This window comes from Micromonospora sp. LHW51205 (assembly GCF_003315815.1).
Taxonomy (GTDB): domain Bacteria; phylum Actinomycetota; class Actinomycetes; order Mycobacteriales; family Micromonosporaceae; genus Micromonospora; species Micromonospora chalcea.
Genome location: NZ_QMEZ01000001.1, coordinates 568,146 through 622,873, shown reverse-complemented (window position 1 = coordinate 622,873; position 54,728 = coordinate 568,146). Strand labels below are relative to the sequence as shown.

At 73.5% G+C, this 54,728-nt stretch carries 59 protein-coding genes (2 of these 59 cut by a window edge); 31 read left to right on the top strand and 28 right to left on the bottom strand.

Annotated elements, in window-relative coordinates:
• The 4 genes from DQE82_RS02875 to DQE82_RS02860 all read right to left on the bottom strand — a co-directional run.
• Positions 1-1,305, bottom strand: partial view of a DUF3427 domain-containing protein gene (locus DQE82_RS02875; protein ID WP_113971930.1) — the 5' portion only. It extends 1,770 nt beyond the left edge of the window; 1,305 of the gene's 3,075 nt are visible here — the first part of the coding sequence; its start codon is at positions 1,303-1,305; the stop codon falls past the left edge of the window.
• Positions 1,306-1,410: 105 nt separating this feature from the next.
• Positions 1,411-1,962, bottom strand: a complete 552-nt coding sequence (locus DQE82_RS02870; RefSeq protein ID WP_069087584.1) for a GNAT family N-acetyltransferase — start codon at positions 1,960-1,962, stop codon at positions 1,411-1,413.
• Positions 1,963-2,006: 44 nt separating this feature from the next.
• Positions 2,007-2,906: a phosphotransferase enzyme family protein gene (locus DQE82_RS02865; RefSeq protein ID WP_113971929.1), complete on the bottom strand. Its 900-nt coding sequence runs from the start codon at positions 2,904-2,906 to the stop codon at positions 2,007-2,009.
• Positions 2,903-4,339: a helix-turn-helix domain-containing protein gene (locus DQE82_RS02860; RefSeq protein WP_113971928.1), complete on the bottom strand. Its 1,437-nt coding sequence runs from the start codon at positions 4,337-4,339 to the stop codon at positions 2,903-2,905. The genes DQE82_RS02865 and DQE82_RS02860 overlap by 4 nt, the downstream gene beginning before the upstream one ends.
• Before the next feature lie 312 nt (positions 4,340-4,651).
• Between DQE82_RS02860 and DQE82_RS02855 the strand changes: the two genes are divergently transcribed.
• From DQE82_RS02855 to DQE82_RS02845, 3 genes are read left to right on the top strand one after another with little or no spacing between them, the layout of a single operon-like run.
• Positions 4,652-4,882 (top strand): hypothetical protein, encoded by a 231-nt coding sequence (locus DQE82_RS02855; protein ID WP_069087551.1) that lies wholly within the window; start codon positions 4,652-4,654, stop codon positions 4,880-4,882.
• Positions 4,879-5,121, top strand: a complete 243-nt coding sequence (locus DQE82_RS02850; protein WP_064446890.1) for a DivIVA domain-containing protein — start codon at positions 4,879-4,881, stop codon at positions 5,119-5,121. The genes DQE82_RS02855 and DQE82_RS02850 overlap by 4 nt, the downstream gene beginning before the upstream one ends.
• Positions 5,114-5,365, top strand: a complete 252-nt coding sequence (locus DQE82_RS02845) for a hypothetical protein (protein ID WP_113971927.1) — start codon at positions 5,114-5,116, stop codon at positions 5,363-5,365. Before DQE82_RS02850 ends, DQE82_RS02845 begins: the two co-directional genes overlap by 8 nt.
• 395 nt (positions 5,366-5,760) lie before the next feature.
• Here DQE82_RS02845 and DQE82_RS02835 read toward each other — a convergent pair whose 3' ends face one another.
• A complete protein-coding gene (locus tag DQE82_RS02835) occupies positions 5,761-6,288 on the bottom strand; it encodes a flavoprotein (protein ID WP_113971925.1) in 528 nt (175 codons plus the stop codon).
• A gap of 73 nt (positions 6,289-6,361) precedes the next feature.
• Here DQE82_RS02835 and DQE82_RS02830 point away from each other — a divergent pair, with 73 nt between their 5' ends.
• The 5 genes from DQE82_RS02830 (at position 6,362) to DQE82_RS02810 (ending at position 10,772) form a co-directional block, all read left to right on the top strand.
• Positions 6,362-7,654 carry an AAA family ATPase gene (locus tag DQE82_RS02830; RefSeq protein WP_113971924.1) on the top strand — a complete coding sequence of 431 codons (1,293 nt, stop codon included), beginning with the start codon at positions 6,362-6,364 and terminating at the stop codon, positions 7,652-7,654.
• Positions 7,655-7,730: 76 nt separating this feature from the next.
• Positions 7,731-7,973 carry a hypothetical protein gene (locus DQE82_RS02825; protein ID WP_043326278.1) on the top strand — a complete coding sequence of 81 codons (243 nt, stop codon included), beginning with the start codon at positions 7,731-7,733 and terminating at the stop codon, positions 7,971-7,973.
• A gap of 47 nt (positions 7,974-8,020) precedes the next feature.
• Positions 8,021-8,326: a DUF6403 family protein gene (locus tag DQE82_RS02820; protein ID WP_043326275.1), complete on the top strand. Its 306-nt coding sequence runs from the start codon at positions 8,021-8,023 to the stop codon at positions 8,324-8,326.
• Positions 8,323-9,687 (top strand): hypothetical protein, encoded by a 1,365-nt coding sequence (locus DQE82_RS02815; RefSeq protein WP_233514576.1) that lies wholly within the window; start codon positions 8,323-8,325, stop codon positions 9,685-9,687. The genes DQE82_RS02820 and DQE82_RS02815 overlap by 4 nt, the downstream gene beginning before the upstream one ends.
• Positions 9,684-10,772 carry a hypothetical protein gene (locus DQE82_RS02810; protein ID WP_113971923.1) on the top strand — a complete coding sequence of 363 codons (1,089 nt, stop codon included), beginning with the start codon at positions 9,684-9,686 and terminating at the stop codon, positions 10,770-10,772. Before DQE82_RS02815 ends, DQE82_RS02810 begins: the two co-directional genes overlap by 4 nt.
• Before the next feature lie 27 nt (positions 10,773-10,799).
• Here DQE82_RS02810 and DQE82_RS02805 read toward each other — a convergent pair whose 3' ends face one another.
• Positions 10,800-11,366, bottom strand: a complete 567-nt coding sequence (locus tag DQE82_RS02805; protein WP_113971922.1) for a snapalysin family zinc-dependent metalloprotease — start codon at positions 11,364-11,366, stop codon at positions 10,800-10,802.
• A gap of 116 nt (positions 11,367-11,482) precedes the next feature.
• Here DQE82_RS02805 and DQE82_RS02800 point away from each other — a divergent pair, with 116 nt between their 5' ends.
• The 5 genes from DQE82_RS02800 to DQE82_RS02780 all read left to right on the top strand — a co-directional run bounded on the left by DQE82_RS02800 (position 11,483) and on the right by DQE82_RS02780 (position 16,652).
• Complete coding sequence (locus DQE82_RS02800) at positions 11,483-11,869, top strand: globin (RefSeq protein ID WP_233514575.1); 387 nt, start codon at positions 11,483-11,485, stop codon at positions 11,867-11,869.
• A 138-nt stretch (positions 11,870-12,007) separates the two neighbouring features.
• The gene (locus tag DQE82_RS02795) at positions 12,008-12,721 is read left to right on the top strand and encodes a hypothetical protein (protein ID WP_113971921.1); all 714 of its coding nucleotides are present in this window, start codon (positions 12,008-12,010) and stop codon (positions 12,719-12,721) included.
• A gap of 13 nt (positions 12,722-12,734) precedes the next feature.
• The gene (locus tag DQE82_RS02790) at positions 12,735-12,995 is read left to right on the top strand and encodes a hypothetical protein (RefSeq protein WP_030501893.1); all 261 of its coding nucleotides are present in this window, start codon (positions 12,735-12,737) and stop codon (positions 12,993-12,995) included.
• Positions 12,992-13,399 (top strand): hypothetical protein, encoded by a 408-nt coding sequence (locus tag DQE82_RS02785; RefSeq protein ID WP_030501892.1) that lies wholly within the window; start codon positions 12,992-12,994, stop codon positions 13,397-13,399. The genes DQE82_RS02790 and DQE82_RS02785 overlap by 4 nt, the downstream gene beginning before the upstream one ends.
• 43 nt (positions 13,400-13,442) lie before the next feature.
• Entirely contained in the window at positions 13,443-16,652 is a 3,210-nt protein-coding gene (locus tag DQE82_RS02780) for an AAA family ATPase (RefSeq protein ID WP_113971920.1), read from the top strand.
• 51 nt (positions 16,653-16,703) lie between these two features.
• Here the strand turns inward: DQE82_RS02780 and DQE82_RS02775 are convergent, their stop codons facing one another.
• Both DQE82_RS02775 and DQE82_RS02770 read right to left on the bottom strand, forming a co-directional pair.
• Positions 16,704-17,558, bottom strand: coding sequence for an ABC transporter permease (locus DQE82_RS02775; protein WP_064446899.1), 855 nt, complete (start codon positions 17,556-17,558; stop codon positions 16,704-16,706).
• A complete protein-coding gene (locus DQE82_RS02770; RefSeq protein WP_113971919.1) occupies positions 17,555-18,568 on the bottom strand; it encodes an ATP-binding cassette domain-containing protein in 1,014 nt (337 codons plus the stop codon). The genes DQE82_RS02775 and DQE82_RS02770 overlap by 4 nt, the downstream gene beginning before the upstream one ends.
• Positions 18,569-18,921: 353 nt before the next feature.
• Here DQE82_RS02770 and DQE82_RS02765 point away from each other — a divergent pair, with 353 nt between their 5' ends.
• A complete protein-coding gene (locus tag DQE82_RS02765) occupies positions 18,922-20,463 on the top strand; it encodes a carboxypeptidase-like regulatory domain-containing protein (protein WP_147265116.1) in 1,542 nt (513 codons plus the stop codon).
• Between the two features lie 80 nt (positions 20,464-20,543).
• Here DQE82_RS02765 and DQE82_RS02760 read toward each other — a convergent pair whose 3' ends face one another.
• The 5 genes from DQE82_RS02760 to DQE82_RS30975 all read right to left on the bottom strand — a co-directional run bounded on the left by DQE82_RS02760 (position 20,544) and on the right by DQE82_RS30975 (position 24,800).
• Positions 20,544-21,527 (bottom strand): aldo/keto reductase, encoded by a 984-nt coding sequence (locus tag DQE82_RS02760; protein ID WP_113971917.1) that lies wholly within the window; start codon positions 21,525-21,527, stop codon positions 20,544-20,546.
• Positions 21,528-21,635: 108 nt separating this feature from the next.
• A complete protein-coding gene (locus tag DQE82_RS02755) occupies positions 21,636-22,490 on the bottom strand; it encodes an aldo/keto reductase (RefSeq protein ID WP_043330601.1) in 855 nt (284 codons plus the stop codon).
• A gap of 115 nt (positions 22,491-22,605) precedes the next feature.
• The gene (locus tag DQE82_RS02750) at positions 22,606-23,781 is read right to left on the bottom strand and encodes an endonuclease (RefSeq protein ID WP_113971916.1); all 1,176 of its coding nucleotides are present in this window, start codon (positions 23,779-23,781) and stop codon (positions 22,606-22,608) included.
• 40 nt (positions 23,782-23,821) lie between these two features.
• Positions 23,822-24,523, bottom strand: coding sequence for a LysR family substrate-binding domain-containing protein (locus DQE82_RS02745; protein ID WP_233514574.1), 702 nt, complete (start codon positions 24,521-24,523; stop codon positions 23,822-23,824).
• Positions 24,524-24,572: 49 nt separating this feature from the next.
• Positions 24,573-24,800: a LysR family transcriptional regulator gene (locus DQE82_RS30975; protein WP_233514573.1), complete on the bottom strand. Its 228-nt coding sequence runs from the start codon at positions 24,798-24,800 to the stop codon at positions 24,573-24,575.
• A 38-nt stretch (positions 24,801-24,838) separates the two neighbouring features.
• On the opposite strand from DQE82_RS30975, the gene DQE82_RS02740 reads away from it, so the two are divergent.
• Both DQE82_RS02740 and DQE82_RS02735 read left to right on the top strand, forming a co-directional pair.
• Complete coding sequence (locus tag DQE82_RS02740) at positions 24,839-25,720, top strand: serine hydrolase (RefSeq protein ID WP_113971915.1); 882 nt, start codon at positions 24,839-24,841, stop codon at positions 25,718-25,720.
• Positions 25,721-25,860: 140 nt separating this feature from the next.
• Positions 25,861-26,862 carry an MBL fold metallo-hydrolase gene (locus DQE82_RS02735; protein ID WP_113971914.1) on the top strand — a complete coding sequence of 334 codons (1,002 nt, stop codon included), beginning with the start codon at positions 25,861-25,863 and terminating at the stop codon, positions 26,860-26,862.
• Positions 26,863-26,871: 9 nt separating this feature from the next.
• Here DQE82_RS02735 and DQE82_RS02730 read toward each other — a convergent pair whose 3' ends face one another.
• The 7 genes from DQE82_RS02730 to DQE82_RS02700 form a co-directional block, all read right to left on the bottom strand.
• Complete coding sequence (locus DQE82_RS02730) at positions 26,872-27,411, bottom strand: DUF1697 domain-containing protein (RefSeq protein WP_113971913.1); 540 nt, start codon at positions 27,409-27,411, stop codon at positions 26,872-26,874.
• A gap of 37 nt (positions 27,412-27,448) precedes the next feature.
• Positions 27,449-28,192: an FkbM family methyltransferase gene (locus DQE82_RS02725; protein WP_113972349.1), complete on the bottom strand. Its 744-nt coding sequence runs from the start codon at positions 28,190-28,192 to the stop codon at positions 27,449-27,451.
• 13 nt (positions 28,193-28,205) lie between these two features.
• Positions 28,206-29,975 (bottom strand): sulfatase, encoded by a 1,770-nt coding sequence (locus DQE82_RS30620; protein ID WP_158559961.1) that lies wholly within the window; start codon positions 29,973-29,975, stop codon positions 28,206-28,208.
• Positions 29,972-30,778: a CDP-alcohol phosphatidyltransferase family protein gene (locus tag DQE82_RS02715; RefSeq protein ID WP_205795783.1), complete on the bottom strand. Its 807-nt coding sequence runs from the start codon at positions 30,776-30,778 to the stop codon at positions 29,972-29,974. The genes DQE82_RS30620 and DQE82_RS02715 overlap by 4 nt, the downstream gene beginning before the upstream one ends.
• A gap of 153 nt (positions 30,779-30,931) precedes the next feature.
• Positions 30,932-31,636: a hypothetical protein gene (locus DQE82_RS02710; RefSeq protein WP_113971912.1), complete on the bottom strand. Its 705-nt coding sequence runs from the start codon at positions 31,634-31,636 to the stop codon at positions 30,932-30,934.
• Positions 31,637-31,638: 2 nt separating this feature from the next.
• Entirely contained in the window at positions 31,639-32,424 is a 786-nt protein-coding gene (locus DQE82_RS02705) for an ABC transporter permease (protein ID WP_113971911.1), read from the bottom strand.
• Positions 32,421-33,320 (bottom strand): ABC transporter ATP-binding protein, encoded by a 900-nt coding sequence (locus DQE82_RS02700; protein WP_069087539.1) that lies wholly within the window; start codon positions 33,318-33,320, stop codon positions 32,421-32,423. The genes DQE82_RS02705 and DQE82_RS02700 overlap by 4 nt, the downstream gene beginning before the upstream one ends.
• Before the next feature lie 132 nt (positions 33,321-33,452).
• Here DQE82_RS02700 and DQE82_RS02695 point away from each other — a divergent pair, with 132 nt between their 5' ends.
• The 4 genes from DQE82_RS02695 (at position 33,453) to DQE82_RS02680 (ending at position 37,524) form a co-directional block, all read left to right on the top strand.
• A complete protein-coding gene (locus DQE82_RS02695) occupies positions 33,453-34,688 on the top strand; it encodes a sensor histidine kinase (RefSeq protein WP_043326252.1) in 1,236 nt (411 codons plus the stop codon).
• The gene (locus tag DQE82_RS02690) at positions 34,664-35,356 is read left to right on the top strand and encodes a response regulator transcription factor (RefSeq protein ID WP_282102418.1); all 693 of its coding nucleotides are present in this window, start codon (positions 34,664-34,666) and stop codon (positions 35,354-35,356) included. Before DQE82_RS02695 ends, DQE82_RS02690 begins: the two co-directional genes overlap by 25 nt.
• A 71-nt stretch (positions 35,357-35,427) precedes the next feature.
• Complete coding sequence (locus DQE82_RS02685) at positions 35,428-36,852, top strand: DUF234 domain-containing protein (RefSeq protein ID WP_176722750.1); 1,425 nt, start codon at positions 35,428-35,430, stop codon at positions 36,850-36,852.
• A gap of 87 nt (positions 36,853-36,939) precedes the next feature.
• Positions 36,940-37,524, top strand: coding sequence for a hypothetical protein (locus DQE82_RS02680; protein WP_104114628.1), 585 nt, complete (start codon positions 36,940-36,942; stop codon positions 37,522-37,524).
• A gap of 124 nt (positions 37,525-37,648) precedes the next feature.
• Here the strand turns inward: DQE82_RS02680 and DQE82_RS02675 are convergent, their stop codons facing one another.
• The gene (locus DQE82_RS02675; RefSeq protein WP_043326248.1) at positions 37,649-38,428 is read right to left on the bottom strand and encodes a D-Ala-D-Ala carboxypeptidase family metallohydrolase; all 780 of its coding nucleotides are present in this window, start codon (positions 38,426-38,428) and stop codon (positions 37,649-37,651) included.
• Between the two features lie 256 nt (positions 38,429-38,684).
• Between DQE82_RS02675 and DQE82_RS02670 the strand changes: the two genes are divergently transcribed.
• Both DQE82_RS02670 and DQE82_RS02665 read left to right on the top strand, forming a co-directional pair.
• Positions 38,685-39,326, top strand: a complete 642-nt coding sequence (locus DQE82_RS02670; protein WP_043326246.1) for a hypothetical protein — start codon at positions 38,685-38,687, stop codon at positions 39,324-39,326.
• Between the two features lie 31 nt (positions 39,327-39,357).
• Positions 39,358-39,822, top strand: a complete 465-nt coding sequence (locus DQE82_RS02665) for a PPOX class F420-dependent oxidoreductase (RefSeq protein WP_030272926.1) — start codon at positions 39,358-39,360, stop codon at positions 39,820-39,822.
• 1 nt (position 39,823) lies between these two features.
• Here DQE82_RS02665 and DQE82_RS02660 read toward each other — a convergent pair whose 3' ends face one another.
• Both DQE82_RS02660 and DQE82_RS02655 read right to left on the bottom strand, forming a co-directional pair.
• Positions 39,824-40,465, bottom strand: coding sequence for an NAD(P)-dependent oxidoreductase (locus DQE82_RS02660; RefSeq protein ID WP_043326240.1), 642 nt, complete (start codon positions 40,463-40,465; stop codon positions 39,824-39,826).
• Between the two features lie 54 nt (positions 40,466-40,519).
• Complete coding sequence (locus DQE82_RS02655; protein WP_113971910.1) at positions 40,520-41,752, bottom strand: serine hydrolase; 1,233 nt, start codon at positions 41,750-41,752, stop codon at positions 40,520-40,522.
• 56 nt (positions 41,753-41,808) lie between these two features.
• Here DQE82_RS02655 and DQE82_RS02650 point away from each other — a divergent pair, with 56 nt between their 5' ends.
• From DQE82_RS02650 to DQE82_RS02630, 5 genes are all read left to right on the top strand, one after another.
• On the top strand, positions 41,809-42,402 hold the full coding sequence (locus DQE82_RS02650) for a pentapeptide repeat-containing protein (protein WP_113971909.1): 594 nt from the start codon (positions 41,809-41,811) through the stop codon (positions 42,400-42,402).
• Between the two features lie 43 nt (positions 42,403-42,445).
• On the top strand, positions 42,446-42,898 hold the full coding sequence (locus tag DQE82_RS02645; protein WP_113971908.1) for a pyridoxamine 5'-phosphate oxidase family protein: 453 nt from the start codon (positions 42,446-42,448) through the stop codon (positions 42,896-42,898).
• Between the two features lie 1,120 nt (positions 42,899-44,018).
• Positions 44,019-44,921, top strand: coding sequence for a hypothetical protein (locus DQE82_RS30970; RefSeq protein WP_233514572.1), 903 nt, complete (start codon positions 44,019-44,021; stop codon positions 44,919-44,921).
• Between the two features lie 125 nt (positions 44,922-45,046).
• The gene (locus DQE82_RS02635) at positions 45,047-45,952 is read left to right on the top strand and encodes a hypothetical protein (protein ID WP_233514571.1); all 906 of its coding nucleotides are present in this window, start codon (positions 45,047-45,049) and stop codon (positions 45,950-45,952) included.
• A gap of 88 nt (positions 45,953-46,040) precedes the next feature.
• On the top strand, positions 46,041-46,352 hold the full coding sequence (locus DQE82_RS02630; protein WP_043326231.1) for a hypothetical protein: 312 nt from the start codon (positions 46,041-46,043) through the stop codon (positions 46,350-46,352).
• Between the two features lie 22 nt (positions 46,353-46,374).
• Here the strand turns inward: DQE82_RS02630 and dacB are convergent, their stop codons facing one another.
• Entirely contained in the window at positions 46,375-47,958 is a 1,584-nt protein-coding gene (dacB, locus tag DQE82_RS02625; protein WP_113971906.1) for a D-alanyl-D-alanine carboxypeptidase/D-alanyl-D-alanine-endopeptidase, read from the bottom strand.
• A gap of 192 nt (positions 47,959-48,150) precedes the next feature.
• On the opposite strand from dacB, the gene DQE82_RS02620 reads away from it, so the two are divergent.
• Complete coding sequence (locus DQE82_RS02620; RefSeq protein WP_030501863.1) at positions 48,151-48,432, top strand: iron-sulfur cluster biosynthesis family protein; 282 nt, start codon at positions 48,151-48,153, stop codon at positions 48,430-48,432.
• 1 nt (position 48,433) lies between these two features.
• Here the strand turns inward: DQE82_RS02620 and DQE82_RS02615 are convergent, their stop codons facing one another.
• Positions 48,434-49,525: a hypothetical protein gene (locus DQE82_RS02615; protein WP_187694267.1), complete on the bottom strand. Its 1,092-nt coding sequence runs from the start codon at positions 49,523-49,525 to the stop codon at positions 48,434-48,436.
• 260 nt (positions 49,526-49,785) lie between these two features.
• Between DQE82_RS02615 and DQE82_RS02610 the strand changes: the two genes are divergently transcribed.
• Both DQE82_RS02610 and DQE82_RS02605 read left to right on the top strand, forming a co-directional pair.
• The gene (locus tag DQE82_RS02610) at positions 49,786-50,139 is read left to right on the top strand and encodes a hypothetical protein (protein WP_233514570.1); all 354 of its coding nucleotides are present in this window, start codon (positions 49,786-49,788) and stop codon (positions 50,137-50,139) included.
• Between the two features lie 250 nt (positions 50,140-50,389).
• Positions 50,390-50,782 (top strand): cupin domain-containing protein, encoded by a 393-nt coding sequence (locus DQE82_RS02605; protein WP_113971905.1) that lies wholly within the window; start codon positions 50,390-50,392, stop codon positions 50,780-50,782.
• A 48-nt stretch (positions 50,783-50,830) separates the two neighbouring features.
• On the opposite strand, the gene DQE82_RS02600 is transcribed toward DQE82_RS02605, so the two are convergent.
• Positions 50,831-52,012 carry a threonine synthase gene (locus DQE82_RS02600; protein WP_113971904.1) on the bottom strand — a complete coding sequence of 394 codons (1,182 nt, stop codon included), beginning with the start codon at positions 52,010-52,012 and terminating at the stop codon, positions 50,831-50,833.
• Positions 52,013-52,020: 8 nt separating this feature from the next.
• Entirely contained in the window at positions 52,021-53,055 is a 1,035-nt protein-coding gene (locus DQE82_RS02595) for a DNA polymerase ligase N-terminal domain-containing protein (RefSeq protein WP_113971903.1), read from the bottom strand.
• A 78-nt stretch (positions 53,056-53,133) separates the two neighbouring features.
• Here DQE82_RS02595 and DQE82_RS02590 point away from each other — a divergent pair, with 78 nt between their 5' ends.
• Positions 53,134-53,916 carry an aldo/keto reductase gene (locus DQE82_RS02590; protein WP_043326222.1) on the top strand — a complete coding sequence of 261 codons (783 nt, stop codon included), beginning with the start codon at positions 53,134-53,136 and terminating at the stop codon, positions 53,914-53,916.
• 62 nt (positions 53,917-53,978) lie between these two features.
• Here the strand turns inward: DQE82_RS02590 and DQE82_RS02585 are convergent, their stop codons facing one another.
• Positions 53,979-54,728: the 3' portion of a cellulose binding domain-containing protein gene (locus tag DQE82_RS02585; protein ID WP_043326220.1), read on the bottom strand. It continues 387 nt past the right edge of the window; the window shows 750 of its 1,137 coding nt (coding positions 388-1,137); the start codon falls outside the window, past its right edge; its stop codon occupies positions 53,979-53,981.

Sequence of the window (54,728 nt, the reverse complement as noted above, 5' to 3'; positions counted from 1 at the left end):
CTCGTCGACGATGACCATGTCGTACGCCTCGGGGTCGATCTCCTGCCGGTGCAGCGACTGGATCGACGCGAAGATGTGCTTCCAGCCCTGCGGCCGATCGCCGCCGACAAGCGTCTCGCCGAACGTGCCGTCGCCCATGACCTGGCGGAACACCGACCGGCTCTGTCGCAGGATCTGCTCCTGGTGTGCGACGAAGAGCAGCGAGTCGACATGCCCCGCCCGCTGGAGCCGGCGATAGTCAAGCGCTGCCACCACGGTTTTGCCGGTGCCGGTCGCCATCACCACCAGGTTGCGCCAGCGGCCATGCACCAGCCGTTCGGCGTTGAGGTCGTCAAGAACCTCCTGCTGGTACGGGAACGGCCGGACGTCCAGGTTCGCGATTTCGGTCGGCGCGTCGTCGTCGCGTTCCCCACGCAACGCGACGCGCAGGCGCTCGGCGTCGGTGGCCGGGTCGTAGGTCTCGAACGCCGAGTCGTGCCAGTAGTCGGCGAACGTGGCCTCGAACGTGTCGATGACGTGCGGCTGCTCCAGGTTCGAGATGCGCACGTTCCACTCCACGCCGTCGACAAGCGCGGCCTTGGACAGGTTCGAGGAGCCGACGTACGCGGTGGTGGTGCCGTTGTTGCGCCGGAACAGCCAAGCCTTCGCGTGCAGGCGGGTGGTACGGGTTTCGTAGGAGACCTTGATCTCGGCGCCCAACTCGGCGAGCCGATCAAGTGCCCGCTGGTCGGTGGCACCCATATACGTGGTCGTGATGACGCGGACCCGGCCACCTCTCGCGATCAGCTCGGTGAGCGCGGGCTCGATGATGCGCAGCCCGTGCCACTTAATGAAGGCGCAGAGCAGGTCTACCTCGTCCGCCGAGGCCATCTCGTGGCTGACCTCGTGGCCGATCCGCGGCTGGTGTCGGCCGTTTACCAGGAGCGCGCCGGTGGAGAGCGGCGTCGAGGGGCGGATCGGGAAGACAGGCGCGGCCGGCGGGGTGGGCGGCGCGGCGATGGCGTGCAGCAGGCGTTGCGCGTCGGCCACCTGGTCCTCGGCGGTAACCGCACGCGGCTCGGCCTGAGCGATGTGCGCGGCGATGCGGTTCGCCAGGTCGACCTGCCGGGTGAGCTTGTTGTCACCGCCGCCGACGCCGAGGAGCGCTCGCCGGGCCAGGCCAGCTATGTGCCGGGCCAGGAGTTCATGCGCGTCAGCGGGATCCAGCTTCTCGTCGCGGACAAGGGCGTTGTCGATGTGCCGGAGCTGCGTCGCCAGCTTCTCCGTGATCAGGTGCTCGTAGATGCCCTGTTCAAGATCCCCCACGAAGGCAAGCTAGCCGCGATGAACGCCGGGCGGAAGCCGGTGCGGTAGGTGTCAGGAGCTTTCGCCTTCCGCCTGTCAGATCATCGACACGGTCTCCGGGATACCTCATCGACGCGCTGGCCCGATGGGCTTGGTGCGGACCTCGAACAGCGGTGCGCCATCCCGCGCGGGCTGCAGCCGGCCGGCCGGCTGCCATCCCCAGGAGTCGTACGCGCGCTGGGCAGGGGCGTTGTCGGGCCGTACGAGCAGCGTGGCGCGTTGTTCCCGCCGCGTGCTCAGGAGCCGGTCGTGGAGTGCCCGGGCGATCCCCCGGCGTTGCCACGAGCGCCGAACCAGCAATTCGCAGACCGCGAAAGTCCGGTGCCCGTCTTCGTCCGTGAAGCCGTCCGGCACCGGCTCATGAAGGCCGTCCCACCAACGCGAATCGGCTCCGAGCGGGAAGCCGTACACGTAGCCGACCAGATCGTCATCGATCCTGGCCGTCACCAGCTCCCAGCCTTCCCGGGGCATGTGTGCCGCGAGCTGCTGTTCGTACCGCTCGGCCGTGTAACGCGGGCCGTCGTCGGCGTGCGCGTCGAGGTAAACGTCCACAAGCTGGTCTACCAGGCCCTCGGCTCCCGCTGCGGTCTCCTGCCGTAGTCGCAGATTCTCCAGCACGATCACAGGATCCCACCGGGCGGCAGTCACTCGCCGAGAGGCTCTCAGACGAGATCGGCGAATGGCTTCCAACGTAGACCGTGGTCGCCTTGGATGACCGACTGCAATCGCTTGTCAAACTCGGCTGCGACCTTCCCCGAACTTGCGAGAAGCGGCGTGGCAGCAGCGATCATCTTGAGCTCTCGGGCTTCCCGCAGAAGTGGCCAGTCGCGGTCGGACGTCACGTCATACCCGTACGCCTCGGCGAGCGCCCGATGCGCCCCGGTCTTCCCGAAGCGGACCTCACCCACGGCGACCGCTGCCAGGTCCACCTGCCAAGGCCCGAGACAAGTGGCGTCGAAGTCGCAGAGCAGGATGCCGCGCGAGGCATCCCGGAGAAGGTTGCCGACGTGCGCGTCCCCGTGGATGAGCGACTGCTCCCCGCGCTGGTTGAGGTCGGCGACCTGCGGCTCCATGCGGTCGCACCACGCCGCCAGATAATCGTGGTCCTCTGCGGTCAACCCGTCGGCATCCGCCAGGCGTCGACGCGCGTCCCCGATCGGATCCCAGGTGGCCAGCGGGAAGGGCGGGGGTCCGAGCGCATGAAACCGCCGCAGCGCCGAGCCGAGGTCATTCATCGTCGGAGTAGGCGCGGCGGGTGGCAGGTAGACCCACACCGAGGCCACCAAGTCACCGACCGCAACCGGCTGCGCCACGCCGGGCGCCAGCCGGATCGTGGGCGCGTCCAGCTCGGCGAACCATCGCGCAAGCTGAACGACCTTCGTCACCCGGTCCCGGAGCCGGTGCGTCCGCGCGATGCGGATGACGAGCCCGGATTCCGGCAACGCGAACACGGCGTTGTTGGTCAGCCGAAGGAGGCGGGCATCCTCGGTCGGCACCTCAAGTCCGCCGGCGATCTCCCGCATGGCGAGGGTCATCGCTTCTTCCGAGAACCGTCCGTTCATACCGTGGCCGCAGCTCGTGCGGAGAGCGTCCGTTCGAATTCGGCAACGACGGCAAGGTGGCGGTGCCGTCGGAGATCACGGCGCAGGTTGAGTACTCGATCAACGACTCGACTGGAACTCAGCGCTCGCGACTGCTCGACCACGCGCGTGCCGACAGCGACCGCCCGCTCGGGCTCACCGGTGAGGAAGAGCGCGCTGCACAGGCCTACCTCGTTCAGGACCATGCTGCGGACGTTCGCCGGGCCGAAGGCGACGATCGCCTCTTCGACGCTCCGCACCGCCTGCGTCGCGTGCGTTCCGGCCTGCCGAGCCATGTCGCGGTACACGCGACCGTACTGCGCTAGCAGCTCGCCACGGTCGTAGAAGGCCATCCAGGTTGGCTCGCGCTCGGGATCCACACGCTCGAACTGATCACTCGCCTGACCGAGGAGGGCCAGCGCGTTCTGGTGGTCGCCGAGTGCGGCTGACGAGGCTGCCTCCGCGCCCCAGAGCAGCGCCTTCACGGCAGGGGTCGCCCGGGATCCCAGCTCTGAGTGGGCCAGCCGCAGCGTGGCCAGAGCATCGTGGTTGTGCCGAAGGTGTTGCAGTTGCTTGGCCTGCGAGTAGCGGATTAGAGCCGCCAGCGGAGCGTCGTCAGCGGACATCGCGGCCCGCTCGCCGGCGGCGAAATGCCGTTGAGCGTCCGCGTGCCGGCCGGCGTCGAGCGCGGTCCAGCCAGCCAACTGGCGAGCTGCCGCGATGGCCGCGACCAGGCGGGGTGTCACCCCGGGCGAGTGCGACCAGTCGAGCATGCGGTACACCGACTCCGCGAACTGGGCGACCTCCCGATAGAGCAGACCGCCACCGCATTCGTAGTCGACCGACCGGTAGAGCTCCAGTACCGCGTTTAGTCGAGTCACGTCCGCGCTGCCTATTCGGCGAGGACGGGGATCCTCAGGGGCTCCGACCAGCCCGGCTCCCGCCGAAACCGCCGCGATGCCAGCCAGGAGGGTCCGCCGGCCCAGGTCTGGTGCGGCGCGGCTCCCGTCGGCCCGAGGGCTGCCCGGGGAGGCGGGACCGACGGCGAACCAGAGAGATCCCGGCGGGACGCGGAGCACTGTCGCCCAGTGCGCCAGCCGGTCGAGATGCACCAGGGCGGGGCCGTTCTCGATCCGGCTCAACTGCGCCTGCGTGATCCCCAGCCACCCCGCGACGACGCTCTGCGGCAACGGGTTCCGCCCGTGGTACGGGTGGTGGCGGTACGCCCGGATCACCTGCCCGAGGTGCCGTCCGGCCAGCGCCGCCCGGAGCGGCTCATGGTCCCAGAACGAGTCGGGCACGGCGGGCGGCGTGCTGAGGCGGTCGCGCTCGGCGGCCTGACAGGGCGCGCAGCGCCCCGTGTCGTTGTCGCGCGCCAGGCGCCCGCCGCAGCGGGGGCAGTTCGCAGGTGTCACCGGCAACCTCGCCGTTCGCGGAGAACCTGTGTCCGAAGTCGAGCCTAGCCATTCAACCCGTTCCGGAGCGGCCCGGTATACGCACCGCGCATATCGCCGGATGTCTCGCGGCGGTGACTGAGCGTATGCAGTGTGCGCATGACGACCACGATCATCAGCGCATGCGCTTCCTGCCGGGAAGGCCTGAGGGTCGGTGCATGGCCCGGGGCGGGTGCCGGGCTCCGGTGGCACCGCGTCCCCCGATCGCGGCTCCCGCCGTCCCCGCCCGCTCCGGTGCCACTCCACGAGAAACCGACCCGGAGGCGCCAGCCGATGTCCGCCGTACTCGCCGACTTTCCCGTCCTCACGCCGGTCACCGACGAGGATCTGCTCGTTGCCGCGCTTGCCGTGCGCGTACACGTTCCCGAGCACTGGCCGCAGGGACCGCTGTGTCGCAGCGAGCGCGTCCCGTACCCCTGCCGGCTGGCCCGGTGGGGGAGGGCGACGCTCGCCGCGGCCGGGCTGCCCGACGAGGCCGTGGCGGCCGGGATGGTGGCGTCGTGATCTACGTGACGGGGGAGCGGGTGCAGGCGTACCAGGTGCGCAGCGCGGTCTTCGACACCCGCTGGCGCGGGCTGGACCCGGCGCAGGTGCACGACTACCTGTGCCGAGTCGCCGACGAGATGGACCGGTTGCACCGGGAGCTGACCACCGCGCGCACCGAGTCGGAGCGGGTCCGTCAGGCGTTGCGGCAGTGGCAATCCCGCCACAACGGGTGCCGGCGACGCGGCCACGATGACTGAGCCGCGCTGGATCATCCACCTGCCGACCACGCTGACCAGCCGGGACGCCGCCGACCTGGCCGCAGCGCTCGCCCGGTCGCTTGGGCACCTGGATGCCGTCGATTTCGGCGAGACCACGCTCAGCGAGGAGGACGCACAGCACCTGCGGCACCGGGTCTGGTGCGATCAGCGGTTGCCCGAGGGTGGACGCTGTGGGCTGCGGAACGGTCACGGCGGGTCGTGCGGGGCGACGGAGCCGCGCTGACGCCGGTACCGTCCCCGCCGTGCTGGACACCGAAGAACTACTCGCCGAGTTCACGTCGCCCCGCCCGTACACGATGGCGGTCGTCGCCGACGCGCCGGCCGCGCCCGGCGTGCACCTGGTGCTCGACGGTGGCGTGGTGGTCTACGTCGGCTACACCGGTAACCTGCGCTCCCGGCTGCGGCAGCACCTCACCGGCAACCGCGACTCGTCGGTCCTGCATGACCAGGTCGGCCAGCTCCTCGACACGCCCGGCCGCGCCGCGACCCGCGACGACATCGCCGGGTGGCTGGGGCGGCGCGAGGTCCGCTGGCTGGAGACCGACCACCCCGAGAGTACGAAGGACGCGCTGGTCCTGGCGTTGCGTCCCCGCTTCAACCGGCAGGTGCCCCGGCCCACTAGGTGTCGGATCGCGTCGCGCGCAGCGCGTCCACCACCACAGCCCATCGGTTCGGCGACATCTCTTCCGGCGTCCGCAGCACGTCCCCGTCGTGCACCACCACCCCCGCCTCACGCAGCCGCTCCAGGTTCGGCTGGTATGCCGGATGCGCGGTAAGCACGGCTTTGACCCGGGGAAACACCTGGATCGGCAGGCCGGAGCCGAGCAGCTCGTTGAGGATGCCCAGGACAAGTGTGTCGCTCGCGCCGGTCGCCCACTTGTTCAGCGTGTTGAACGTGGCGGGCACGACCGCAGCGACGTCGGCCGGAGGGTGCGGCTCGGGGTCGCCGGGGCGGCGCCACTGCGCCCGCACCGGATATCCGGTCTGGTCGGCGAGTACGTCACAGTCGAGCCAGCTCGCAGCGATCGGCGTGGCGATCAGACACACTCGCCACCCGTCGGCCATGAGCAGCTCGACGAGTTCGCCGATCCGCTGGGCCGGGGGAGCGGCGCAGACGATGAGGTAGAGCACCGGCGCTTGACTCATGCCCGCAGTCTTACCCGGCGCGTGTTAAGAAGGGGCCCCGCCTCTACCGGAGACGTTAAAAGGGGGCCCTTCCTTGCACGAAGCGGAGCTGGTGATCCAACGGGTGCTGCGGGACCTCCGGGAGGGGGCGCACCGCGGCGTCGTCGTGGACTCGCCGCCGGGCGCCGGGAAGTCCACCCTCGTGGTCCGCGCCGCCGTCGAGATCGCCGCCACCGGCGACCCGCTGATGATCGTGGCGCAGACCAACGAGCAGGTCGACGACCTCATCGACCGGCTCGGCCGTAGGGCCCCGGAGCTGCGCGTCGGGCGGCTCTCCGCGACCGACTACCGGCCCACCGAGCGGGTCACCGGGCATCCGGCGGTCCGGGTCGCGGCGAAGGTCGCCGACCTGGGCGGCCCGGCGGTCACCATCGGTACGGCGGCCAAGTGGGCCACCGTCACCGAGGGGAGCTGGCCGTGGGCGATCGTGGACGAGGCGTACCAGATGCGCGCGGACGCGCTGCTGCGCGTGGCGGGGCGGTTCGAGCGGGCGCTGTTCGTCGGCGATCCCGGGCAGCTCGATCCGTTCTCCGCTGTGGAGACGTTCCGCTGGACCGGGCTGACCTGGGATCCGATGCAGTCGGCGGTGGCCACGCTGCTGCGGCACAACCCGGAGCTCCCGGTGCACCGGCTGCCGGTGTCGTGGCGGCTGCCCGACTCGGCCGCCCCGGTGGTGTCCGCCGCGTTCTACCCGTTCACCGGGTTCCGGGCCGGTACCGGGCCGGCCGACCGGGTGCTGACGTTCACCGAGCCGGGTCCGGGGGACGCCTACGACGCCTCGGTGGAGGTGGCCGCCGCGACCGGCTGGGCGTTGCACGAGCTGCCGGCCCGGCACACCGTGCGTACCGATGCCGAAGCCGCCGCGGCCTGCGCGGAGCTGGCGTTGCGGGTGCTGGCGCGCGGCGCGGTCGCGGTGAGCGAAGCAGCGCCGGGCGGCGCGCCGGTCACCGCGGACCGGATCGCCGTCGGGGCCGCGCACCGCGACCAGGTCGCGGCCATCCGGTCCCGGCTGGGCACGGCCGGGGCGGGCATCACCGTGGACACCGCCAACCGGCTCCAGGGCCGGGAGTACGACGTGACGATAGTGCTGCACCCGCTCTCCGGCCGGCGGGACGCGACCGCGTTCCACCTGGAGTCGGGGCGGCTGTGCGTGCTGGCGTCGCGGCACCGGCACGCCTGCGTGGTGGTGGCCCGGGCTGGAATCGGTGAGCTGCTCGACGCGTACCCGTCGACCGAGCGGGTGCACCTGGACGTGCCGGTGAAGTTCCCGGACGGCTGGGAGGCCAACCAGACGGTGCTCACCCATCTGGACGCGCACCGGGCGTGACGACGGGCCGTCGTGGCATGTCCGGCGAACCGAACGGATCTTCCGGGCGGTGGAGGGCGGTGGGCACGATGGCCGGATGTACCCTCACGACCCGTATCAGCAGGATCCGTACCAGCAGCAGTATCCGCCGCCGCAGTACCCGCAGTACCCGCCGCAGGCGTACGCGCCGCAGCCGGAGCAGCCGACGAACAGGTGGGCGATCGTCCTGTGGGTGGCGTTGCCGGCGCTGCTGGTGATCCTCTGCTGTGCCGGCTGTGTCGCGTCCGGGTTCGCGGGCGGGTTCATCGAGGGGTTCAACGAGGGCTATTCGTCGTCGTAGGCGTACCTCGCCGCGCGCCGCTGGCGGCGGTGCGTTAGGAAGGGATCATGACCGCGAGTGTGCTGCCCTGGCTGGGTGGGGGCGTGGTGGCCCTGGCGGCCGGGTTCCTCGCCGCGTTGCTGCCCCGGCGCCGCGCCCGCGCGCAGGGCCGGCGCGTCGCCTGGTCCTCGGCGCGGGCGGCGATCCACGACGCCACCGTGAGCCGGGACGCGTCCCCGACGGCGGTGCCGGAGGCGGAGCGGCTGCTGGCCCGGGCCGAGATGCTCGCCGCCGCCCGGGGCGGCGCCGACGCGGCCCGGGCCGCGGCCGAGCACGCCCGCCGGGCCGACGAGCTGTGGCGGGCCGGCCGGTGACCGCGCCGAGGTTGCCGGTACGCCGGGATCTGGTGCGCTGGTCGCTGCTGGCCGCCGCGGCGGCAGTGCTCGTGGTGTTCCTGGGGGCGCAGCGGCAGAGCGTGGAGGTCAGCTACGGGCGGTCCCCGTCGGCGGGCGCGCTGCCGCAGGAGGGGTCGGCCGGGGAGCTGAGCGACGCGAGCGTGCCGTCGGTCGAGGAGATGACGGCGCTGGTCGCGGCCGAACCCGTGGTGCGGCTGCCCGGGGCGGTCGCGCGCTGGGACGAGCAGCGGGTACGGGCGGCCATCGGTGACCGGGGCACCCGGATCCTGGTCGCCCCGCCCGGTCTGGACGAGGCGGAACGCCGCCGGGTCAAGGACGTGGAGAACGCCGAGATCCGGATCGTCGGCACCGAGGTCAGCGGCGGGCTCTACGTGGCTTCGCCGGACGACCTGCCGGGCTGGCGGGCCCGGTTCGCCACCCGTGACGTGACCGGCCCGCTGCTCACGCTGCTGGCGACGCTGCACGACCAGCCGACGCCGCCGGACCGCGACGACCTGCGCTGGCGGGAACCGACCGGTCCGGAGCTGGCCCCGATGGTGGCCGCGTTGCGCGCCACCGGCCGGTACGTGGGCCCCGGCGCCACGCTGACCAAGCTGCCGGAGAAGGCGGCGAGCAGCGCGTTCCCGGACGGGGCCTGGTTCGTGGTGCTGCCCGCGCAGCCGTACGGGGAGCCGCTGCCCGCGTACGGGCCGGCGCTGCACCGGCTCGCCCCGGATCAGCCGCTCCTGGTGATGTACGGCGACTGGATCGAGTACCACGGTCCGAGTGCGGCGGAGTTCGCCGAGGTGGCCGGCGCGAGCTTCTACGCCCAGTTCGGCAGCCGGCTCGGCCGGTACGCCTATCCGCAGCAGAACGTGCTCGCCACGTACCTGGGCCAGGTGACCGACGTGCGGTACGCGGGGCTGTTCGACCGTCCGCTGCCGTACCGGCCGTTCGACCCGCTGCGGGTGGCGCTGCCGGCGTTGCCCTGGATCTTCGCCGCCTGCGTGGCCGGTTTCGTGGCGCTCTCGATCCGTACCGTGCGGGGCAGCGGTCGCCGTCCGGCCGACGTCGGTCCGGGCGGTACGCCGGCCCGGCTGGCCGGGCTCTCCGCGCTGGCGGTGGAGCTGTCGCTGCTCACCGACGCCCGCACCGACCCGGCGCTGGTGCGGGGCGTGGGCCGGTTGCGGGCGGCCCGGGACGCGCTGGGCGAGGGGTTGCCCGACCGGCACGTACGCGAATTGCTGGCCGACGCGGCGGCCGAGCTGGACGACGTGGCCCGGGACGTGCGGATGCCCGGCTACCGGCCGGACGTCTACCTGCGGGCGAGGCTGTCGTGAGCGGCGTCGCGACCCGGCCCGCGCGGGTGCCCGCCCGGCGCGGCGCGGCGGCGACCGGTCCGCGCCGGCTGCTCGGCCGCCTGGTCGGCACCGCCTTCGGCCGGGCGACGCTCGCCTGCCTGGCGCTGGCCGGCTGGGCGCTGTGGTCCGGCGGCATCCTGGACGGGCCGGTCGCGCGGCAGGTGCGCGTCTCGTCGGTCTACGCCGCTCCCGGGGTGGACCTGGACCGGGCCGCCGCCGAGCGGGTCATCGGCAACCGGCGGCTGGTGGTGCTGATCATGGAGCCGGGCGCCGACCTGCGCGAGGCGTGCGCCGACACGAAGCGCGCCGCCCAGGGCACGCTGGTGCTGGCGATGAGCCGCGACGGCGAGGACTGGGACACCTACGGCTGCTCCCGGCTCGGTGGCGACGGGGCCAAGGACCTCGGCCGGGCCGTGGTCGCCGAGACCACCATCGGCCGGGGCGCCGACGCGTTCGTGGACCGGCCGGTCGAGGCGCTGAAGGTGATCGTGCTCAACTACGACCGGCTGGTCCGGGCCGGTCTGGTGCCGGACGGCGCTCGTACCATCAGCCCGTCGCTGCCCCGGTACCTGCTGGCCGGTGGCGCGGTGACCGGCGTGGTGGCCGGCGCGGCGGTGCTCTGGTTCGGCGGTCGCCGGGCCGGTCGTCTGGCCGACGCGCGCCGGGCCGGGCGGGACGCGCGCGCCGACGAACGGGCCGCGCTCGGCGCCGCCACCGCTGTGCTCGCCCAGCAGATCATCGACCTGGACGGGTACGCCGGTCCGGCCGCGCCGGCGCACCGGCGGCTGGCCGCCGACTACGTCGGCCTGCTCGACGAGGTGTCCGAGGTGGACGGCGACGCCGGGGCGTTGCGCCGGCTCCGGGAGCGGGTCGAGGAGCTGAACCGCCGCGCGGCGGCTCTGGCCGACGACGCCGCGTCCGGGCGGGGCGCCGATCGCGCGGGTGGCCGCAAGCAGGACAAGCCGCCGGCCGGGAGCGCCGGCAGGTCGGCGGGCGGGCGTCCGGGCCGGACGGCGGCCGGCGCGCCGGGGAAGGGCCGGACGCGCGGACGGGGCCGGCGGTGACCCGCCGACCCCGTCGTCACTGCGTCGTCAGCGCTGGGCGCCCACCGTCGCGGCGGCCGGCCAGCTGCCGGTGAAGACCTGGGCGGCCGTCGCGCTGCGGGCCGCGAAGCCGAACAGCGAGTCGACCCGGGAGGCCTCGGCGGAGCTGGGGTACGGGTTGGTGCAGCTCGTACCGGCGCTGCCGCCGGACATCAGGATGGCGCAGTTGCCGTTGTAGTTGTCCGGCAGGCCGAGGATGTGGCCGATCTCGTGCGTCATGATGCGCAGTGCCGAGTACTGCTGGGCCTGGTTGTAGTCGATCACCACGCGGCCGTTGCCGAGGCTGGTGCGCTGGGCGTACGAGCCGCCGCCGTAGGTGTAGGTGATCCGCAGGTTGGACCCGCACTGGGCCATGTTGATGTTGTTCGTGTAGTTGTTCCAGATCGCCGCCGCCTGCACCGCCGTGTTGGCGAACGGGCCGGCCTGGCTGATGTTGTAGCAGACATTGCGGACGGCGGCGGAGGCCGGAGCCGGGTTGACGGCTACCGCGCCGAGCGCTGCCAGCGTCGCGGCCGCGAGGGTGGCGAGGATCCGGGACAGCTTGGGCTTACGCATGGTTCACACTCCTTGGGATGGGGGGTGAGCGGAACGCCGCCAGCCTATAGATAGGTATCCATCGATATCAAGCGTGGCGGTGAACTGACCGGGCTCGATCATCCGTACCCCTTGTCGTGCGGACCACGGAGCTGGTGACCTGTCCCCGCGAGCCGCGCGACCGGCTCGGCCCGGTCGCCGTACGCGAGGCGGTGCACCGCTGGCTGCGGCTGATCGCGGCGGACGCGGAACTGGCCCCGTACCTGATCGGGGTCGACCGCCGCCGGCTCGCGGCGCTGCTCACCGACCGGCTGGACGCGGCGCTCGGCGGTGTGTGGCGCAGCCCCGGCGGCGCCGGGTCGGACGGCGGGCCGGTCCTCGGCGGCGCGCGGCGACCGCCGTTGAGCGAGGAGCAGCGCTGGCGCGTCCTGGACTACCTGGCCGCCGCGCTCTGGACGCTCGACCTGCCGCCGACCGCGCTCGTGGACGCCCAGCGGGCCGTCGCCGGACTGCTGCACGCCTGATCGCCCACCAGCACAGGAATGGTCGTTCACGCCGCCGGGAATCCCCGGTTTTCCTGTCAACCTCCCGTCACGCGGGGTGTTTTTCTGATCGCTTCCGGTCGATAACGTCGGGCCACTGCCGTCGACGAAGGGCCGACGATGAACGACAACGGACACCCGCTCGACCGCCGGCGACTGCTCGCCGGCGCGGCGGCAGCCTCGGCGGTCACAGTGACCGGCCTGGCCGTCGCCTCCACCGGAGCCGCCGCCGCGGCGGCTCCCGCCCGTCCCGCGACACCGCTGATCGCCCGGGACCGCATCGCCACCGCCGCGCTGCGCGCGCCCGACGGCTCCGCGCCCGCGGTCGGCGTCCAGACCGACTTCCACGCCCGGCTCGCCGCCTGGCTCGCCTTCTGGTCGGCGAACTCGCCGCCGGCCTGGAGTACGCCGGTGCACGTGGTCGCCCGGGTCGAGCCGGCCGGCGACGCGCTGGTGCTGCACGCGATCCGGCACCGCCGCGACGACGAGCTGCACGCCGGGTTCGCCGCCGGCCGGCGCGACGCCACCCACCTGGCCACGCTGGCCAGCCTGCACCACCACTTCCCGGACGTGCGGGTCCGGCCGGACGGCACGATCCGGGTCGCCGACGGACCGGCCGGGTTCACCGGCGCGCCGGAGCAGGTCGCCTTCGCGGTCGCGGCCTGCCGCGAACTGTGGGGCGACGCCGCGGCCACCACCGGCCGCTGGGCGGAACACGCCGCCCGGGTGCTCGCCCGCGCCGGGCAACGCACCGACGCCGCCTCGCACGCCGGCTGGGCGGCCTTCACCCGAACCAGCCTGCGTCGCGGGCTGGGCACCGAATCGTACGAGTGACCGGAGGAAGCACATGGCCCGCAACGAGTTCCGCTTCGTGGTCGACGGTGTCGACCTGAGCGCCGAGCAGCAGACGCTGATCGCCGCGGAGATCCAGAAGGCCGGCCTGGCCGCCCTGCGTACCGCCGACGCGAAACTGACGAACCCGCTGACCGTCGGCCACGGCAACATCAAGCTGCGCCCCGAGTGGTACGGGCTCTGGGTCATCGACGGCCCGTTCGCCCAGGACCTCGGGCAGAAGATCAACGACATCGGGTTCTGGATCCAGCGGTGACCGACGCCGCCCGGCCGGCCGGCGCGCCGGAGCGGATGTGCCCGAGCACCCCGGCGTCGAACGCCACGGTGTTCCTGGGCATGATCACTCCGGCGGGCCGGGTGGCCTACGTGACCCCGGCCGTACCGGCCGAGGTGGCGCTCGCCGGGCTCGGCGACTCCGACGAGCCGGTCGAGGCACGGGTCCGGCTCGCCGGTCCGTGTGTCACCTCGTCCTGCGGCTTCTGGACCGGCTCGCACTGCGGGCTGGGCGCGCGGATGGCCGCCTCGTACGCCGAGACCGCCCCGCCCGCCGAGGAGGCGCTGCCGAAGTGCGCCATCCGGCGTACCTGCAGGTGGTTCGCCGAGCAGGGGCCGTCGGCGTGCCCGGCGTGCGCGCACGTGGTGACCGACGCGCGGACCTGATCGCTGTCGTCTTGTCGGACCCCTCGACTAGCGTCGGGAGGTCATGGAGCCGCGGTTCGGCGAGCAGATCATCGGGCGGGAACACCCCGCGGCGCTGTTGCGCGCCGAGGTGGCCCGGCTGACCGCGGGCCACGGCGGCCTCGCCCTGGTCACCGGCGAGCCGGGCATCGGCAAGACCACACTGGTCTCGGCCGCCGCCGACGAGGCCCGCCGAAGCGGCGCGCTCGTGCTCGGCGCCGCGTGCTGGGACTCCGACACCGCCCCCGACTACTGGCCCTGGGTCCAGGTGCTGCGCCGGCTGGCCCGCTTCGCCGACGACCCGTCCGGCGCCCGCGAAGCGGTCGACGCCGGGCTGGCCGCGCTGCTCGGCGAGCGCCCCGCCGGAGAGGGCGACGAAGCGGGGGACGACGGCGACGAGGCGGGGGACGGCGGCCGGGCCGAGTTCGACAGGCACGACGCGGTGACCGCGGCGCTCGTCGCCGTCGCGCAGCACCGGCCGGTCGTGGTGGTCCTCGACGACCTGCACTGGGCCGACCCGGCGTCGGTCCGGCTGCTCCAGTTCGTCACCCGGCACACCTGGTTCGAGCGGCTGCTGTTCGTCGGCACCTACCGGGACGCCGAGGTCGAGTCCGGCGAGCATCCGCTGCGCCCGTTGCTGGTGCCGCTGAGCGCGAAGGCCACCACGGTCACGCTCACCGGCCTCGGCCGGGACGACGTGGCCGCCCTGATGACCCGCACCGCCGGCCGCGAGCCGGGCGCCGACCTGGTCGCCGAGGTGCACCGGCGCACCGGCGGGAACCCGTTCTTCGTCGAGCAGACCGCCCGGCTCTGGCACACCGACGGCCTGACCGACACCATCGCGCCCGGCGTCCGGGAGGTGGTGCGCCGCCGGCTCGCCCAGTTGACCGCCCCGGTCGTCGAGGCGCTCACCGTCGCCGCGGTGCTCGGCCACGAGTTCGACAGGGGGACGGTGGCGGCCTGCGTACCCGCTCCGGTCGCCCAGGTCGACCGCATGCTCGGCCGCGCCGCCGCGGCCCGGCTGGTGCTGCCCCGGGGCGGCGGGCGGTTCGTCTTCGTGCACGACCTGGTCCGCGAGACGCTCTACGACGGGCTCGCCGCGGACGCGCGGCGGGCCCGGCACGCGGGCGTCGTCCGCGCCGTGGACAGGTCTGGCGCGCTCGCCGGCGCGCTCAGCCCCGCCCACCTGGCCCGGCACGCGTGGCTGGCCGGCGCCGAGCTGGACCCGGTACGCGCCGGTGAGCTGCTGGTCACAGCCGCGCGGGACGCGGCCGGCCGGCTCGCCGTGGACGAGTCGGTCCGGCACTACCGGCGGGCGCTCGATCTTCCCGGTGAGCCCGTTCCGCGGGTCCGGCTGCTGCTGGAACTGGCCGGGCTGCTGCACCACATCGGCCCGGCCGAGGAGGTCGAGCGGCTGCTGACCGAGGCCGCCGCGCTGGCCCGGCAGGCCGACGACCCCGGCGTGCTGACCCGGGTGGCGCTCACCGCGCACCGGCGGCACTCGGCCACCCGCCGCCGGCTCGACGCCGACGACCTGGTCCGCGAGGCGTACCGGCGGTTGATCGGCGAGCCGGATCCGCAGCGGTCCGTGCGCAGCCTGGTCACCGACCTGATCACCGCCACCGAGACGCTCGCGAGGCACGGCAGCGACGACGAGGCGCTCACGTTCAGCCTGTGGGCCCGCCACGACACCACCTGGGGGCTCGGGACCGCCGAGGAGCGAGCCCAGGTGACCGCCGAGATCCGGGAGGTGGCCCGCCGCGGCGGCGACCGGGAGACCGAGCTGTGGGCCACCGCGCTGCGCTGGGTCGCGCTGCTGGAACTGGGCGACCCGGGATACCGCCGGGAGCTGGCCTCGTTCGTGGCCGGCGCCCGGCAGGGCGAGGTGCCCCGGCAGCGGATGGCGGCCACCATGGACAGCGGCATCATCGCCGCGTTCCGGGGCGACCTCGCCACCGCCGAGGAGTGCTTCGCCGAGGTGGAGAGGCACCCCGAGCCGGAACACTCCGACCACGCCTTCATGACGCACCACATCCGCTGGTCGGTGCTGCTTCTCTACGGCCGCGTCGCCGAGGCCGAGGCCCTGCTCGACAAGGTGGGCGCCGGCCACCCGCAGGCCGAGCTGCTCCGGGCGATCACCGCCGCCGAACGCGGCGACCCGGCCGCCGTACGCGGGCTCACCGCCGGGATCGAGGCCGCCGGCGCCACGTACCCCCGGTCGGTGTCGCCGCTGTGGCTGCGGCTGCGGGCCCAGGCGGCGGCAGTGGACGGCGACCCGGGCCGGTGCGCCGAGACGCGGGCGGCGCTGACCCCGCACCGGGGACGGTGGATGGCCGCGCTGTTCGGCTGCGACATCGCCGGCCCGGTCGACCTGTGGCTGGCCGCGGTGGACGCGGCCGACGGCCGGTGGGACGACGCGGTCGCCGGTTACACGGCGGCCCGGGACGCCGCCGACCGGCTGGGCGCCCGCCCGTGGTCCGTGCTGGCCCGGGCCGGGCTGGTGGCCGCGCTGACCGGCCGCGACGGGCCGGGCGACGCGGCCGAGGCGCGGCGGCTGCGCGCCGCGACGGCGGCCGAGGCGCGGGCGCTGGGCATGAGACAGGTGCCCGGCCGGCTGGCCGCCGCCCGGGCGGACCCTCCGGCGGTGGCGGTCTCTCCGCTGACCGCTGTTCGCCCGGCGGTGTCCGCTCCGCCGGAGTTCCGCCCGGACGGGCCGGTGTGGCGCCTCGGGTACGGCGGTGTGGTGGTGCACCTACCCGACGCCAAAGGGCTGCACGACCTGCGGCTGCTGTTGAGCCGGCCCGGCACCGACGTGCCCGCCGTCGAGCTGCTCGACCCGGCCGCCGGCCCGGAACTTGTCGCGGCCCGCCGCCTCGGCGCCGACCCGGTGCTGGACGACGAGGCGAAGGCCCGCTACCGCCGGCATCTGCGGCGGCTCGACGACGAGATCGACCGGGCCGCCGTACGCCACGACGAGCGGCGGCTGTCCGCGCTGGACGCCGAGCGCGCCGCGCTGCTCGACCAGCTGCGGACCGCCGCCGGGCTGGCCGGGCGCAGCCGCCGCCTCGGTGACCAGGCCGAACGGGCACGCAAGGCGGTGACCGGGCGGATCCGGGACACGCTGCGCCGCATCGACCAGCGGCATCCGGCGCTCGCCGCCCATCTGCGTGAGTCCGTCACCACCGGCGGCGCCTGCCGCTACCTGCCGCCCGAACCGGTGTCCTGGCGGCTCTGACCTGCCGTACGCCGGGGTGGCGGGTTCGGGTCCCGCCACCCCGGCGGGCGGTCAGTGGCGGTTGTAGCGGTACATGGTCAGCGTGCCGAAGACGGCCACGAAACCGGCGCTCCAGAGCAGCAACCACATCGTGTTCGGGCCGTCCATCGAGCCGGCCATCGCCGCGCGGACCGCGCCGACCAGGTGGGTGATCGGGTTGACCTTGACGAACGCCTGCAGCCAACCGGGCATGGTGGACGGTTCCACGAACACGTTGCTGAGGAACGTCAGCGGGAACAGCGCCATCATGCTGACCCCCATCACCGACTTCTCGCTGCGCAGCACCAGGCCGAAGAACGTCCACACCCAGGAGAACGCGAACGAGAAGACCACGAGCAGCCCGATCCCGGCCAGCACCCCGAGCAGCCCGCCGTCGGGACGGAAGCCGAGCACCAGCCCGACCGAGAGGATGACCACCGCGGCGAGCACGTAGCGCAGCACGTCCCCGAAGATCATCCCGACCAGCGCGGCCGGCCGCCAGACCGGCAGCGTACGGATCCGGTCGAAGACACCCTTCTCGATGTCGTTGTTCAGCCCGACCCCGGTGTACATGGTGATCATCACGACGCTCGTGACCATGATGCCGGGCAGGAAGAACTGCAGGTACGCACGCGGGCTGTCGGCGAGCGCGCCACCGAACAGGTACGTGAACATCAGCACCATGATGATCGGGAACGCGGTCACGTCGAACAGCTGCTCCGGCACGTGCTTGATCTTCAGCAGGGCCCGCCAGCCGAACGTCAGCGACGCGGCGAGCGGACTCGGCCGGGCCGGCCGTTCCGCCGGGGCGAGCACCGTGGCGAGCGCCTCGGCGGACGGTACGTAGACGGACGGCGCGCGCCCGGTGGTGATAGCGGTGTCGCTCATCGCGCCGCCTCCAGCTCGTCGTCCCGCTCGTCCGCCGGGACGGCCGGGTGATCGGTCAGGGCCAGGAAGACCTCGTCCAGGCTGGGCTGGCCGAGGGAGAAGTCGTCCACCACGATGCCGGCGCCGGCCAGCTCACCGAGCGCGCGGGCGGCCTGCGCGCTCGCCTCCAGGTCGGTGCCGTCCTCGCCGACCCGGGCGGTCAGCGCCACCGGGTCCGTGTCGAGCTGCACCGGTACGCCCAGCGCCGCCCGCAGCACCTCCTCGGCCTGGGGCCGCTGCCCCGGATCGCGCAGCCGGATGTGGACGCTGCCGGATCCGACCGACGACTTCAACTCGCCCGGGGTGCCCTCCGCGATCACCCGGCCGTGGTCGACCACCGCGATCCGCCCGGCGAGCTGGTCCGCCTCGTCCAGGTACTGCGTGGTCAGCAGCACAGTGGTGCCGTACGCCACCACCGCCCGCACGATCGCCCACACCTGGTTGCGGCTGCGCGGGTCCAGCCCGGTGGTCGGCTCGTCCAGGAACAGCAGATCCGGGGTGTTGAGGATGCTCGCGGCGATGTCGATGCGCCGCCGCATCCCGCCGGAGTACTTCTTCACCTGCCGCCCGGCGGCCTCGGTCAGCCCGAAGGCGGCGAGCAGCTGGTCGGCGCGGTCCCGGGCGCCGGCCCGGCTCAGCCCGAGCAGCCGCGCCAGCAGAATCAGGTTCTCCGCACCGGTCAGGTCCTCGTCCAGCGAGGCGTACTGGCCGGTCAGGCTTACCCGGGAGCGGACCGCGTCCGCTTCGCGCACGACGTCGTGGCCGAAGACCCGCGCGGTGCCGCCGTCGGGGCGCAGCAGCGTCGCCAGCACCCGTACGGCTGTGGTCTTGCCGGCGCCGTTGGGGCCCAGCACCCCGTACACGGTGCCGGCGGGGACCCGCAGGTCCAGCCCGTCGAGCGCCCGCGTCGTACCGAAGGACCGGACCAGGCCCTCGGCCTCGACGGCCAGGCCGGTGTTCCGGTTACTCATGGATTGCTACCTCTCTCGTCGGTGTCTCGACAGGCGTACGGCGTGCCGCCGGACCGATCGCCTGTTTCAACGAGGCCGGGGAGCTGTGGTGTTGTGCCGGCCTCACCCCTTCGGCGCCAGACGGTCCGCCAGATCCGATCTGGCGGTGGCGATTCCCGGCCGACGGCGGCCCGGTACGGGAGAAAGGCGGGGTTATGACCGTTCCCGCAGCAGTCCGCCGGATGACCGGTCGCGGACAGTGCGCGATCGATCTTCTGCCATATGCTGCGCCGGCATCCGACGCACGGGGGGCGTGTCCTGGTTGTGGTGACGCGGACGCCTCTTGAGCGCATTGAAACCGAGAGGGGTCCACCGTGTCCATCGTCCGAAGAGTGCTCGGCGCACTCGCCGTGGCGGCCCTGGCCGTCACCGCCGCACCCACCGCCGCCGGTGCGGCGGCGGATCCGGCAGGCGTGCTCCACCTGACCGTCACCGGGACCGACGGCAGCCCGGCCGGCGGCAACGTCGCCGTGACCGCAGCCGACAGCAGCTACGACAAGGACCTGCTGCCACTGGATGAGTCCGGGCAGCTCAGCGTGGAGGTGCCGGCCGGCGACTACAAGATCGCCATCACCCCGGTGTACAGCGACGGCCAGGACGACGAGGTGCTCCGGCAGTGGGTGCCGGGCCGGACCAGCTGGGCGCAGGCCGGAACGGTCCGGGTGTCCGCGGGGGACACGACGGAGGTCTCCGAGCGCCTGGTCACGCCCAGCGGGTCGACCCTGCGGGCGCGCGACGCGGTCACCGGCGCCGCGGTCGACGGGGTGTGCGTGTTCCTCGACCCCCGGCGCAATCCGTGCGGCGACACCCAGGTGACCGTCCCGCCGCTGATCCCCGGCCCGCAGGAGGTGTGGGTCTACACCCGGGACGACACCCACCTGCCCCGCTACGCCACGGTGAACGTCCTGCCCGACGGCAGCGGCACCGCCGTGGTCGTCCTGACCCCGGCCGCGAACGTGGTCTCCCGGGTGGTCGACGCGGCGACCGGCGCACCAGTCGCCGGGGCCTGTGTGACGCCGGCGCCCGCCGGTACCGGCGAGCTGCCCGCCAACCCGGGACGGTACTGCTCCGACGCCTCCGGGAACGTCCGCGTCGGCCTGGTCGCGGCCGGCTCCTGGAACCTGTTCGCCCGCCCCGCCGGCGGATCGGCGTACGGCGCGCAGTGGGTCGGCGCGACCGGCGGCACCGGTGACGCGAAGCAGGCCCGGGTGGTCACGCTCCGCGCCGGGCAGACGGTCACCGTGCCGCCGATCCGGCTCGACCGCGCCGGTGTCGTCACCGGCACCGTGACCAGCGCGGCCACCGGCAGGCCGGCGACCTCCGGCGCCGTGACGCTCGCGCCCGAGATGGGCGACTTCCCGGATTGGGGAGTGGAACTGGACGCGCAGGGCCGCTACCGGATCGACTGGCTCGGCCCGTACGGGTGGCCGCTGCTGTTCACCACCGCCGACAACGCCACCCAGTGGTCCGGTGGGTTCGCCCTGCGGGGCAAGGCCGTGCCGGTCACGGTCCGGGCCGGCGCCACCACCGTCTACGACCTTGCCGTACGGCGAGGCGTCCTGGTCACCGGCCGGCTCGTCGATCCGGAGGGCCGCCCGGTGGTCGCCGAGCTGACGGTGCGCAACGCGCGTACCCGTGAGGTCATCGGCCGGACGGCCGACCGCGACGGCGAGTACGCGCTGCGTGTGCTCGGCCCCCAGCCGGTCACCGTGGCGTGGCTGTGGACGCCGCCGTTCGTCAGCTACGCCGGCTGGTTCGACGGCGCGGCCCGCCCGGCCGACGCCACCGAGGTGACCCTGCCGGGCACCGGCACCCTGCGGCTCGACGTCGCTGTCGACCGGTACCCGGCCGGCTGAGCGACACGATCCGGTCGAACGGCACGAGCGGTCGATCGGCACGGGCCGGGTGGCGTGTGAGCCACCCGGCCCGGCGCCGGTCAGCGCGCCGAGTCCAGCCGGGTCCGCTGCTCGGCGGTCAGCTCCAGGTCGACAGCGCCCAGGCTCTCCTCCAGCTGCGCCACCGAGGAGAAGCCGACGAGCGGGATCGACGGGATGTCGCCGCCCATCAGCCAGGCCAGCACCACCTGGTTGACGGTGGCCCCGGTCTCGGCGGCCACCGCCCGCAACGCCTCCAGCCGGGCCGGGGTGGCGGGCACCGCGTACTCCTCGCCGAGCCGTTCCGGCCGGACGTACGCGCCCTTGAGCAGCGGTGAGTACGCGACCAGCGTGAGCTGCGGCTCGGCCCGCAGATAGCTGAGCAGGTCCGGGCCGACCCAGCCGACGTCGCCGTCCCGGTCCAGCTCGCTCGGCACGTCGAGACGCCGGGGCAGGTAGCTGCGGTGGTACTGCAGCACCTCGTACCCGGGCAACCCGGCCGCGGCGGCGAGCGCCCGCGCCCGCTCCACCCGCCAGGCGCGGTGGTTGCTGGCGCCCAGCAGCCCGACGGTGCCCTCCGCGACCAGCTCGGCGAAGCCCTCCACGGTCTCCCGCAGCGCAACCGTGTGGTCCTCGATGTGGGCGTAGAGCAGGTCGATGCGGTCGAGCCCGAGCCGCTCCCGGCTGCGTTCGGCGGACTCGCGGATCACCTTCGCCGACAGCCCTTCGGGGTTGTCCACGTAGCTGGTGCCCGGGGCGAGTGGCCGGGCACCGAGCTTCGTGGCGATGACCACCTCGTCGCCGACCCCGCGGCTGCGCCGCCAGCGGCCGAGCAGTTCCTCGCTCTCGCCACCCTGGCCCCCGTTCTGCCAGAAGGCATAGTTGTCCGAGGTGTCGATGAACGTGCCGCCGGTCTCCACGTAGCGGTCGAGGATGGCGAACGAGGTGGCCTCGTCGGTGGCGGTGCCGAAGAGCATCGCGCCGAGGCTGAGCACGCTGACCTTGCGGCGCGTCGCAGGGTCGGTGCCGATGGTGCGGTAGCGCATGGATTTCCTCCCCGTCGGAGCTTTGCCGGTCACCCTGCCCCTTCGAGTGCGCGCGAAGTCAAACGTCGAAGGGCCCCGGTTCCCCGGGGCCCTTCGGTGTGCGGCGGTTCAGCTCGGGATGTAGTCGAACTCGTCCGGGTTCGGGCCCGTCCGGCCGTCCTCGCCCCGGTCCAGCGAGGTGAGCCGCTCCATCGCGGTGTCGTCGAGCGTGAAGTCGAAGATCGCGAAGTTCTCCTCGATCCGCTTCGGGGTGGTCGACTTCGGGAAGACGATGTCGCCGCGCTGCACGTGCCAGCGCAGCACCACCTGGGCCGGGGTCCGGCCGACCTGCTCGGCCACGTCGACGACCGTCGGGTCGTCGAGCACCGCGCCCTGCGCGATCGGCGACCACGCCTCGGTGAGGATGCCGTGCGCCTTGTCGTACGCCCGCACCTCCTCGTTGCCGAGGTAGGGGTGCGCCTCGATCTGGTTGACCGCCGGCACCACGTCCGCCTCGGCGGCCAGCCGCTCCAGGTGCGCGACCTGGAAGTTGGACACGCCGATCGACCGGACCGTGCCCGCGTCACGCAGCTCCTCCAGCACCTTCCAGGTGGAGACGAAGTCGCCGTCGTAGCGGGTGGGCAGCGGCCAGTGGATCAGGAACAGGTCGAGGTAGTCGAACTTGAGTTCCCGCAGCGTCTGCTCGAACGCCTTGCGGGCGTCGTCCGGGCGGTGGAAGCCGTTGTTCAGCTTGCTGGTCACGAAGACCTCGCCGCGGTCCAGCCCGGAGGCGCGCAGCGCCTGACCCACCTCGGCCTCGTTGCCGTACATCTGGGCGGTGTCGATGTGCCGGTAGCCGATCTCCAGCGCGGTGCCGACCGCCCGGGCGGTGTCCTTCGGTTCGATCTGGAACACGCCGAAACCGAGCTGTGGGATGGAGTTTCCGTCGTTGAGCGCGATGTCCGGAACGCTGTTGGGGGCCATGAAGAGTCTCATCTCCGATCGTGCGGTGCCGGGGCGCGTCCGTGCCGCCCGCCCCGGCCGTGCCAACCGGATGTCTCTACCCGCTCGCCACGCTTCCTCACATCGGGGACGAGCGTCAACCCCAGATCGACCGGGCCCACTCCGGGTGGTCGACGAACGGGTTGCGGTTGCCCTGCCAGCGTTCGTAGATCCGCTGGTTGCGTCGCTGCTCGAAGGCGTCCGGCGGGTCCTGGTCGTTCCAGGCCAGCAGCTTCGACAGCCGCCCGAGCCGGGGCGCGGAGCCGTTCGACACCGAGTCGTTCGGTTCCAGGTCCGGCCAGCCGTCGCCGCCCTCGTACCGGATCGCCATGTACAGGATCATCCGGGCCACGTCGCCCTTCACCGCGTCGCGCGGCTCGAACGAGTCGGCGTCTGTGTAGCAGCCGGGCGCCTCGGCGACCGCGCCGCCGCCGGCGTCGAAGTCCTTGTTGCCGCGCAGCGAGTTGACCGACACGTCCTCCGGCCGCAGGTGGTGCACGTCGGTGCCGGGGCCGGTGGCGGTGCCGAAGTCGCCGTGCGACTTGGCCCAGACGTGCTCCCGGTTCCAGTCGTTCGCACCGCCGCCGTTGCTGGTCTTGCTCTGCGAGCGTCCGCTGTAGAGCAGGATCACGTTCGCCGGGTTGGCCGGGTCCTGGTCGGTGTCCTTGAGCGCGTCCCACACCTGGTCGTAGCTGAGCTTCGTCTGCACCCGGATGATGCCGTGCAGCGCGGTACGCAGCGCCGGCCCGGTCTTGCCGGCCGCGGCCGCGTAGTAGGCGTCGGGCGTGCCGGTCGGCGCCGGGGTCGGGGTCGGGGAAGGGCTCGGCGTGGCCCCGCCGCCGAGGCTCATCGCGCTCGGGTTCTTCAGCCCGCCGTGACTGAAGTACGCGGTCAGCGTGCCGGTCGCGGTCACCTGCCGCCCGCGCAGTGACGGGTTGCCGAGCAGCCCGAAGGTGCTCCGCCAGGCGGCCGTGACCTGCACGTACAGCATCCGGGAGGTGCCGGTCTCGGCGGCCTGGTCGGCGATGGCGATCGCGGTGTCCGCGGTGAAGCCGGAGGTGAGCACCGTGTTGGTGGCGGTGGGCTGGCCGATTACGTAGCCGGTCACGGTGGCGGTCCGGCCGTCCTGCGCGGCGAGGGCCTGCGCCACGGTCAGTGTGGTCGCGGCCGAGGCGGCGCCGGTCACGCCGAGCGGGATCGCGACCGCGACGGCCAGCACGACCGCCGCGATCAGCCGCCCGGATCGCGAGCGGGTGACGCGCTTTATATTCATGATCAGCGATGTTAGTCGGATCGGGGTGAACTGCGGGAGGTCAGCGGGCCAACTTTTCGTCCCGGCCGGCCTCGAACAGCACCGGCCACGGCCGGGCCGCCGGGGCGAGGAGCGCCGGCCCGCCCGGTTCGTCTGGCGCGGTCAGCGTCTCGGTGGCGAGGTGGCCGAACATCGGCGCGGCCGGGTGCGCCGCCCGGATCGGCCAGGCCGCGGAGATCCGCCGGACCAGCGGCGTGCCGGTGATCGGTCGCCAGGCGATACGCGGTTCCCGGCGGGCCAGCGCGGCGGGCTCAACGGCGACCGCGCCGCCGGTGAGCAGCAGACCGAACAGGAACTCCGGGTTGCGCGCGGGGCGGACCCGGGCCGGGGCGAAACCGTGCTGCCGGCACACGGTCAGCAGATGCTCGTGCCAGCCGGGCGCGGTGGCCGGTGGCGCGGTGACCAGGTCCATGCCGGCCAGATCGGCGAGCGCGATCTCCCGCGGCCGGGCCAGCGGCGAGGCCCGGGGCAGCAGCACACCCACAGGTACGTCCACCGGCTCACCGAAGCGCAGCCCGGCCCCGTCGACCGGATGGTGCAGCAGGCCGACGTCCAGCCGCCCGTCCGTGAGCATCCGGTGCTGCTCGGCGCTCGTCAGTTCGTGCAGGTCGAGGGCGAGCCCGGGCGCGCGGGCCGCGAGCGCGTCGAGCAGCGCGCGCAACGTCACGGCCGGGGTCTCCGGGGGTACGCCGGCGCGCAGCACCCCGAGCGCGCCCCGGCGGACCCGCTCGGCGAGGTGACGCAGCCGGCGTTCACCGGCCAGCAGTTTCGTCGGCCTCGCCGAGCAGCAACTGGCCGGCGGTGGTGAGGCCGACCTGGCGCTGTGACCTGTCGAACAGGGTGACGCCCAGCTCCCGCTCCAAACGCTGGATCGACTGGCTCAGCGGCGGCTGTGCCATGCCGAGCGTCTCGGCGGCCCGGCCGAAGTGCAGTTCCCGGGCGACCACCACGAAATGCCGCAGGTGCCGCAGCAGGTCCATCCGGGCACCCTAGCGTCGCCGCTGGTTACCGTGTCGGCGTGGATGTGGCGGAACGGGTCGGGGAGATCTTCGGGCGGGCCGGGGTGCGGGGTTGCCTGCACGTCGTGGACGTGGACGACCCGACCGGCGGTGAGGTGGCGCTGCGCGCCGACGAGCAGATAGTCATCGCCTCCATCTTCAAGATCATGGTGGTGCTGGAGTTCGCCCGGCAGGCAGCCGCCGGCCAGCTCGACCCGACCGAACGGGTGCTTGCCGGTGCCGCCGACCGGCTCGGCGGCTGGGGTGTGGCCGGCTGCGCCGACGACGTGGAGGTCTCCCTGCGCGACCTCGCGTACCTGGCCATGTCGGTGAGTGACAACACGGCGGCCGACCTTCTGCTGCGCCGGGTCGGGGCGGACGTGCTGCCGATGCTGGCCGCGGAGCTGGACCTGCCGCGCACCCGGATCGTCGGCGGCCCCCGGCAACTCGTCGAGACGATGCTCTCCGACGTGGGCGCACGCACCGAGGCGGACTTCGCGCGGATCTTCCCCACCCTGTCGCCCGAACGGGTCCGCGCGATGCGGGTCTTCGACCCCGAGCACACCAGCTCCAGCACCGCCCGGGAGCTGACCCGGCTGCTCCGTCTGGTGTGGCGGGACGAGGCCGGCCCGGCACCCGCGTGCGCCATGGTCCGGGAGTTGATGGCACGGCAGCTCTTCTGGACCCGGCTGGCCGCCGGTTTCCCGCCCGGGGTCCGGGTCGCCGGGAAGACCGGCACCCTGCCGGGACTGCACCTCGAAGCGGGCGTCGCGGAGTATCCCGACGGTCGCAGGTACGCGATAGCGGTGGCGGTACGCGCTGAACGGCTTGCCGCCCGCCGGATCGATGTGGACCTGGCGATGGGGGAGGCGGCCCGGACCGCTGTCGAATCCTTGCGTTGATGCAGGCCGAGCCCTCGGCCTGACCTGCGGTGATATCGGTCCGGATATCGGCTGTTGCGCTCGTCGATCTTGGACATCGGCATCGGCGGGGTGGTGGTCTGGGCCTACCGATCACCGATCCCGAACGGGGAGGACGACACATGCCCGAGAACCAGCCGTCCGGCTACGCCCGCCGTCGACTGCTACGCGACACCGCAGTCGGCGCCGCCGTCGTCACCACCGCCGGACTCGTCGCCGGTGCCCCGGCCCGAGCCGCCGGGCCGAACCCAGTTGCCGCGCCGAGCCGCACCGCCGGCGGCACGCGCCGCCGCGGCGCGGTGAGCTTCCGCTGGTGGGGGACCTCCGGCTGGCGGATCGACATGGGGGACCGGACGGTGCTCGTCGACCCGTACCTGAGCCGGTACGACACCGGGCTGTTCCGGAAGCCGTTCAACCCGGACACCCGGCTGACAGTGGCCGCCGATGTGGTCGACCGGCTCGCCGACCGGGCGGAGAACATCTTCGTCACCCACACCCACTGGGACCACTTCAACGACGTGCCGCACATCGCCGTCCGGACCGGTGCCCGGGTCTTCGGCACGCTCACCGCGTACCACCTCGGCCTGGCGTACGGGCTGCCGACCGGGCAACTGGCCCCGGTCAAGGGCGGCGAGGTGCTCGACTTCGACGGGTACACGGTGGAGGTGGTCGGCTCGCTGCACAGCCGGAATCCCACCTGGTCGATGGCCTTCCCTGGGGTACGGGTCAGCCCGCCGCCCCGCCCGGAGACGATCGCCGACCTGCCCGAGGGCGACACGCTGGCGTACCAGATCCGGATCGACGGCGGACCGTCCGTGTTCTTCATGGGCGCCAGCGACTTCGACGAGCGCAAGCTGAGCGGGCTGGCCCCGGACGTCGCGATGGTCGCCTCCGCCGCCACCACGGCGACCGCCGACTACGTGCCCCGGCTGATGGCCGCGCTGGACCGTCCGAAGGTCGTGGTGCCGGTGCACTGGGACAACTTCGAGACGCCGCTCACCAACCCGCCGACTGTCGCCGACAACGACCGGGAACGTCTGGACGCCCTCGTCGCAGAGGTACGCCGGGTCTCGCCGCGCAGCCGTGTGCTGGTGCCCGAGTACCACGCGGCGTACCGGTTCTGACGGCGTCGCTCAGGCGGCGGTGAGGTCGCGCAGGGCCAGCACCGACCGCCAGTTGCGGGCCGTCGCCACCACACCCAGCTTCTTCTCCAGGTACGCGGCGGTGAACTTCGTCCGTCCGTAGCCGCCGGCCGGGAAGTGCAGGTGCGCCTCCCGGCCGATCACCTCGTACTCCATCGTCTCGCCCGGCGGCACGGCCAGCTCGCGCACCCGCGCGGCGGCGGGCGCGGCCGACAGGAACACCACGAGCACCCGCGTGTGGTCGTCCTGCCGGCCCGCGTACGGGCTCGTGGCGGCCACCGCGGCCAGCTCGTCCCCGTCGCGGACCAGCACCGGCACCCGCAGGCCCAGTTCGTCGCCGAGCCGGTTCGCGATGCCCTCGGCCAGCGTCTCCGGCCGGGCCGGCGGGCTGGTGAAGACCACGTTGCCGCTCTGCAGGTAGGTCTTGACGTCGGTGTGACCGAGGTCGGTGACCACGCGGCGCAGGTCGGCCATGGCCAGCTTGTTGACCCCGACGTTGACGGCCCGCAGCAGAGCGGCGTACCTGGCCATCGGCCCTCCTCGGCTCGTGCTCGGGGCCGACCCTACGTCAGGAGTCCGACAGCCGGGCGTAGACGTCGCCGGAGCGACCGGCCGGGCGGTACGTCTCCAGCAGCCGCACCAGCCCGGCCGCGTCCAGCCAGCTCTCGCTCGCGAACCGCATGGTCTCCACCGGCGAGTAGTTGTAGCGGTACGCGCCCAGCTGTTCCACGAGGTCCAGCGACGCGAGCGCGGCGTCGTGCGCCGGTGGCAGGTACTCGAAGGACAGCCCGCGCACCGGGTGGCTGAGCCCGGACAGCACGTCGACCTCGAAGCCCTCGACGTCGACCTTGCAGAACGCCGGTACGCCGTGCCGCGCCACCAGGTCGTCGAGCGTCACCACCGGCACCTCGACCGACCGGTCCCAGCGGACCCCGGCGAAGCTCGGATCGGCGGTGACCGACTCGATCCAGGACGACGACATGGTGGACACCGTCGGCGTCGCCGACGACAGCTCCAGCCGCGCGCTCCCGGACCGCGCACCGACCGCCGTCGGCTCGATCACCACGTCGGCGTCCCGCCCGAAGCCCAGGCGCAGCACCCGCAGGCAGTCGGGCTGCGGCTCCACCGCGACCACCCGCGCGCCCAGCCGCCGCCAGGTGCGCACCCGGCCGCCGACGTGGGCGCCGATGTCGAAGGCGAGGTCGCCGGGGGAGAGGAACTGCCCGTAGAGCTGCCGGGCACGCCGGTGCTTGGCCGGCTGACCGTGGTAGACGGCCAGGGAACGGGTGATCCCCCAGGCCCGCGCGAGCATCGTCACGACATCCCTAACTGTGAGTGGTGGACTGCGGTCCGAACGCCCGCAGGAAGCGGTCCCGGAACGACTCCATCGGCCAGACCGGGGCCTGCGGGTCCGGGTTGAGCCCGTCCTGCCAGCCCCATCCGGCGATGCGGTCGAGCACTGCCGGGTCCTTCGCGACGACGGTGATCGGCACGTCCTTGCCGGCGTCGTCGCCGGTGATCGTGCGGGCGGGCTGATGGTCGCCGAGGAACACCAGCACCAGGTTCTCGTCACCGTACCGCTGCACGTAGGAGGTGAGCGTGCGCAGCGAGTACACGACGGCCTGCCGGTACGCCTCCCGGGTGCCCTCCGCCGAGCGGTCGGCGTGCGCCGTCCCCTTGTAGACCGAGCCGTCGCCGATGTCGTCCCAGCCGACGAGGGGCGGGACCGGCGTCCAGGGCAGGTGACTGGAGAGCAGCGGGATCTCGGCCATCACGGGGGTGCGCCCGGGGCCGCGCTCGCGGCGTTGGAACTCCGCCAGCGTGTACTGGTCCGGTGGCGAGGAAAAGCTGAACAGCGGCCCCTTGTAGCCGAGTTCCTTTGCCCCGTACAGCGTGTCGGGTTCGAAGAATGCCGCCTCCGGCCACGCCCGGTTCAGCGCCGGCATGACGAGCGCGGTCCGCCAGCCGGCGCGCTTGAACGCGCCGTTGAGGGTCAGGTGGTCGCTGCGTACCAGGTTGGTGTAGCGCAACTGGTTGTCGGTGCGGATGCCGCTCATCAGCGTGGCGTGCGCGAGCCAGCTTCCACCGCCGGTGGTGGACGAGGTGAGGAACGCGCTGCGGCTGCCGTAACCGGCCGCGCGCAACTGCCGGGTCCCCTCGTCGAGGACGGCGTCCACCTCCGGGGCCAGTTCCGGGTCCTCCAGCGCGACCCGGCCGTAGCTCTCCACGAACGTGAACAGCACGTCCTTGCCGCGCAGCGCGGTGAGCATCCGCTCACCCGGCACGTCCCGGAACGGGTCGCCGGCGAGCTGCGTGTTCAGCGTCTCCTTGTCGTTCAGGCCCGCCCGCACCTGCCGGGCGCGATCGAAGACGTCGGCGGCGACGGTGTCCGCGGCGACCGGGAGGCCGGGCACGATCTGCGCGCCGAGCACGGCGCAGACCACCCAGGCGGCGGCGAGCGCGGTGACGGCACGCGTGGTCACCCGGCGGTGGGCCGCCGCGGCGCGGGCCAGCCGCCGCGCCGAGAGCGTCACCAGCACCGGTACGGCGAGCGCCGCGACCACGGCCAGGGCGATCGCGCCCACCTCGGCGGCCCCGCCGTACGACTCGGACAGGAACTCCGCGCCCGCGCCGAGGAACGTCCAGTCGGCGATCAGGTCGAAGCGCCGGTCGAGCACCATCGAGAACCCGAGATCGGTGACCTTGAGCACCAGGATCAGGCCGAGCAGCGCGCCGAGCAGCGTGGCCACCACGCGGCGCGGGCGGGCCGGCAGGACCAGCAGCAGGGCGACGGCGAGCAGCCCTTCCACCGGGATGCGGAGCAACGCCCCGAGGGACAGCAGTTTGACCTCGCTCGGCGCGACCAGGGCCACCAGCACGAGCGCGCCGGCCAGCGCGGTGACCGCCGCGCCGAGCAGCCGCCGGGCGCTCCACGCGCCGACCGCGTCGTTGCCCGGGTCGCTCGTCTCCCTGTCGTTCGGGGTGCGGTCGCCGCTCTCGGCCGAGGCGCCGGCGCTGTCCGGCGTGCTGTCTTCCGTGGACGTGGCGCCGGCCGGGACGTCGTCGCCGTCGGCCGGCCGGGACAGGTCGGTCACCGGCGCCGCCCGCCGACCTCGACGGGCTGGCGCACGATCCGCGTGCCCGGCGTCCACTCGGACCCGTGGCCCGCCGGCGCGGGGGAGACCGGCGCCGCCGGGAGCGCCGGCCGTACGCGGTGCCGCCACAGCCAGCCGACGTCGCGTCCGAACGACTCGACCAGCAGCGCGAGCGCGCCGAGCACCACCGCGAGGGCCAGCGGCCGGGGCAGCACACCGGCCGCCACCACCGTCAGCGCGATGCCCTGCGTGGCGGCGACCACCTTGCGCCAGTAGCGCGGCGGCAGCGAGCCGCGCATCCACGGCAGCACCCAGCCGGCGGCGACGAAGACGTACCGCATCGCGCCGATCACCAGCACCCAGGCGCCCACCTGGTCGGCGACGTACCCGCAGAGGACCAGGACGAGGAAGGAGTCGACCTCCATGTCGAACCGGGCGCCGAGCGCGCTGGTCGTGCCGGTGCGCCGGGCCACCTGCCCGTCGACCCAGTCCAGGGAGAGGGCCACGGCAGCCAGCGCGACCAGCACCGGCACCGCGATCGGGCCGCGGAACGCCTCGACTGTCAACGCGGCCACCCCGCCGGCGAGCGTGGCCCGGGTGAGCGTCACCCAGTCGGCCGGGCCGAGCCGGTCCGCGCCCGAGCGGCGCAGCCCGTATCCGAGCGCCGCGACCATGACCACCCCGAAGAGCAGACCGGCCAGCCAGCCGTACGCGCTCAGGCCGACCGTGCCGGCCAGGGCCGCCAGTACGCCGACCTGGAGTATCGCCCCCGCGAATGGATCAGTTCGAACTGCGGACACCATGCCTCCGAGGTAGACGTCACGTACCACACCTGTGTACGGAGAACATGCCCGAACAGTTCGTTCTGATGCCGGAAACGCGCCAGCGATGTGACTTGTCACGTCCACCGGCGTCGCGGCGGGCACCGCGCGGATCAGGCGCCGGAGCGGAGGCCGTCAGCGCGGCGGCGGTCCGGGGACCAGCCGCCAGTACTGCCGTTTGCCCTCGTCGCGGACCACGACGCCGAGCCGGGCCAGCTCCCCGTGCAGCTCCCGGGTCTCGGCGTCGTGGCCGCCGTCGAGCGCCCGCTGCCGGGCGCGCAGCAGGGCGTCCGCGCCCGGCGGCAGGTCGGGCAGCCCTTCGACCCACCTGCGGTACGCGTCCCGGTGCGGGTCCTGCCCGGTCCACGGCCAGCCCTGCCGGGTGAACGCCTCCCGCAGCCGCTCGGTGTCCAGGTCGGACTTCTCCCGGGCCAGCTCGCCACCGGCGGTGTCCAGCAGCACCAGCGCCGCACCGTCGACGAACACCCCGGCGACGTCGGCGCGGGCCACGTCCCGGCCGTGCCCGTCGCGGTGCAGCCGTACCGTGCGGTGCCCGACCGTGACGGTCAGCCGGTCGCGTACCGCCACCACCGCCAGGGCCAGGCCGCCGAGCAGACCCAGCCCGGCCCCGATCGGGTACGCCCGCTCGTCCGGCCACCTGTCGAGCAGCTCGAACAGGCCCTGGAACGGGAACCAGGGCAGCCCGGCGATCCAGCCGGACAGCGTGGTCAGCCCGGCGCCCAGTCCCGCCCCGAGCAGCGGGAACCCCGCCCAGAACAGCACCAGCTCGCCGCGTCCGCCGTCGACCACGACGTCCTCGCCGGTGTGCCGGGCCACCATGGTCACGACACCTCCCGGCGCAGCGTGCGGACCAGACCGGCGACCAGCGGCAGGAGCACCCAGACGGCGAGCGAGACGCCGAGCCGGCCCCACTGCCCGCCGGTCATCTCGGCGCCGAGCAGCGGCTCCATCGTGTACGACGTGTCGAGCCAGCGGGCCGGCTCCCGCAGCGCGGAGATCATCGCGGCGAGCAGGCTCCACACCGTGGGCAGCAGCAGATAGGTGACGATCGCCAGCGGCGTGTTCAGCAGCAGCAGCCCGAAGGCGGCGCCCATCAGCACGTTCACCACCTGGAACACGGCCGCGTGCGGCAGCAGTTGCCAGTCGAACGTCCAGGCGCCCGCCCCGCCGGTGGCGCCGGCGGCGAGCGTGCCGACCGCGGCGACCGCGAGGCTGACCAGCACCGACGCGAGCGCGGCCAGCACCACGGCGGCGAGCTTGGCGACGATCACCCGTTCCCGGCGGGGCACCAGCGCGAACGTGGTGAGCGCGGTGCGCTGCGACCACTCGCCGGTGATGGAGAGGATGCCGAGCACCGGCAGCAGCAGGCCGACCGGCAGCAGCGACGGGGTGAAGAAGGCGGTGAACGTCTGGTCCGGTGCCTCGACGACGAACAGCTGCACCACCACGATCACGGCCGCGATCAGCCCGATCGTGATCAGCAGCCACCGTCCGGCCCGGGTGTCGGCGAGCTTGCGCAGTTCGACGGCGGTCAGCCGGGCCAGCGTCGGTCCGGCGACGGCGGCTTCGGGACGCGGCGGCGCGGGGTTACGGGTGGCGGTGGTCATCGGACGGCCTCCTTGGTCGACGCGCCGGCGGTGAGGGTGAGGAAGAGCTGTTCGAGGCCGCCGCTGCCGGCCGGGCGCAGCTCGGTGAGGACCAGTCCGGCGTCCGCCGCGGCCTGGCCGACCTGACCCGGCTCGGCCCGGACCACGTAGCCGCCGTCGGTGCCGGCCGTGGCGGGCAGCGCGGCCCGCTCCAGCGTCAGGCGCAGGGCGTGCGCGTCGCGGGCGCGCACCAGCGTGCCGGCGCCGGCCAGCAGCTCGTCCTTGCCGCCCTGGGCGACCACCCGGCCCCCGCCGATCACCACCAGCCGGTCGGCCACCGCCTCCACCTCGCGCAGCAGGTGCGAGGAGAGCAGCACCGTGCCGCCCCGGTCGGCGAAGTCGCGCAGCAGGCCGCGCATCCAGAAGATCCCCTCCGGGTCGAGGCCGTTGGCCGGCTCGTCCAGGATCAGCACCCGGGGGTCACCCAGCAGCGCCAGCGCCAGGCCGAGCCGCTGCCGCATGCCCAGGGAGTACGCCCCGACGCGGCGCCGGGCGGCGGTCTCGTTCAGCCCTACCCGGTCCAGTGCCGCCGCCACCCGCGCCCGGTCCACGCCCATGGTGCGGGCGGCGAGCGTGAGCGCCTCCCGTCCGGTGCGCCCGGCGTGCTGCGCCGAGGCGTCGAGAAGCACGCCGATCTCCCGCCCCGGATTGGGCAGGTCGCGGTAGGGGCGGCCGGCGACCGTGGCGCCGCCGGAGCTGGGCGGCGTCATCCCGCAGATCATCCGCATCGTGGTGGACTTCCCGGCGCCGTTCGGCCCGAGGAAACCGGTCACTGTGCCCGGTTCGCACCGGAACGTGACGTCCGCGACGGCGGTGTGCGGGCCGTACCGCTTGGTGAGCTGGTCGACTTCGATCATGCCGTCGAGCCTGCCGGGGCCACCCGGTCACGCGCTGCGGCCGGCGGTCGGCGTCGCCGTCGACCTCGGTTCACCGCAGTCGTCGACTTTGGTAGCTGGTAGCAGGTCCGGACGGCTTCCTAGCATGGGTGGGTGAGCAGCGCCGTCGTACCCGATCATCCCTGGCTCCTGCCGGGCTCCCTGGTGCCCGCCCGGACCGCCCGGCGGACCCCGCGGGACTGGTTCGTCGACGGCGCGCTGTTCGTGGCCTCGCTGCTCTGGGTGCTCATCGCCCACGGCGACGTCACCAGCGCGAGCCCGGAGTTCGGGCTCAACGCCGGTCCGGCCTGGCTGGAGGAGGTCGACCTGCTGATCGGCCTGTGGATCAGCGGGGCGCTCTGGCTGCGCCGGCGCTGGCCGGTCGGGCTGGCACTGGCCACCGCGCCGCTGGTGTTCTTCTCGGTCACCTCCGGCGTCGCGTTGCTCGTCATCACGTTCACCGTGCTGGTGCACCGGCCACTGCCGGTGGGCCTGGCCCTGGCGGCCTGGAACGTGCTCAGCCTGCCGGTCTACCTCGCCGTCCGGCCCGACCCGACGATGCCGTTCTGGGGTTCGGTGATCTGGACCGCGCTGTTCATCGGCGTGGTGGTGGCGTGGGCGCTGTTCGTCCGGGCCCGCCGCCAGCTGGTGCTGTCCCTGCGCGACCGCGCCGAGCGGGCCGAGGCCGAGCAGCAGCTCCGGCTCGACCAGGCCCGGCAGCTCGAACGCGGCCGGATCGCCCGGGAGATGCACGACGTGCTCGCCCACCGGATCTCCCTGCTCAGCCTGCACGCGGGAGCGCTGGAGTTCCGGCCGGACGCGCCGCCGGAGGAGGTGGCGCGGGCGGCCGGGGTGATCCGGGCCAGCGCGCACGCCGCGCTCCAGGACCTGCGCGAGGTGATCGGCGTGCTGCGGGCCGAGGTCGGCTCCGAGGCCACGCCGGAACGGCCGCAACCCACGCTGGCCGACGTGCCCGCGCTGGTCGCCGAGAGCCGCGACGCCGGGGTACGGGTCGCCGTCGTCGACGAGGTGACCGAGCCGGAGGCGGTGCCCGCGGCGATCGGGCGCAGCGCGTACCGGATCGTGCAGGAGGGGCTGACAAACGCCCGCAAGCACGCGCCCGGCGCGGTGGTGACCGTCCGGCTGGCCGGTGGCCCGGGTGACGGGCTGGTGGTGGAGATCAGCAACCCGTGGCCGGTGGGCAGCCCGGCCACCGCGATCCCGGGCACCGGCACCGGCCTGGTCGGCATCGCCGAGCGGGTCACGCTCGCCGGTGGCCGCCTGGAACACGGGCGGGACGCCGACGGCACGTTCCGGCTGACCGCCTGGCTGCCCTGGGGGGCGCAGTGAGCGCCCCGGTACGGGTACTGATCGTCGACGACGACCCGCTGGTCCGCGGCGCGCTGTCGATGATCCTCGGCGGCGTACCCGACCTCGCGGTGGTCGGCGAGGCCACCGACGGCGCCGAGGTGCCCCAGGCCGTCGCCGCCCACGCCCCGGACGTGGTGCTGATGGACATCCGCATGCCCCGGGTCGACGGCCTGGCCGCCACCGAGGCGCTGCGTGCCACAGCGGAACCGCCCGAGGTGCTGGTGCTCACCACGTTCGACGCGGACGAGCAGGTGCTGCGGGCGCTGCGGGCCGGGGCGAGCGGCTTCCTGCTCAAGGACACCCCGCCGGCCGAGATCGTGGCGGCGGTACGCCGGGTCGCGGCGGGGGAGGCGACGCTGTCCCCGGCGGTGACCCGCAAACTCATCGCGCACGTCACCGGCGCCGCGCCGGTGCCCGGCCCGGACCCGAAGCGGGAACGGGCGGTACGGCTGCTCGACGGGCTCTCCGAACGGGAACGGGAGGTCGCGGTGCTGCTCGGCCGGGGCCGCACCAACGCGGAGATCTCCGCCGAGTTGTTCATGAGCGTGGCGACGGTGAAGGCGTACGTGTCGCGGCTGCTGACGAAGCTCGACCTGAACAACCGTGTGCAGGTGGCCCTGCTGGTCCAGGACGCCGGCCTGGTCTGAGGCACAGACACTCTCATTCGGGATACTATCAGAGATGAGAGTATCCGTCCTGAGAGTATGAGGTGATTGACGTGGCCGGTTTCGTCGGCAGGACGAGGGAGCTGGCCCGGCTCGACGGCATGTTGGCGCGCGTCGAACGCGGCGGCCGGGCGGGGCGCCCGGGACGGGCGCTGCTCATGCGTGGACGCCGACGGGTGGGTAAGTCCCGCCTCGTTGAGGAGTTCGTCGAGCGCGCGGGCGTACCCCACCTCTTCTTCACCGCCTCGGCGCAACCCACCCCCGCCGCCGACCTGCGGCTCTTCGTCGAAGCGGCGGCCGGCTCGACGCTCCCTGGAGCGGGTCTGTTCGCCGGACAGGCGCCGGCCACCTGGGACGCGGCTCTCACCCTCCTCGCCGCCGCGCTGCCCACGGATCAGCCCAGCGTCGTCGTGCTCGACGAGATGCCCTACCTCATCGCCACCGATCCCGGCTTCGAGGGCACCCTCCAGAAGGTCTTCGACCGGGAGCTGTCCCGTCGGCCGGTCCTGCTGATCTGCGTCGGCTCGGACCTGGCGATGATGGAGGCGCTCAACGACTACGGCCGCCCGTTCCACCAGCGCGCGACCGAGATGGTCGTGCCGCCCCTGAGCCCCGGCGACGTGGCCGAGATGCTCCAGTTGCCGCCGGCGGATGCCATCGACGCGTACCTCGTCACCGGTGGCCTGCCGCTCGTCCTCGACGACTGGGCCCCCGGCGAGACCGTGCGCGACTACCTCGCCCAGGCCGTCCCGGACCCCACTTCCGCGCTGCTCGTCAGCGGGGAACGGGCCCTCGCTGCCGAGTTTCCGCCGCAGTCCCAGCCGGGCGTGGTGCTGCGCGCCATCGGCTCCGGGGAGCGCACCTCCTCCTCCATCGCGCGGGCGGCCGGCGGAATCCCGCAGGCGTCGCTGCACCGCGCGCTCCGACTGCTGACCGACAAGCGGGTCGTGGAGGCCGCCCTCCCGCTGTCCACCCGTCCGTCGCGCGAGACCCGCTACGTGGTCGCCGATCCGTATCTCCGCTTCTGGCTCGCCTTCCTCGACCCCTACCTCGCCGAGATCGAGCGCGGCAGAGGGGATCTGACGCTCGCCCGCATCCATTCGTCCTGGACCTCATGGCGAGGGCGTGCGGTCGAGCCGGTGATCCGGGAGTCCCTGCGGCGGCTGCCGCCGGGGAGCCTGCCGTCCGGGACGGCGGAGGTGGGCGGTTACTGGACGCGTACCAACGATCCCGAGATCGACCTGGTCGGCGGCGATCGGAGCCCGGTGGCCAAGCGGATCACGTTCGTGGGCTCGGTCAAGTGGCTGGAGAACGGCGCGTTCGACGGTCACGACCTGGCCCGGCTGCTTCACCACCGCGCCCAGCTACCGGGCGCCGACGACCACACACCGGTCGTCGCGGTGGTGCGCAGTGGCCGTGCGGTCGACGGAGTCACCGCGCTCGGGCCGGCCGAACTGCTCGCCGCGTGGCGGGATTGAACTGCTGCCGTCATCCGGCCGTACCAGTGGTCGAGGATGTGGTGCGGCCGTTCCGCCGCACCGCTGCCGAACTGCGGGAGGCCTGCCGTGCGAGTTGGTGAGCAGTCGACGGATCCCATCGACCAGATCCTGGGCGAGGTGCCGGTACCGGCGCCGTTGACCCCCGAGGACGTCCGCCTCGCGGTCCGGGCGGTGGTGGTGCACGCCGCCGAGGAGTGGCCCGCGGGGCCGAAGTGCCGCAACGACGGTTCGTCGTTTCCCTGCCGGTTGCATCGCTGGGGCCGGCGCGTGCTGGAGACACACGGTCTCAACGACCGCCAGATCGACGCGCTGATCCGGCACGGCAACCCGTTCGTGCACGTGCCCTTCCCGTTCGTGCTGACCGGACCGTCCGGCGCCCGTCCCGCCCCCGGGCAGGCCGCCCGCGGTCAGACGGCGCGACCGGGCGTACCCGGTCAGGTGGCGCGGCCCGGCGTACCCGGTCAGGCCGGCCGTCCCGTGCCCGGACAGCCGGCCCGGTCGGTGCCGGGTCAGGCCGCCCGCCCCGCCGCGGCGCAGGCGGCGCGCGGTGCGGTTCCGCGGGCCGCCGCGCCGCCGGTGCGGCCCGGTCTGCGGCCGGTCGCCGGGCGGTCGGCTCCCACCGCCCGGCCCCGCTGGCCCCGGGCGAGCTGACGCCCGGCGCCCGGTTCCGGTCGCGCCGACGCCCCGTCGCGGAGTGGCGTCGGTCGTGCCGGAGCATGCCGACGGCGGCCCGGACGGGGAGCCCCCACCCCCGGTCCGGGCCGCCGTCACCGCATCACTTGACTCCGCAGTCCGGTGCGGACCAGCCCTTCGTGTTCGACGACTTGTCCCGGTTGTTCTCCCGCCGCGAGTCGACGTGCGTGTGATCGTCGTGGTCCGGGTAGCCGGGGCCGTAGATGCCGCTGAAGCCCCGGCTGCGGGCCGAGCGGGCGATGTCGCAGAGGCTGCGGTGCTTGGCGATCAGGTCGGCCGCGTTGCCGTAGAGGTGCTGGCTGTCCGCGGCGCCGCCGACCTGCCGGTTGCAGGCGATGCTGCGGAACCCGCTGGTCACGTAGAGCGGCTTGTCGCCGAGGCTGCGCCGCAGCGCCTCCAGCTTCCACATGGTGCGCAGCGCGTTCTCCCGGGTGGCCGACGCGGAGAGCGGGCCGCCGGCCCACCCGCCCTTGCCGCAGCCGTTGTCCAGCTCGGCGTAGCTGAAGTGCTTCGGCGTGCAGTCGCTGTCCTTCTGCAGGTCGTAGATCCTGGCGAACGTCTGCGGCCCGGCCACGCCGTCGGCGCGCAGCCCGTACGCGGTCTGGAAGCGCTTGACCGCGGCGGCCGTCTCCGGGCCGTACACGCCGTCGACCCGGACGATGCCGCCGTACGCGGCCCAGCCGGCCACCCGGATCTGGAGCTGCCGGACGTCGTCGCCGGAGCTTCCCTGGGACAGCGTCCGGTTCCAGGTGTAGCAGCCGTCGGCGTGCGCCGGTGGCGCGGCCACGACTGTCGCCACGGCGGCCCCGGGCAGGGCCAGCGCGAACGCGACCGCCGCCCGCTTCAGGGTGTTGACGCGCACAGAGTCCTCCCGATGTCAGAGCGGAACTGGGATCCGACGGGCACATCGACCGGTACGTCCCGTCCCTCTCACCGTGACAGGTACGAGGATTCTTCGTGGTGATTAGCGGAAATTGTTCTCACATCGCCCGATTGCTGGGTATTGGCTGTGAATACTGCCTGTTTGCGTACGCGCTGCCGGGTGTCGCCCGTCGGACGTGACCGGTAACGTCTGCTCCCGGACCGGGCGGCGACCTCGACGGGCGGGGAGGTGGGCGTTGGCGCGTGGCGGCGTGTTCTGCGTCGAGGGGCAGTGGCACCGCGACCTCAACGAACGCGGGTCCGTCCTGCCCACGCTCGACCTGCTGGAGCGGCTCGGCCGCATCCGCTACATCCACAAGGACGCGGCCACCCGCGACGAGCTGTTCTACTTCGTCGACCGCTGGCTGCTCAAGCAGTACGCCGACCACCGGGTGGGCTTCTTCGCCATGCACGGCGAGCCGAGCCGGCTCTGCCTCACCGACTGGGACTCGGTCGAGCTGTCGGACGTGGCCGAGCGGATGGCCGGCCGCTGCGAGGGCCGCCGCCTCTACTTCGGCAGCTGCTCGGTGCTGCGTGCCTCCGACGCCACGCTGCGCGAGTTCCTCGACGTCACCGGCGCGGCGCTGATCTGCGGCTTCACCCGCGAGGTGGACTGGGTCGAGTCGGCCGCCTTCGAGACGGTGCTGCTCGACGTGCTCGCCAACGGGCAGCGGCACAACGCCGCCGAGCTGCGGATGCGCTCGGCGCACTGGGCGCCGCTCGCCGCGTACCTCGGTTTCCGGGTGATCTACGCCAACGGCCGCGCCTGGCGGCCCTCGGCCCGCCCGCGCGTGCCGGAGCAGGTCACCGCGCAGCGGTCCGCCGGCCGCCCGCGCTGAGAACGACGGACATGCCTGGTAGAACCGAGGCATGGCACGCAGCATCGCGAAGAACACCCGGGTCGACCGGGACGCCCTGATCGAGTTCCTCCGCCCCCGCCACCACGTCGTGCTCATGACCACCCGCTCCGACGGGCGCCCGCAGTCCTCCCCGGTGGCCTGCGGGGTGGATGCCGAGGGCCGGCTGGTGATCTCCACCTATCCCGAGCGTGCCAAGGTCGCCAACATCCGCCGCGACCCGCGCGTCTCCGCGTGCGTGCTCTCCGACGACTGGAACGGCCCGTGGGTGCAGGTCGACGGCGTGGCCGAGGTGCTCGACCTGCCCGAGGCGCTGGAACCGCTGGTCGAGTACTTCCGCAGCATCTCCGGCGAGCACCCGGACTGGGACGAGTACCGGTCGGCCATGGTCGCGCAGGGCAAGTCGCTGATCCGGGTCACGATCGAGTCCTGGGGCCCGATCGCCACCGGCGGCTTCCCGGCCCGGCTGGCCGACTGAATCAGTACGCGACCGTGAACCGGGCGTTGCCGAAGCGCGGATCCTCGATCTCGTCGACGATCGCCACCGCCAGGTCCTCGTAGGTGAGCACCGAACGGCCCTGCGCGTCGGTCACCGGGTGGTCGGTGCCGGTGCGGTAGTGCCCGGTCCGCTCGCCCGGGTGGAACTCCAGCGGCGGCGGGGAGACGTACGTCCAGGTCACCCCGTCGGCGCTGGACCTGTAGAACTCCAGCGCGTCGGCCTGGCCGTGCGCCGAGTCCCGGTACTCCTCCGGGAAGTCCGGCTCGTCCAGATACCGGGTCCCCTTCGGCGTGAGCAGCGTCGAGCCACCGCCGACGTGGATCACCCGAGGTGGGTCCGGCAACTCACGCAGCGTGTCGACCAGCGTCCGCGCGGCGTCGCGCCACAGGGCCCGCTCGCCGCCGCCGATGGCCACCACCAGCACATCCGCGTCCTCGGCCAGTTCGCGTACGCTCCGCGCCGACGTGGCGTCGCCGGTCACCGTGCGTACGCCTGGGGGTAGGTAGCCGACCGCCTCCGGACGCCGCACCGCCGCTGTCACCCGGTGCCCCCGCTCGACCGCCTCCGCGGCGATCCGCGAGCCCGCCGTCCCGCCGGCGCCGAACACGACGATGTCGCTCATGCCTCACAGGCTAGGCAGCCTGCCGGCGGGCGGCGGGAGTTCCGCCGAACCGGCTCAGTCGACGATCGCCGAGTAGACGAGCTGGCGCAACTGGCTGCGCAGCGGGTACGTGCTGGACGGCATCAACTGGGTGAACAGCAGCGCGGTGACCTCCTCCACCGGGTCCACCCAGAACGCGGTGCTGGCCAGGCCGCCCCAGTAGAACTCGCCGACGCTGCTCGGCACCCGCGACGGCACCGGGTCCAGCACGACCGCGAAGCCCAGCCCGAAGCCGATCCCGTCGAGGATCGTCTCGGCGAAGCCCTCCGGCGAGAACGAGGCCAGGTCCCGGTTGCCGGGCAGGTGGTTGCGGGTCATGAAGCGCACCGTGCGCGGCCCGAGCAGGCGCACCCCGTCCAGCTCGCCGCCACGCAGCAGGAACTGGGTGAACCGGTGGTAGTCGGCCGCCGTGGAGAGCAGCCCGCCGCCGCCGGAGTGCCACGTCGGCTCCGCCAGCGCGGCCCGGCCCACCCCGTCGGCGCGTACCGCCTGACCGGTCGCCGGGTGCGGGGCGTAGAGCGCGGCCAGGCGTTTCGCGTCCGCCGCGTCCACCCACCAGCGGGTGTCGGTCATGCCCAGCGGGCCCAGGATCCGCTCGGCGAAGAACGCGTCGAGCGACTGCCCGGAGATCACCTCGACCAGGCGGCCCAGGACGTCGGTGGAGACGCCGTAGTTCCAGCTCGTGCCCGGCTGGAACAGCAGCGGCAGCCGGGCCAGCCCGGCCGAGGCCGCCGCCAGGTCCGCGCCCGGCGGCACGCCCAGGTCGAAGCCCGCCGCCCGGTACAGGCCGTCGACCACCGACACCTGGGCGAAGCCGTACGTCAGGCCGGCCGTGTGGGTGAGCAGGTGCCAGATCCGGATCGGCTCGACCGCCGGCACCGTGTACGGCTTCAGCACCGAACCCCGGTCGTAGACGCGTACGTCGGCGAACTCCGGCAGCCAGCGGCTGACCGGGTCGTTCAGCTCGAGCCGGCCCTCCTCCCAGAGCATCATCGCGGCGACCGAGGTGATCGGCTTGGTCATCGAGTAGATGCGCCAGAGCGTGTCCGCCTCGACCGGCGTACCGGCCTCCCGGTCGCGCAGCCCGTACGTCGAGGAGTGGGCGATCTCGCCCCGGCGGGTGACGACGATCTGCCAGCCGGCGAGTCGGCCGTCGTCGACGTACCGGGCGAAGTGCTCGTCGATCCGCGCCAGCCGGGCGGGATCGAGGCCGACACGTCCGGGGTCGGTGCTCACGGTGACACTCACGACCGCGAACCTACCCGCAGGTATCGCGGCCGGGAAGTGTCACTAGGGTCGGTGGCATGCCGGAGCCGGTCGAGGACGTCACCTACCGCCAGCAGGACTGGTACGCCGAGGAGTTGGCCGACAGGCACTTCGTACGGTGCGAGTTCTTCCACGTCGACCTGACCGAGGCGGTCAGCCGGGGCGCGGTCTTCACCGACTGCGTGTTCGGCAACGTGGCGTTCAACGCCTCCCGGCACACCGACTCGGCGTTCACCAGGTGCTCGTTCAGCAAGTGCAACCTCTTCGAGGCCGAGTTCACCGGCTGCAAGCTGGTCGGCAGCACGTTCGACCGCTGCGACCTGCGCCCGCTGCGGATCGACCGGGGCGACTGGTCCTTCGTCACGCTCGCCGGCGCCGACCTGCGCGGGGCACGGATCACCGACGTACGGATGCGGGAGGTCGACCTGAGCGGCGCCGACCTCACCGGCGCGACGCTGACCGGCGTGGACCTCTCCGGCGCCCAGTTGCACGCCGCCAAGCTGATCCGGGCCGACCTGCGCGGCAGCGACCTGTCCGCGCTCGACCCGACGGCGGTGCAGCGTTCCGGCGCGCGGATCGACGCCGAGCAGGCGGTGATGCTGGCCCAGGCGCTCGGTTTCCAGGTCGGCTGAAAGCTGCCGCGGGTTGTCAGGTTTCCCGGCCAGAATCGGGCGCATGACATGGTGGTCCGATCTGGTGGCGGCCGAACCCGAGTTCGCGGCGCGGGTGCGCGCCCGCTTCGCGGTCCGCAAGCACGGCACGATGGCGACACTGCGGCGGGACGGCTCGCCGCGGATCAGCGGCACCGAGTTCGACTTCGGTGACGACGGGCAGCTGCGGCTGGGCAGCATGGCCGGCGCGGTCAAGGCGCTCGACCTGCGCCGCGATCCTCGGGTGGCGCTGCACAGCCCGACCGAGGACGCCCCGCCGGACGACCCGTCCACCTGGGACGGGGACGCGAAGATCGCCGGCCGGGCGCACGAGGAGCAGCCCGCCGAGGACGGCTCGCACAGCTTCCGGATCGAGCTGACCGAGGTGGTGCTCACCCGGGTCGGCGACCCGCCCGACCACCTGCTGATCGAGGGCTGGCACCCCACCCGGGGCCTGCGCCGCCGCACCCGCCACTGACGCCACCCACCATCCCGCCCCCCGGGGCGCCCCACCCCCGCCCCGCTCCCGTCGATCATGAAGTTGACGGCATTCCGCGCCCGAAATGTCCCCGCCAGCCTCATGATCAACAGGTTGACGAGGGTGGGCGCGCCCGGCCGGGGGAGATCTTGGAAGGAAATGGCTCCTATGGGGACCTGAATCTTCCAAGATCTGGTCCGTGGGGCGGGTTGGCGGCGTGGGGTGCGTGGGAATTGCGAGGGCGGATGCCTTCTGCAAGATCGCGTTCTGTGTCATCCTCCCTACGGCGAGCCACGGGGCCGGGCCGCTCGCCGCCGGTGGCCGAGGAGGGTCGGTGGCTGAGGACGACATCGCGCGGACCGGAATCCGGGTCGGGGGTTGGCTGCCCGCGCCGGACGAATCGGCAGACGCGCCGGCGCGGCCCACCGGTCCACGCCGCCTGCCCGGGGACACCGACCCCGGCGTGTCCCGGCCGGTGACGCCCCCGGACGCCGAACGCTCACCTTTCGGCGCGGACGATCCGGTGCCGCCGGTCGACCTGGATCCGCCCGGTACCGCTGTCTGGCCGCCTCCGCGCGCCGGCGGACCGCCGGCTCTCGACCTTCCGGCCGCCGGCCCGCTCCCGGCCGACACGCCTGTGTGGCCGCCTCCGCGCGCCGGCGGACCGCCGGCTCTCGACCTTCCGGCCGCCGGCCCGCTCCCGGCCGACACGCCCGCCCCGGGCGCGCTTGCCCCGGGCCCGCTTGCCCCGGGCCCGCTTGCTTCGGGTCCGCTTGCTTCGGGCTCGCTCGCTTCGGGCTCGATCGCTCCGGGTCCGCTCAGCCCGGGTGCGCCTGCTCCGGGTCCGCCCGGCTCCGGCACGCCCGCTCCGGGTTCGCTCGGCCCGAGGCCACTCGTCTCCGGGGCGGCTGCGTCGGCCGTCCCCGAGTCGCGTCCGAACCCGCCCGGCGGCCGGGTTCCGCTGGTCGGGCCGGCGCCGATCGGACTGCACCTGTCCGCTCCGTCGCCGGTCCGGCCCGCTTCAGATCCGGCCGAAACCGGACCGCCGCAGGTGGCCGAAACAGAAGCGAGACCGGGCCGGCACTCCGCCCGGGAGAGCATCCCGGCGCGCCTCGCCGATATGACCAGCGGGATCGGCCACCTGACCAGCGGGATCGGCGACCTGGCCGGCTGGATCGGCGATCTGGCGGGCGGGATCGGCGTCCGGCTGCGCGACGCGGCGCGAACCAGGCTGACACTCGGCCCGACCCGGCCCCCGGCCGACGCCCCGGCCACCCGGGTCGCCGTGGCCCGGGCCCGTCGTCGGCGCCGGCGCGCCGTGCTGGCGGCGGTGACCGTGACCGGGCTGGTGGCGGCGCTGGCGTACGCGAGCCGGTCACCCGCGCCACCGTCGAACCGGGAGACGTCGCCCGTGGCGGCGCCGAGCGATCAGGCGCCCGACCAGGCGCCCGATCAGGCGCCGGCCGACCCGGTGTCACCCGGCGGGCCGCTGCTCGACGCGGACCTGGCGCCGCTGCCGGGGGCGTTGTCGCTCACCGCGCTCGGTACGCGGGACTGGCGGCACTGGGGCGGTACCGGCGCAGACAGCTTCCATCGCAAGGCGGGCGGCACCGGCGAGATCCAGGATCCGGGTGGCGAGCGGCTGGAGCACAGCGCGGGCGCCTGTGATCTCCAGTGGACCGACGGCACGCCGACAGCGCGCCAGGAGGGCACCCGGGCGGGTGTCTTCCAGCGCGGCGCCGGGAAGAGCTTCACGCTCGGGGTGGCCGGGAGCGGGGACCTGCGCACGGTCCGGCTGTTCGTCGGCACGTTCTCGGCCGGCGCGCGGCTCGACCTGACGCTGTCCAGCGGCGGCGATCCCGTCGTCCGTGAGGTCGCCCTCGCCGCGGGCGACCGCTTCTACCAGTACGTCATCCGCTTCCGGGCGGCCCCGGGGGAGCGGCTGCTGATCAAATGGCAGGCCCTGACGGTCACCGGCGCGCAGAACGACGGGGTGGCGCTGCAGGCGGTCACGGTAAGCTGAGCGGCCGGTCTGGCGAGCGGCCGCCAGGTAACGAACTGGAAACGCCCGTCACTCGACATATGGCGCAAAGAGCCGTCCGGTGACACCGTGAAGCCCGTCGCGCACCAGTCGTATCCGGCGGTGTCGTGACCGAAGTGGAGGGTGTGGTGGGCCAGGAGGACCGTCCGCGTACCGGCCCCGGCTCGCATCGGCACGGCCTTCCGCGTACCCGCTCAGCGCTGCGGCGGCTGCGCCGTCGGCGTCGGCTGATGCTGGAAGGGCTGGCCGCGTTCCTCTGCCTGGCGGCACTGGCGCTCTACCTCGGCGTCGAGCGGCACGACGCGCCACGCGAGGAGCACGCTCGGCTGCCGGCCGCGCCGCCCGGCCGGGTCGGGCTGCCGAACGAGGCCGACGACACGGTGGCCAATCCGGGACTGCGTCCCCGGCAGCGGCCACCGTCGCCGAGCCCGACGCCGTCCACGCCGTCGCCGTCGCCGTCGAGCGCGCTCCCGCCGACAGTCACCGTGACCCGCGCCGAGGTGCCCGCCACCGTCGACCTCACCGCCGTGGGCACCACCGACTGGGTCCACTGGGGGCTCACCGGCGCCGACCGGACGGTCCGCAAGCGGGGCGGCTCCGGCGAGATCCGCGACGAGGGCGGCCGGGGGCGGCGGCAGAGCTTCAGCAACAACCCCGAGGCGTACGCCTGGCGCGACGGCAACCCGGTCGCGTCGGCGAGCGGCACCATGTCCGGCGTGTACGCCTGCCACCGGGGCAGCGGGTTCAACCTGGCGGTGGCCGCCGACGGGCAGCAGCGCACGGTGCGTCTGTACGCCGGGCTCTGGATGGCCCGTGGCCGCCTCGACGTGCGTGTCTCCACCGGCGGACCGGTGACCACGCTCCGGATGGAAGACCCGCACACCGCGCTCACCACCGAGTTCACGATCAAGTTCCGCGCCCAGCGTGGCGCGCGGCTGCTGCTGAACTGGACGGTGGAGGAGTCGCTCGGCGACTGCGGCAACGTCAGCCTCCAGGCGGTGGCGCTGCGCTGAGCGGGGACAGTTTGTCCGTCGCGTACCCGGCACGGCGTCGTAGGTTTCCGTTGTTCCCGTCCGACCATCCCCTGTGGAGGCACGACCGATGACCGGCCCTGCTCCCGTCGTCCCCGCCCGCCCCCGCGCCGACGGTGACGTGCTGCGCGAGATCCCGATGCCGCCGTACGTGACGGTCGAGGACGTCCAGTTCGCGGTGCGCGCGGTGGTGGTGCACGCGCCGCGGACGTGGTCGGGCGGGACCATCTGCCGCAACGACGCCAGCCCGCACCCGTGCCGGCTGCACCGGTGGGGTCGCCGGGTGCTCACCCTGCGCGGGCTCCCACCGGCCGAGATCGACGCGCTCGTCGAGCGGGGTGACCCCGCCGCCGGCCCGCAGCCGCGCCGCCCCGGCGCCTAGCACCGGGGCGGTACGGCGCCGGTCAGCAGAGCGCCGGTTTGACCCAGGAGCACTCCCGTCCCTCCGGTACGCGCGGTGACTCCGGCGCGGCCGGCACGGTACGCCGGGCGGTGGCCGTCTCCCTCTCGGTGTACGCGGCCAGGGCGATCGCGATCTGATCCTCCAGCCCCTTCACCGACGAGGTCAGGTAGTTGTTCAGCACGATCGAGAACGCCAGCAGCCGGCCGTCCGCACTCGTGACGTAGCCGGAGAGCGCTGACGCGCCGGTCAGGCTGCCGGTCTTGGCGTGCACGTTGTTCGCGGCGGCGGTGCCGCTCATCCGGCTGCGCAGCGTCCCGCCGACGAGCCGGTTCGGGTTGCCGGCCACCGGCAGCGCGGCGTACCAGGTGTCGAACCACGGTTCGGCGCGGACCGCCGAGAGCAGCGTGACGAACTGTCCCGGCGGGACGAGGTTGCGCCGGGACAGGCCGGAGCCGTCACGTTGGCGCAGCGTGCCGGTGTCCACCCCGGTGTCGCCCACGTACCTGCTGATCGCGGAGAGCCCGGCGGCCCAGGTGCCGGAGCCGGAGAGCTGCCGGCCGAGTTCCTTGGTGAGCACTTCGGCGTGGCCGTTGTTGGAGAGCTTGAGGAACGGCACCATGAGGTCGGTCAGCGGCATCGAGTCGTGCCGGGCCAGCGGCTTGGCCGTGTCCGGGGTGGCGGCGCCGAGCACGGTCCGCCCGAGCACCCGTACGCCGTGGCGGCGCAGCGCGGACCGGAACACGTCGGCCGCGTACCCGGTCGGTTCCCAGACCGTCACCCAGTCGCTCTCGGTGGCCTGGCCGAGCGCGATCTGGCCGGTGACCACCACTGTGTTGCCGGCGTGCTCGCGTTCGAACGAGATGGTGGTCTCGCCCTCGGTCACCGTCTCGGCCCGGTTCTCGATGCGCAGCCAGCCGTTGTCCGGAGTCATGGTGATCTTCGGTCGGGCGCCCGCCCGCGTTCCCGGCGCGGCGTGGACGATCACCGTGCCGGCGTCGTAGTCGGTGTCCGGGGCCACGGTGAGCGCGGACACCTGGGCGGCGTAGTAGTAGGGCTCGTCGTCCCAGGTCCAGTCCGGGCCGAGCCGGTCGCGGTCGTACCGGGTGTCGTCGGCGACCAGGTTGCCCGCGACGACCCGTACGCCGGTCGCGGCGACCTGCGCGGCGAGCCGGTCGTAGTCGGCGGCGAGGATGGTGGGGTCGCCTCCGCCGCGCAGGTAGAGGTCGCCGGAGAGCATGCCGGCGTGGCGCGGCCCGTCGGCGCTCACGTCGGTGGTGAACCGGTGGCCCGGTCCGAGCAGTTCCATCGCCGCCGCGGAGGTGAACAGCTTGGTGTTGGAGGCCGGGATGAGCCGTCGCGTCCCGTTGCGGTCGTACAGCGTGCGGCCGGTGGTGGTGTCGACGACGACCACGCCCGCCTGCGCGCCGTCGAGCCGGCTGTCGGCGAGGACGGCGTCGATGGTGGCGTGCAGCCGGGTCTGCGCGGGGGTGGGCGCTTCGGCAGTGGCGGTGGTGGGGCCGGCGGTGGCCGCGGTGGCGACCAGCACCAGCACCGCGAGCGCCCGGGGGAATAGGCGACGATGCATGTGCCGATGCTGCCATGGAGATTTCCTGCGGGAAAGACTCCGGTGTGAAAGGTTATCGCCAGGAGACGTGGCGCGCACCGCGCCGTCTCTGCCCCCAGCCTAGGGATTCGCCGGGCCGAGGGAGGGAAAAGACCTGTACGTGGGCCTTGTCGCCCGCGCGAATCCCGACATCCAGCCATGAGGAGTTCAGCGATGCTGACCATGACCGACAACGCCGTCCTGGTGATCCGTGACCTCGCCGCCCAGCAGGACGTGGCCGACGCCGGTGGGCTGCGCATCGCCGCCGACACCGAGGCCGGTTCGCTCTCCATCGAACTGGTGCCGGAGCCGGTGCGGGGCGACCAGGTGGTGGACACCGAGGGGGCGCGCATCTTCCTCGACTCCGACGCCGCCGAACTGCTGAACGACACCTCGGTGGACGCGGTCGTCGACGACGAGGGCGTGGTGCAGTTCGGGTTCACCGAGAAGGAGTGAGTCAGCCGGCGCGGCGGGACTCCCCGCCGCGCGGCGAGCGGCCGGTACGTCCCCGTTCCGGGACGTCCGGGTCGGCCCACCACGCCCGGCCGCGCTGGTCCCGTTCCGGTCGGACCAGTGCGGCCAGCACCTGCGCCAGGTGGTGCGAGGTGCTCCACGCGATCCAGTTGGCCGGGGAACCTGCGCCCGCGCCGCGCCGGGCCCGCCGGACGATCTCGTGGTCGCCCCAGGAGAAGCCGGCCCCGGCTGCCGGCCAGTGCGCGGCGGCGGTCACCGTGCGGCACAGGTCGGCGAAGCGCTCGTCGCCCCGCCCGCCGCGCCGCGACCAGCGGTAGACCCACCACGCGTCGTCGGTTGCCCAGCGCAGCGTGGGAACCCGGTCGACCGGCTCGTCCGCGCCCCGTACCGCGCAGCTCACGCCGTAGTCGCCGTACCCGAGGTCCAGGTCGGCCAGGCGTTGCCAGAGCGACCAGTCGTACCGGTCCAGCCGGACCGGCTCGTCCACCGGAAGCCGGGACAGGGCCGGCGGCATCCCGCCGGCCGCCACCGTCACCGAGCGCCAGGCGTGCCGCCGGGCCCATTCCGCCGCGCGCCGCACCCGTGGCTCGGCCAGCCGGACGTCCGCGGTGCAGCACACGTCCTCCGCGTCGAGCAGCAGGTCGCACTGCTCCGGCATCAGGCCGGTCAGCCGCCACACCCGCTCCGCGGCGGCCGTCGCGGCGTCCGGCCCGCTTCGGTCCGGGCCGGTGCGCAACCGGACGACCGCGTGGTGCGCCCAGGCCCGTGCCGCCGCGCCGTGCGCGGCCAGCCGCCGGTCGCTGTCCGTCAGGCCGATGACAGGCGCCAGCGGTACGCCCCAACGGACCGGATCGTGTTCCGGGGTGTCCGGAAGCGCCGACACGTCGACGGCGGGCAGCAGCCCGTCCGGCAACCGAGCCAGCGAGTCCTTGATGGACGGTGTGTCCGCCGCGACGTCGAGAACCGGTGCGAGCAGCGGGGTGGAGGCTCCGTCGAGATGGGACAGCGCCTCCAGCTCACCGCGCCGCGCGGCCAGCACCGGGCGGTAGACCGGGCCTCGGGGCGACTGCACCATACTTAAATGTAGCCAGCCGATCGCTCTGCGTCACGTCGTGAACGTTTTCGCAGGTCAGAGCCGTTCGCTGTCAATGATCGGACACTTCATCGGCTGGTTGCCGGGCGGTGCGCCGACATAGCGTCGGAATCATCGAGGGTGACCGCCGACGATCGCCCGAACGCGCACGAACGCCTCCGGCCGGCGTACCGGCGGGAGAGAGGATCACCATGCCCAGCCGCAGAGGTAGGAGGGAAACCACCGGCCAGCCGATCCCGAGCATGCGGGAGGCCGCACGCGCCGACACCGAGATCAACTCGTGTTCGCCGGTCGGGCTGCCGGCCACCGCACGGATGCTGTTCGCCGTGGTCGACGCCGACGGAAAACTCGTCCGCGGCCTCGGCGCCACCTCGGCCACCCGGCTCGCCGCCGGGATGTACCAGGTCGCGTTCGACCAGGACGTGGCCGGAGCGGCGTACGTCGGATCGGTGGGCCCCGCGACGGCGAACGGGCTGGTCCCGCAGGGTGTCATCACCGTGGCGCCGCGCTCGGGTATCGCGAACGCCGTATTCGTCGAGACGCACGGCACGAGCGGGCACGTGGACCGTCCGTTCCACCTGGCCGTGCTGGCCTGACCGGACGCGCAGACGAGCGCACGGCGCCGCACGACCTCCGGTCGTAACGTCGCCGCGCTCCGGCCGTCTCCCACCGCCGCAGCCGTACAGGCGGTACGCCAGCGGGGACTTGGCTCGACCGGCCCGTCCCGCACCGGTCTTGTCGGCAGCACATGCCCCTTCTCCGGGGATCCAAACCGGATCGGCGTGGGGAATTCCACCATCTGCGACTCCCGGCGTGGCGGGCGCGTGATCGGGGTATGAGCGGGCCATGGAGCATTTCACTATCGCGACAGTCGCCGAGAAGAGTCCCGACTTCCGCCGCGTGCTCTGGACCGGGGAGCGCACCCAGCTGGTCATCATGACCATTCCGCCGGGCGGCGAGATCGGCGAGGAGGTCCACGAGGGCATCGACCAGATCCTCACGTTCGTCAGCGGCACCGGCGAGGCCCGGGTGGCCGGCGAGAAGAAGGAGGTCGTCTCCGGCGACCTCGTGGTCGTCCCGGCCGGCACGAAGCACAACTTCGTCAACACCGGGCCGAACCCGCTGGTGCTCTACACCGTCTACGGCCCGCCGGAGCACGCCGACGGCGCGGTGCACAAGACGAAGGAGGAGGCGGACGCCGCCGAGGAGGCCGGCGAGGACGAGCCGCCGACGTCCTGACGCCCGGTGCGCACGTGTTGAGCGGGGGCCCCTGCTATACCGGAGACGTTAAGAAGGGGCCCCTCCTTGCACCAGGCCGGGGTATTTCAGGCCGGCGCCGGTGTTCAGCACCACCACGCGCTCGCCGGGACGGATCCAGCCACCGGCCCGCAGGTGCCGGGCGGCGGTCAGGCAGGCCGCGCCCTCCGGGCAGAGCAGCAGCCCCTCGCGGGCGGCGAAGTCGCGCAGGTCGGTGAGGATCTCCGCGTCGTCCACGGCGATCGCGGTGCCGGCGCTCTCCCGCAGCGCGGACAGGATCAGCTCGTCGCCGAGCGGGGCGGGCACGGTGATGCCGAACGCGACGGTGCGCGCGTCCTCCCACGGGGTGACGCGGTCCTCGCCGGACGCGAACGCCCGCACGATCGGCGCGCATCCGGTGGACTGCACCGCTACCAGCCGGGGCAGCCGGTCCTCGACCCAGCCCAGCTCGCGCAGCTCGTGCAGCGCCTTGTGGATGCCGATCAGCCCGACGCCCCCGCCGGTCGGGTAGACGATCACGTCGGGCACCTGCCAGCCGAGCTGCTCGACGATCTCGTACCCCATGGTCTTCTTGCCTTCGAGGCGGTACGGCTCGCGCAGCGTGCCCGCGTCGAAGATCCGCCCGTCCGACCCGGCGATCAGCTCGGCGATGTCCCGGCCGGCGTCGTTGATCAGGCCGTCGATCAGCCGCAGATCCGCGCCGGCGGCGAGGCACTCCTCCCGGCAGATGGTCGGCGCGGCCAGCGGCATGGCGATCGTCGCGCCCATCCCGGCCCGCGCCGCGTACGTGGCCCAGGCCGCCCCGGCGTTGCCGTTCGTGGGCATGGCGATCCGCTCCACGCCCAGTTCCCGGGCCCGGCTCACGCCCACCGACGCGCCCCGCGCCTTGAACGACCCGGTCGGGGTCAGCCCCTCGTCCTTGACGAGCAGATCCGCGATGCCGATCTCGTGGCCGTACGCGGGCGCACGCCACATCGGCGTCCAGCCCTCGCCGAGCGTGGTGACGCACCGGGCATCGGCCACCGGCAGCAGCTCCCGGTAGCGCCACAGGTCGGCCGGGCGCAGCCCGAACTGCTCCGGGGCCACGGTGGCGGCCACCTCGGCGAGGTCGTAGCGGGCCAGCAGCGGCGAGCCGCAGCCGCACAGGTTCTGCAACACGTCGGCCGGATGGTCACGACCGCAGCGCGGGCACTCCAGGTGCGTCAGGTGCACGGTGGTCCTCAGCTCGCGTCGATGCTCAGCCAGTGCCGGCTGCGCCGGCCCGGCTCGTACGGGGAGTCGAGGCGTTTCGCCACCACTCCCGGGAGCCCCTGCTCACGGGCGGCCCGCAGGGCGTCCGCACCGACTCCCGGGAACCACGGCGGAGTCTGCCAGTGCGGACCGGCGAGCGCCAGACCGTCGAGCAGGTCACGGCGTTGCGCGTACGGCACCTCCAGGCTCGGCACGCCCTCCAGCCAGAGCAGGTCGACGGCGAGGAACTGCCCGTCGCGCCGGGTCGGCGGCCGGACCCGCCCGGCCGGGTCGATCCGGACCAGCACGCCGTCCAGCACCGCCTCGGCCGGGGCCAGCGCCTCGGCCATCGCCCGCAGCCAGGGGTACGACCCGGTGACCTCGTCGCCGTCGCCGTCGAGCAGCCGCAGCCGGCCGCCCGAGACGTACGCCATCGCGCGCACGCCCGCCCAGCGCAGCTCGTACCCCCAGGCGTCGGCGTCGCGCGGCAGCCGCCCACCCTCGGCGGGCCGCATCGGGCGGACCAGGTCGGGCATCGGCGTCCAGCCCTCCGGCGCCGGGTCGGTGCGCCTGATCATCCAGTCCCGGCCCCGCCCGCCGGTGGCGAACAGCACGTACCGCCCCTTCGTGCGCTCGCCGTCGAGCACCACGATCACCTCGTCGTCGCGCCACTTCTCGGCCCGGTAGGTGCCGGTGTCGTGCACTGTCATCCGGCCGCCGCCGTACTCCCCGGCGGGAATCTCCCCGTGGAACGTCAGGTACTCCATCGGGTGGTCCTCGGTGTGCACGGCGAGGTGGTTGCGGCCCGGGTCGCGGGGCAGGCCGCGCGGCACCGCCCAGGAGGCGAGTACGCCGTCGTGCTCCAGCCGCAGGTCCCAGTGCAGGCTCCGGGCGTGGTGCTGCTGAATGACGAAGCGGGGCGCGCGCCGCGCGGACCGCTTCCGGCCGGGCGCCCGCTCGGGCACCGGTTCCGGGGTACGCGCGGCGTCCCGTTTGCGCCGGTACTCGTCCAGCCGGTCCGCCATCCCCGCATCCTCCCCCAGACGCGCCGTGCGCGCCGGGATGCCGGTGTGTGTGCGGCGAACCGGGGTAGAACGGGGGACATGGACAGCGACCAGCCCACCCTTCCGCTCGCCGGTGACGTCCGGATCCCGCTGCTCGGCTTCGGGACGTGGCAGGCCACCGGCGAGGCCGGGTTCCAGGCCGTGCTCGCCGCGCTGGACGCCGGCTACCGGCACATCGACACGGCCACCATGTACGGCAACGAGAAGGAGGTCGGGCGGGCGGTCAAGGAGAGCGGGCTGCGCCGCGAGGACGTCTTCATCACCACCAAGCTGCCGCCGGACCGGGTGGGCCGGGAGCGGGAGACCATCGAGGCGAGCCTGGCCGCCCTGGACACCGACTACGTGGACCTGTGGCTGGTGCACTGGCCGCCGTCCGCGCCCGGCGACAGCATCCCGGTGTGGCGGGAGATGCTCGCCGCGCGGGACGAGAACATGGCGCGCACGGTCGGGGTGAGCAACTACTCGATCGGGCAGATCGACGAGCTGATCCAGGCCACCGAGGAGACGCCGGCGGTCAACCAGATCCGCTGGAGCCCCTCGCTGTACGAGCGGCACACGCACGCCGCCCACCGGGACCGGGGCGTGGCGCTGGAGGGGTACAGCCCGTTCAAGACCAGCGACCTGTCCGACCCGGTGCTGGTCCGCATCGCCCAGGCGCACGACGTGTCGCCGGCCCAGGTGGTGCTGCGCTGGCACATCGACCACGAGATCGTGGTCATCCCGAAGTCGGTCACGCCGGAGCGGATCCGGGCCAACGTCGACGTGTTCGGGTTCTCGCTCACCGCCGAGGAGATGCGCGACATCGACGCGCTCGCCGGCTGAGGCGTACCCGTGGAAGGGGCGCGGTCCGCAGCGGACCGCGCCCCTTGCGTCGTGTGCGGTGGTCAGCCCCGGGCGCAGGTGGAGCCGTTGAGCGTGAAGCTGCTCGGTGCCGAGTAGCTGCCGTTGAGCGTCGCCTGGTAGCCGAAGGTGGTCGACGCGCCGGGCGACAGGGTGCCGTTGTAGCCGGCGTCGCGCGCGGTCACCGCGGAGCCGCTCTGGCTCACGGTGGCGTTCCACGCGTTGGTGACGGTCTGCCCGGAGGGCAGGTTGTAGTTGAGGGTCCAGCCGTTGATCGTGCCGGAGCCGGTGTTCTTGACCGTCACCTCGGCGGTGAAGCCGTTGTTCCACACGTTCGCCGCCTTGTAGGTGACGGTGCAGGACGCGCCGCCCGAGGGCGGGGGCGTGGTCGGCGCCGACGTGGTCGGCGGCGGGTTGGAGCCGCCGGTGTTGACGTTCTGCGAGAACGAGTTGACCGCCAGCCCGACGCCGCCCTGCCACGGCTCGAAGCCGGCCTGGATGCTGGTCAGGTACCAGTCGTTCGTGATCGCGCCCCGGTTGCGGGTGTCGTTGATGAACGCCAGCGCGTCGAAGCTGAAGCTGGGGATGGCCGACGGCGACAGGTACGAGATGACGTTGTTCGAGCCGTTGCTGCCGCGCCACACCTCCCAGGTCCGGCCCGCGATGTTGGCGGTGCCGACCGGGGAGCCGATGGGCTGGATCGAGCCCTGCCGGTTGAGCCAGATCATGATCTCCATCTGGTTCACCCCGTCCCGCTTCGGCGACGGGTCGAGCCAGATGTCGTACGAGGCGTT

Excerpts from the sequence above, each read along its gene's own strand:
- DQE82_RS02865 (WP_113971929.1), bottom strand. The coding sequence starts at position 2,906 with ATGAACGGACGGTTCTCGGAAGAAGCGATGACCCTCGCCATGCGGGAG.
- DQE82_RS02855 (WP_069087551.1), top strand. The coding sequence starts at position 4,652 with ATGTCCGCCGTACTCGCCGACTTTCCCGTCCTCACGCCGGTCACCGAC.
- DQE82_RS02845 (WP_113971927.1), top strand. The coding sequence starts at position 5,114 with ATGACTGAGCCGCGCTGGATCATCCACCTGCCGACCACGCTGACCAGC.
- DQE82_RS02835 (WP_113971925.1), bottom strand. The coding sequence starts at position 6,288 with ATGAGTCAAGCGCCGGTGCTCTACCTCATCGTCTGCGCCGCTCCCCCG.
- DQE82_RS02825 (WP_043326278.1), top strand. The coding sequence starts at position 7,731 with ATGTACCCTCACGACCCGTATCAGCAGGATCCGTACCAGCAGCAGTAT.
- DQE82_RS02820 (WP_043326275.1), top strand. The coding sequence starts at position 8,021 with ATGACCGCGAGTGTGCTGCCCTGGCTGGGTGGGGGCGTGGTGGCCCTG.
- DQE82_RS02805 (WP_113971922.1), bottom strand. The coding sequence starts at position 11,366 with ATGCGTAAGCCCAAGCTGTCCCGGATCCTCGCCACCCTCGCGGCCGCG.
- DQE82_RS02795 (WP_113971921.1), top strand. The coding sequence starts at position 12,008 with ATGAACGACAACGGACACCCGCTCGACCGCCGGCGACTGCTCGCCGGC.
- DQE82_RS02790 (WP_030501893.1), top strand. The coding sequence starts at position 12,735 with ATGGCCCGCAACGAGTTCCGCTTCGTGGTCGACGGTGTCGACCTGAGC.
- DQE82_RS02780 (WP_113971920.1), top strand. The coding sequence starts at position 13,443 with ATGGAGCCGCGGTTCGGCGAGCAGATCATCGGGCGGGAACACCCCGCG.
- DQE82_RS02775 (WP_064446899.1), bottom strand. The coding sequence starts at position 17,558 with ATGAGCGACACCGCTATCACCACCGGGCGCGCGCCGTCCGTCTACGTA.
- DQE82_RS02770 (WP_113971919.1), bottom strand. The coding sequence starts at position 18,568 with ATGAGTAACCGGAACACCGGCCTGGCCGTCGAGGCCGAGGGCCTGGTC.
- DQE82_RS02760 (WP_113971917.1), bottom strand. The coding sequence starts at position 21,527 with ATGCGCTACCGCACCATCGGCACCGACCCTGCGACGCGCCGCAAGGTC.
- DQE82_RS02755 (WP_043330601.1), bottom strand. The coding sequence starts at position 22,490 with ATGGCCCCCAACAGCGTTCCGGACATCGCGCTCAACGACGGAAACTCC.
- DQE82_RS02750 (WP_113971916.1), bottom strand. The coding sequence starts at position 23,781 with ATGAATATAAAGCGCGTCACCCGCTCGCGATCCGGGCGGCTGATCGCG.
- DQE82_RS30975 (WP_233514573.1), bottom strand. The coding sequence starts at position 24,800 with ATGGACCTGCTGCGGCACCTGCGGCATTTCGTGGTGGTCGCCCGGGAA.
- DQE82_RS02735 (WP_113971914.1), top strand. The coding sequence starts at position 25,861 with ATGCCCGAGAACCAGCCGTCCGGCTACGCCCGCCGTCGACTGCTACGC.
- DQE82_RS02730 (WP_113971913.1), bottom strand. The coding sequence starts at position 27,411 with ATGGCCAGGTACGCCGCTCTGCTGCGGGCCGTCAACGTCGGGGTCAAC.
- DQE82_RS02725 (WP_113972349.1), bottom strand. The coding sequence starts at position 28,192 with ATGCTCGCGCGGGCCTGGGGGATCACCCGTTCCCTGGCCGTCTACCAC.
- DQE82_RS02715 (WP_205795783.1), bottom strand. The coding sequence starts at position 30,778 with ATGGTGTCCGCAGTTCGAACTGATCCATTCGCGGGGGCGATACTCCAG.
- DQE82_RS02710 (WP_113971912.1), bottom strand. The coding sequence starts at position 31,636 with ATGGTGGCCCGGCACACCGGCGAGGACGTCGTGGTCGACGGCGGACGC.
- DQE82_RS02705 (WP_113971911.1), bottom strand. The coding sequence starts at position 32,424 with ATGACCACCGCCACCCGTAACCCCGCGCCGCCGCGTCCCGAAGCCGCC.
- DQE82_RS02700 (WP_069087539.1), bottom strand. The coding sequence starts at position 33,320 with ATGATCGAAGTCGACCAGCTCACCAAGCGGTACGGCCCGCACACCGCC.
- DQE82_RS02665 (WP_030272926.1), top strand. The coding sequence starts at position 39,358 with ATGGCACGCAGCATCGCGAAGAACACCCGGGTCGACCGGGACGCCCTG.
- DQE82_RS02660 (WP_043326240.1), bottom strand. The coding sequence starts at position 40,465 with ATGAGCGACATCGTCGTGTTCGGCGCCGGCGGGACGGCGGGCTCGCGG.
- DQE82_RS02650 (WP_113971909.1), top strand. The coding sequence starts at position 41,809 with ATGCCGGAGCCGGTCGAGGACGTCACCTACCGCCAGCAGGACTGGTAC.
- DQE82_RS02645 (WP_113971908.1), top strand. The coding sequence starts at position 42,446 with ATGACATGGTGGTCCGATCTGGTGGCGGCCGAACCCGAGTTCGCGGCG.
- DQE82_RS30970 (WP_233514572.1), top strand. The coding sequence starts at position 44,019 with ATGACCAGCGGGATCGGCCACCTGACCAGCGGGATCGGCGACCTGGCC.
- DQE82_RS02630 (WP_043326231.1), top strand. The coding sequence starts at position 46,041 with ATGACCGGCCCTGCTCCCGTCGTCCCCGCCCGCCCCCGCGCCGACGGT.
- dacB (WP_113971906.1), bottom strand. The coding sequence starts at position 47,958 with ATGCATCGTCGCCTATTCCCCCGGGCGCTCGCGGTGCTGGTGCTGGTC.
- DQE82_RS02620 (WP_030501863.1), top strand. The coding sequence starts at position 48,151 with ATGCTGACCATGACCGACAACGCCGTCCTGGTGATCCGTGACCTCGCC.
- DQE82_RS02615 (WP_187694267.1), bottom strand. The coding sequence starts at position 49,525 with ATGGTGCAGTCGCCCCGAGGCCCGGTCTACCGCCCGGTGCTGGCCGCG.
- DQE82_RS02610 (WP_233514570.1), top strand. The coding sequence starts at position 49,786 with ATGCGGGAGGCCGCACGCGCCGACACCGAGATCAACTCGTGTTCGCCG.
- DQE82_RS02605 (WP_113971905.1), top strand. The coding sequence starts at position 50,390 with ATGGAGCATTTCACTATCGCGACAGTCGCCGAGAAGAGTCCCGACTTC.
- DQE82_RS02595 (WP_113971903.1), bottom strand. The coding sequence starts at position 53,055 with ATGGCGGACCGGCTGGACGAGTACCGGCGCAAACGGGACGCCGCGCGT.
- DQE82_RS02590 (WP_043326222.1), top strand. The coding sequence starts at position 53,134 with ATGGACAGCGACCAGCCCACCCTTCCGCTCGCCGGTGACGTCCGGATC.